Source organism: Bradyrhizobium sp. dw_411 (assembly GCF_018449695.1).
GTDB lineage: Bacteria > Pseudomonadota > Alphaproteobacteria > Rhizobiales > Xanthobacteraceae > Bradyrhizobium.
In genome coordinates, this window is sequence record NZ_JAAVUY010000013.1 from 115344 (window position 1) to 173014 (window position 57671).

Sequence of the window (57671 nt, forward strand, 5' to 3'; positions counted from 1 at the left end):
GCCGACCCATTCCTGCCTTGTTTGGGCAAAAGTCGCTCGCCAGAACTCCACCCTCTGAAATGGAGTTCGGTGATGTCGTCTGTCAAAGCCATTGCTACCCTGGCGTCCGTCGCCGCGATCGCTTCTTCGGCATTTGCGCTCAGCTGGGTAGGACTTGCGCTGCTTGGCTTTTGACGTGCCTTTGAAATGCACCGGTAGCCCGGTCGCCCAACGAGCGCGCCCTGAACGCGCTACCTCGGCCCCGCGCTCTTCGATTTTTGCCACGTTCGCTCGTGCTCAGCCAACACTCTCCGCCGCGTCGATGCCCAGCCGCGCGAGCACACGCGTGTAGGTTTCCGCCGGCCGCGTGACATCGAACCACTCGGCTTGCATACCCGCGGCGAGTGCACCGGCGATATTACGTGGCTGGTCATCGACCATCAGGCAGCGTTCAATTGGCGCACCGAGCGCGTCCGCCGCAGCCTGATAGGCGCGCCGGTCAGGCTTCAGGATGCCGGTATAGGTGGCATCCACGATTTCGTGCATAAGTTTCATGATAAATAGCTTGGCGCCGAAGCCGGGACCGTTGAACAGGTCAAGCTCGTTCGACAACACGCCGACTTTCCGCCCGGCGTCACGGACGGCGCGCACCGCGGCGAGCGCCTCCGGGCGCGTCGTGGCGTCGATCGGATCGTCTGGCGCGGGGGCCATCAACATGCGCGGAACGGTCCACTCCTCCCCGACCAGGCGGCCGACTTCAGCGGCGCGCCGGTGCCAATATTCCCGCTCGCTGATCCGGTCGGCGAGCATGTCGCGCCATAACTCGTCATTGTCGGGATCAAACGGACCGCGCCAGCGCAAGGTGCCGGGTGCGAGGCCGAGCCTGCGTTCGATTTGAGGCTGACGTTCGAAGGTGGTTCGGCAGATGACGCCACCGTAGTCCAGTACAAGCGCTATCGGTACTTCAGGCGAAGTCATTGACACAATCCTCGGCGAGCACGGTTACTGAGCGAGCTCGAATGCCGCTGGCGCGGGTTTCTGTCCGTCTGGCTGCGCCTCCTCATCGAGCAGCCGCTGGATCAGCCGCCGCGCCAGCACCAATGCCTGGTCATGCGCGATGTTCATCGGCTGGAAGGGCCGGCCGCTCTGCAGCGCCTTCTGCTGCACTTCGATGATGTCCTTGTCCTCCTTGAAGGCGCGGCTCACGCCGTCGAACACGACGTCGATCGCTTCCGAGGTTTCCGTCTTGAAGTTCGCCGCATGCGTGAACCAGTAATGGGTGCTGGTCGACGTTTCCGGTGTCTGGACCGAGCAGTGCCGGTACTGCATGGCCTCGGGTACCAGCCGCCCCTCATGTGCGCCGGTGCCGGCGGGCGCAGAGCCGGTGTATAAGCGCACAAACGACGGCGCGAACCATTCGTAGATTTGCCAACGGTCGGCCGGCCCCTGGAACGTGGCGATGCTGCTTCGGTTTGCCTGGATCCGGTCGTTGTAATAACGGCGCGTGATCTTGAGGCCGCCTTCGATCGGCTCGACCTGCGCACGCGTCGACGCCGTGCTGGGCGTTCCGATCGTCGTGCTGTGGACATAGGTCAGGTGCGAGAAGTCGAGCAAATTGTCGACGATGAGCGTGTACGGGGCATGATAGTGCAAATAGGAGCGCTTCTTGCGCCACGCCGGATCGGTGTGCCACTCAAAGCGGATGATCCTGCCGGGGTCGGCCTTCGCCGGTTCGCCCATCCAGATCCAGATCAATTCGTCACGCTCGGTCACCTGATAGCTGCGTACGCAAGCGCGCTGCGGAATCATTTCCTGTCCCGGGATTTCGGTACATTGGCCCTCCGCATTGAAGAGCATACCGTGATAAGGGCAGCGCAGGCTGTCACCCTCCCGTCGGCCGGCGTGCAACGGCGCACCACGGTGACAACAGCGATTCTCAAGCGCAACGATCCGGCCATCCGCAGCGCGATAGAAAACGATCGACTCGCCGAGCAGCGTTCGCTCAAGGACATTGTCGGCTGAAATCTCATCCGCCCAACCGGCAACATACCAGCAATTGCGGACGAAGCGGTCGACGTGAGTCTCGATCTGCATCATGGAAGTATCCTCCTTATCAGATGAATTGCTTGCCACCGTCGACGACAAGCGTTTGTCCGGTAACGAACGCGGCCAGCGGCGAAGCCAGGTACAGTGCTGCGCCGACCACGTCATCGGGCATCGCCGCTCGCCGGATCGCGCCACGCTGCGCGCCGTAATTCGCCGCATCCGGGATCAAGCCAAGGCTGGCATCGGTGAGCGTAATTCCTGGCGCGATCGCGTTGACGGTGATGCCGTGGGGGCCGAGCTCGGTGGCGAGTACGCGCGTCAAAGCGATCACGCCGCCCTTGCTGGAGACGTAATGTGCCCATAATTGCGTGCCGCTAAAGACCGTGGCCGACGCGAGGTTAACGATGTGCCCGCCTGACTTGAGCATCCATGGCCGCACCGCGCGAGCCATCAGAAAAGGCCCCTTCAGGTTCACCATCATCACGCGGTCCCATTCCGCCGGGTCGAGTTCGTGGAAGCCGGCACGGGTCAACCCGGCGTAAATCGCCGCGTTGTTGACGAGCACGTCGATACGCTCGCGGCCGGACACCGCATGCGCGGCCTCCCGGGCAAATCGCCTGGTGCTTTCCTCCTGCGTCACATCGAGCGGCAAGCCGACGATGCGCTGCTCGCGATAACGGCTCGCCAGACCGTCGGCGACGCCCTTCACCGCATCCGCGGCGATATCCCCGAGCACAAGGTCCGCCCCCGCCGCCGCAAATGCTTCCGCGAACGCCAGCCCAAGCCCACCCGCAGCGCCGGTGATCAGGATCGTACGGCCGTGAAAATCAAGCGCTGGGGCGGCGGCATTCATCACGGTTCTCTACTCAGTTCGCCAGCACTTCGACCGTGCCGGCGGTGCCATCGACCCGCAGTCTTTGGCCGGTTTTGATCACCGCGCTCGCCGAGCCGGTCGCAGTGACGGCGGGAAGTCCATATTCGCGGCACACAATGGCCGCGTGCGACATCATCCCGCCGATGTCGGTTACGGTGGCGCTGATCTTGCTGAAAACCGGGGCCCAACTGGGCGCGGTGACCGGTGCAACGAGAATCTCGCCGTCCCGGATCTGATCGAGTTCGTCGGGCGAGCGAATAACGCGCGCCAGACCTTCAACGACCCCAGGCGACGCCCCCATTCCCTCAAGCCGCGAGCTATCGGCCGGACCTTTCAACCAGACGGAGATGCGGTCGGTGGTGATGCCCCACAGCATGATGGTGAAAGGCTCGGTTACGACCGCAGGCGGCTCGTTGAGAGCCGGCTCGGGCCGATGTTGGGCCAGGGCATCCATGGTCTTTCTCCGCTGCGCGATCCGCTGCGGCCAAAAATGGGGCCCAGTCGGGGCGCCTCCCACCGCCCACGCGGAGCAGTAGTCCCACAGCGCGTCCCGGACTTCATTGCGACTTAGAAAGAACAGCCCTTCCGGGTCCGACCAAAAGCCGGCCGTGATGAAGAGCCGGTTCAGCTCCCGCATCTTTCGCCAGAATACGCCAAGCGACCAATGCTCGATGTAAAAATTGTGATTTTCGACGTAAGGGAAAACCGTACGTGCAAGGCCGAGCTTTTGTTCGAAAACCGGCCGCACCTCTTGGTTCAAAAGCTCCGCATATTCCTTGGTAATGCGCTCGCGCTCGGCGGCCACTTGCGCGGTCGGCCGCTCGATCGTGACGCCCTTCCTGAGTTGAACGATGTAGTTCCGTATGTACCCGAGCGGAATATCGAGGTGCTCGATCCAATATTTGTCGGATGAGTAGAAACCGTTCCCCGAGGTAAAGTTGAACCACGGGTTCTGCGCAGCGGTCCAGGCTTCAAGCCACTGCTTGCCCTTGGGGAGTGCGGCGACCGCACCAAGGGCCTGCTCGACTGAGCCGCTCATCAGCGCCGTGTCAACGCCGGTCTCAACAGCCAGATGGGCAAGCTTCTTGAGTTCGTCGTCGGGCCGAAACAGATCGACGTCGATGCCCTGGACCATCCGGGCGATGGCTTGATCCGGAATACTCGGGAATTGCTCTTTGCAGAAACCAAAGAAATCGAGATAGGCCGCGTAACCCAGATTGAGAAACTCGAAATGATACTGCCAGGCCTTGTAACAAAGCTGCAACGCGGATTCGTAATTTTCCATCAGGTAGTAAGTGTTGTCGAGGCCACGCCCTTCAAACACCCATTCTTTCGGAACCATGTCCGGTAATTGTTCATACCGGAGTGCTTCCAACGCATCGATGACACCGCGCACCTTGACGTGCCAGTTATCCAGCAGCTTGTTCCAGTTCTGAAAATAGAAGCCCGCGCGTTCGAGAAAATGCGGCACGCGTTCGGGAATCTTCTCGGGCGCGACCGCGATCGGGCTCAAATAGAGATAACCATTGTGTATCCGGTAATCGACGCCATTGGCCGGAGGCACGAGCAAATGACGCGTGTTGTATTGACCCAGGCACTTGACCGCATAGTCGGTCATGATGGTGTCGAACGGCCGGAATGGCGTCGGCCAGTGCTGGGCGTCACAGAACCAAAACTGTTTTTCGTCGTCCTTCCTCCGCTCCTCCTGAAACAACGAATAATACGGATAGAGATCACGCCAATTCTCGGCGCCTTTTGGCGCCTTCTGCTCGTAGGGACTCGGGAATTTTGCCTGCGCGTTCATGTCGTCTCCCCCGGTTTTTTTATGATCATTGTTTCCGCAATGCCAAAGGCGCCATCAAGGTGCTCAGCACACCCTCAATTCCGGGCGCGTAGCTTTTGGACAGCACCGGGCTACATGCTTTTTTGCTCCACACTGTCTCCGGCCGGCACTGAAGCAGGACGACGCCCTCATCTTCGGTCTTTTGCGGATCGATTGCCCATTCGACATCCTGCGGCGCACCGAAGGAGCGATCGACCGCTTTGACGACACGTGCGACGGCACGGATTTGCGCTTCGGTGAGGCTCGCCACGTTCCGCCGGGCTTCCTCCACCTCACGCAAGACAGTCGTTTGATTGGCGATATCGGCCACGAGTTCGGTGGGTTTGCTGGCAACGACCCGCTTGATGGGCTCCAGCAAGACCTTGTCCACGACGAAGTAATCCGGCGTCGCCAGGCCGGAGACCAGCGGCTCACCCAATCCCCATACGGATTCGATGACAATCTTGGACCGATCGCCATTCGAGGGGTCGAGACTCATGGCGACGCCCGCAGCGCGGGCATCGACCATTTGCTGAACCCCCACGGCCATGGCCTGATCGAGATGGACGAGGTTATGTTTGTCGCGATACGCCATCGCGCGCGCAGTGAACAGGCTCGCCCAACAATCCCGAACCCGATCGACGACGGCGTTTGCACCTACCGTCCATAAATATGTGTCGCCCTGGCCCGCGAAACTGGCGTCAGGCATGTCTTCGGAGGTGCCGGAAGAGCGTACAGCCACCGGCAAATCGCCGCCGGCCCGGGCGCAGAGCTTGTCATAGCCAAATCGAATTGCGTCGGTGATGCGACCGGGAATTGCTTCCGACCTGATCAGTTCCCGGATTTCGCTCGCGATCCTGGCTTGCGCTCCGACCTCGTTCGAGGGGGCCGCTCCGACCCGCGTCTGAATCTCGCTGCCGAGGTTACGCGCGGCCAGTGTTTCAAGGTAAGCTTGGGTCGTCACCGCAAAACCAGGCGGGACTGTCGCGCCGGCTGCTATAAGTGAAGCCAGCCCGGCGCACTTTCCACCGATGAGCGAAACGTCGCGGTTTGACGCCTGCTCGAATGCGATCACGTATTGGTCGCCTTCCTGGACACCCATCTTGTCGCGTTTCCGGCCGGTTTTTGTCTCGTTGGAGCGACTCTTACACCTTTCAGAACGTTTGTTTGGCTGACTCTACCTCTGTTTCACCAGGTGAAACGGTGTTATCAAGGGGCGGGTAAAGGGTTCGGGCCCAAACACAGGCTTTGTGGCGGATCCCGCGCGGCGGCAACCAGCGCGGTCCCCGCCAGGAGGACCAGGCTTTCACTGGGGCAAACATCGCGGCCTACCGCATGAGCACAAAAACAATACGCGCCCTGGATCGAGGATTAGACGTCCTGCGGATCATTCAGGAGTCGAAGGCGGTGAGCCTGAACGATCTGCATCTGGCTACGAGGCTGCCAAAGGCGACACTGCTGCGAATTCTCAAAACCCTGATCGGGAGTGAACTTGTCTGGCAGCGGATCGCTGATGGCGCTTATGTCCCGAGCTATACATTTTCAAAGCGAGCCAGAGTATTTGACGAGGAAACCCATCTTGCAGAAGTCGCGGCACCGATTTTGGCGGACCTCTGCAAGCGTGTTCGCTGGCCATCAGCTTTGCTGAGTCCGCGGCTGGATCATATGGTGACGATTGAATCCAACCGGCCGATGTCCGATTTTGACTATATTATCTCTCCAAACCCCGTTGGCTCGTTCAACGTGAACATGTTGCGTTCAGCCTCGGGGCGATGCTACCTCGCTTATTGTTCGCCGAAGGAAAGAGCCGCAATTCTTGCGCGTTTGCGGAAAAGCGGCCGTCCAGGCGATGCGCTGGCGCACAACGCGGCCAAGCTTGACAGGGTGCTCGCCGACGTACGTGCTCGCGGATGCGGCGTTCGCGATCGGGATTTTGGCGGTGACTACGACCTTCCCAGAAATCAGGTAAATGACGGCCGGAATTCCATCGCGGTTCCAGTCTATGCCGGCGACGAAGTCGTCGGATGCGTCAATCTCACCTGGATCGCCAGGGTCGCCACTGTGCCCATCATTATCGAGCGCTTTCTCCCGCAGCTGAACGAAGCCGCTGGGTCCATCAGCAAGCGAATGACAGCGTGATTCTGTTCGCGTGAAAACTCTCCCGGCCCTGAGCCCTCGCTGGACTCTGTTCAGAGTGATAGCATGGAATCTCGTCCACGGAGGATTCGGCTGGAATAGCCGCTTGTCGCAACCTCAATGTGAGATCAGTAACGGAACGGTAGTGTCCCGCAGCAAACATCGGGTCACACCGCCAAAGATCATCTCAGTTGTTCGCGCATGGCTATAAGCGCCGACAACAATCAGATCACTATTGTGGCGCTTCGCAAAGCCAAGGATGGCGTCAGCTACCTGCCCGCCATTGGACTGGACCCGTTCGACAACTACCTTGGCTCCATGACGCGATAGATAGAGAGCCACGTCCGCGCCGGGCTCCTCGCCATGACGGGAGTTCTTCTGGGGATCCACCACCAGGATGGTAACGGAACGTGCACCGACGAGAAGGGGAAGCGCATCGGCGACCGCGCGCCGCGCCTCACGGCTGGCATTCCACGCGACGATAACGTGCTCGGCGGCGGGGCCAGTCCAACGCTCCGGCAACAAGAGAAAGGGCACGCCGGTGGCCAGCAGAAGTGTTTCCGCCGACCACTCGCGCGGCAATCCACCCAATTGTGGGCCACCGACGATCACCAGATCGGAATGCAGTGCATTCAGCGCAGCACCCTCGTTGGCTTCACCATGACGGAGGAAACGGAACTCGAAGCTAATGTCCTCACGGGTTGAGACCGCCGAAAAGCTCTGGCTGGCAGCGTTCGTCGCGGCCGATTCAACCGCCGCATGGCGTTCGACGAGTTGCCGGATCGCCGCTTTCCCTCGAACGAAAGATTCCGACGGATTGCCGTCCCACCCCATCGGCACCACGAAGATTCCTATCAGGTGCGATCCGTGATGGAGCGCCAGTTTAACGGCATAGGCGGCACGCGCCTCGCCGACCGCCGACGGATCGATGAAGACAGCTATCGTTTTTAGCGACATTGAAAATTCTCTCATGTCACGATCGGGGCTGGCAAAGGTCGAACCCAACCTCGCCTTCTGGGAAGCCAACAGACGTTCGGATCGTCACCTTGAGCGCCTCAACGAAGAACTGCACCTTCGCCGGCATGTTCAGTCCCAATCGCTAACTCTTTGAGAGCCTAATTTCCAATTGGTCGATCGCCGTTGATTTGAATCAAGCCGCCGGACGAAATTCGAATCAAGGAAGAGTCGTCCAAAGCAACGTTGCCTTGGGATAGCTTCAAGCGCGCGAGACCCCGCTAAATGCTAGACGAGACAGCGCTGCTAGCCTGACTGGCTGGCGGGGACGCGCGAGAGAGTCCTCTCTGGCAGCCGGGTCGTTGATAAGGACCGGCCGACCTCCCTTAGCAGAGCGTATGCTTGCGCGACGCAATGCTGGATCAGCCATCGCTCGAAATCGACGGGCGCCAAGGCCGGGGCGTGCAGAAATCCCTGGACGACGTCGCATCCGAGTTCCGCCAGCAACCGGCGCTGGCCCTCGGTCTCGACACCCTCGGCCACTACGCTCATCTTCAGACTCTGGCCGACGCGAATCACCGCGGTGGTGATCGCCCGCGCGCCGGCATCGGTCTCGATATTATTCATGAAGCTGCGGTCGATCTTGAGCTCGCGGATCGGCAAATGCGCAAGCCGGCTAAGGCTTGAATATCCGGTGCCGAAATCGTCCAGCGAGAGCCCGACGCCGAGTTTCCGGACCTCATCCATGGTCCGGACCGCAGCCGAATTCTCGTCCAGAATTACCCCCTCGGTGATCTCGAGCATCAGGGTCTCGGGCGACAGGCCATTCTCCTGGATCGCGCCGGCCACCACTGTCGCGAGATTCGCATTGTGAAAGTTGAGCGGCGACAGATTGACCGACACGCAGGGGACGTCCAGCCCCGCATTGCGCCAGAGCGCGATCTGCCGGCACGCCTCACGCATCGACCAGATACCGATCTGTTCGATCAGCCCGCACTCTTCCGCAAGCGGAATAAACTTCGACGGCGGAACCTCGCCTAATACCGGATCGTACCAGCGCGCCAGCGCTTCGACGCCGTACAGCGCGCCTCCGTCGGTTCTGATCTGGGGCTGATAGTGCAGCTTCAGATGGCCTTGTGCGATGGCGCTCCGCAGCGCTGTGACGTAAGTCAGCCGCTGCTCGGCCATTACGTTCATATCGACGGTGAACACGCGGTGAGTGGACCGGCCGGCCTGCTTGGCCTTGTACATCGCGGCATCGGCATGCTTCATCAGCGAATCGATATCCGTCGCATTGTCCGGATAGACGCTGATCCCCATGCTGGCCGAGACCGGCACCGTGCGGCCGCCGAGACGCATCGGGACCGCCAGCACGTCAGTAATGCGGCGCGCGATCGTCGCGGCGCCCTCGGCATCGCAGTTCGACAACATCAGGATGAATTCGTCGCCACCCAATCGGCTGAGCACATCCCCTGGCCGGGTCTGGCCCATCAGGCGTTGGGTGACGCCGACCAGCAATTCGTCGCCGACCGAATGTCCGAGCGTGTCGTTCACGTCCTTGAAGTGGTCAAGATCAATGAAGATCAACGCAATGTGCTCGTCGGCCGGGCAATCCTCGATCGCCTGCTCGGTCAGTTGGCGCAGATGCGCGCGGTTGGGCAATCCTGTCAGCATGTCATGGTAGGCGAGGCGCGCAATCTGGTTGCGGGACTCCTCCCGCTCGATGGCCAGCGCGCAGAGATGAACGCAGGCGTCGACGATCTTCTGATGCCAATGGTTAGGTGCGCGCGCCTCCCTGAAATAGAACGCGAAAGTTCCGATCACGCGACCGTCTCTCGCCTTGATCGGCGAAGACCAGCACGCCCGCAGGCCGGCCGCGAGCGGCATATCCTTGTAGGGCAGCCATCGCGAATCGGTAGCGATGTCCTGCGCCAGAACAGGGACGCCGAGGGCCGCGGCCGCTCCGCATGAGCCGACGTCCGGACCGATCGCAAGGCCGTCAAGCGCCAGGCAATAGCCGGCCGGAAGATTCGGACCGGCTAAAGGATGAACCAAGCCATCGCCATCGACCCGCAACACCGACGATACGACGTCGGGCGCGATGATCTCCACCCTGCGGCACAGCATGTCGAAGACGTCACGGATCGGAGTTTCAAGGGCGAGCGCCTCGAGCACGTGGCGCTGCAACGACTGCAACTGCTTGCCTTCGGTGATATCGGTAAGCAGCATCACGAGGTTTTTGAGCTTGCCTTGTCCGTCGCTCACCGCGCTGATCGCAGCCGATACCCAGATCTCGCTGCCGGCCTTGGTATAGACCAGGATTTCCTCTTCCACATCATTGCCAAGCTCGGTCTGGCGGCGCAGCCGTTCCAGCGTCGCCTGATCGGTATATCTGCCGGCGAGCAGCTCACTCGGTAGTCGGCCGATCGACTCCGACGCGGTGTATCCGAAAACCCTGAAGAATGCTTCGTTGCCGTACGCGATCCGCCGTTCATGGTCGGTTACGATGACCATCCGCGTGGTTCTGGCGGCGACCAACGCATGGAGCGCCAGCGCTTCCCGCTGCCGCACCTCCACGGTGACATCGCGAACGAACCCCATATAGATGATCTCGTTGTCGATCGCGACGCGCGACATCGACAACGCTCCCCAGATCTCAACGCCGTCCTTGCGGGTGATCTTTACTTCGCGGCTCGTCCCGACGATACGGTTGACGCCGGTCGCGCGGTTCGCCTCGATGTATCCGTTGTGGTGCGCCTGGATATGCGCCGGCACGAGGCAACTGACATTGCGGCCGAGCACTTCGTCGCGAGAATACCCCCACAACCGCTCCGCGGCCGCATTGAAATGGGTGACATTGTTATTGCTATCGATGATCACGACAGCATCGATTGCCTGCTCAAGCGCCGCCAGAAGGAATTCCGGCGTCTCTCCGGAATTGTAACTATCGGTATGCATCGTAACGACCCATAGGTATCGATCGGCCGGCAAGCATCTTTGCCAACCGCGCACCAGGATAAGGAGGAGTATGATCAGCCCGCGGTGAAAGGCGACAAAATATCAGCGAGCAAAAAGTATTAGCGAGCATAATGTGGCATCGGTGGCTGAGCCGTTTCGCGGTCCTGAACGGCACATCAAGTGTATAATGTCCTTAAAATTCCAATAAGGAACCGAACACCCGGGACGTCCCGGCAGCGGTCCAGATTGCAGATGCTGCTGCTGACGTATCGGTGATTGCGCTACCGGGCCCGATCATCGATGCCGGCGCCCGCTAAACGGGCATTTGGCGAACGGATACGGCGTCGGACCATGCGCCGGCGCATATCCTTACTTGCCGGCAATCTTGGCCGCTTTGCAAACCTGACGCCGGACGCCCGGACTGCCATACCGGCCCTTGTCGCCATCGTAGCACGCACCCCCTGCAACACAGATTGACAACCTGCATCAATGCACCCGACCAGAGCCTTAAATCAAAGGCGCTATCAACTTGCGGCTGCAACCCTGTGTCATTGGTCCGGCAGAAGCCGACCTTTGCAATCGCGGAGCCGCTCATTTGTCACCGTTCGGCAATTTCCCGGAAGCAAGCGCCACCGCCCTGACCTGGATCGGCGCTCCGCTGACCATCGTGGCATTGATCGCAATCATCATTCGTATCGTAAAAACGCAACAACTTGCCCTGAGCGCATCCTCGCTCGCGCGCTCGAACATGTTGCTTCAGACCGTTCTTGAAAGCATGCCGCACGGAGTGTGCATGTTCGAATCGAACGGGGGCATCATCGTCAGCAACAAACACTATGGCGAAATGTACGGTCTTACTCCAGGACAGATAAAACCTGGTGCGAAGCTGACCGATATCGTCAATGCCCACATTAGCGCGGGCTTCTGTCCGCAGAATGCCGAAAGATATCAGGAGGACTGTCTGGCGGGAGCGGCTTCGCCTCATCCCAGTTATATCGTCAATGAGCTGGGCAACGGAGATGTGTATGCGATCAGCCGACAGCCGATTTCGAGTGGGGGGTTGATCGAAGTTCATCAGGACATCACTGATATTCGCATGACGGAAGCGTGGGCCGACGTCACCCGGCAAGAGCTGATCGAGATGCAGTTTGCTATCGATCAGTCGGTTATCGTCGCTGTCACAGACGTGCACGGGCGCATCACCTATGCGAATGATAATTTCTGCAAGATCAGTGGATATAGCCGGGAAGAGTTACTTGGACAAAACCATCGCTTGTTGAATTCAGGCCACCATCCCGAAGCCATGTTCCGCGATATGTATCGGCAGATCGCGGGGTGTGAGGTTTGGCGCGGCGAATTATGCAACAGGGCGAAGGATGGCTCACTCTATTGGGTCGATACGGTTATCACCGCGCAGCTCGGTTTGAACGGTAAACCGATCGCATATATCGCAATTCGTATTGACATCACATCGCGAAAGTCAGCAGAGGCCCGGATTTCCTATGCGGCCCGGCATGACTCCCTGACCGGTATAGCCAATCGCTCGGCTTTGCTGGAAAGGATGGACGAGGCTTCCGCCTGTCTGCGCCGGGGCGGAGACATTTTCACCATCTTCCTGTTGGATCTCGACGGATTCAAGTACGTCAACGATACGCTTGGACACTCAACCGGAGACCGGCTGCTCGCCGAGCTGGCACATCGCCTGAAGCGGTCTTTGCGCGAAACTGAATTCGTGGCGAGGTTGGGCGGCGACGAATTTGCCATTGTCCAGTCCGGCGAAACGGACCAGCGCGAAGGTGCCGTTGCTCTTGCGGCAAGACTGCTTGAGACCGTTTCGGAGCCTTTTGATCTGGACGGTCATCATGTGACGATTGGGACGAGCATCGGTATCGCGCTCGCTACGGACAACGGATCGGATAGCGGAGAGCTGTTGAAGCGGGCGGATCTCGCTCTCTATCGGGCAAAAGCCGAGGGGCGCAACAATTTCAGTTTCTTCGACGAAGAACTGAGCAAGGAATCCACATCTCGGCTCCAGCTCATCAGCGACATGCGCGCGGCATTGTCCAGAAGCGAATTCGAACTGCACTATCAACCGGTATTTGACGCCAAGACATCGCAACCGTGTGGCGTAGAAGCTCTGGTACGGTGGCGCCATCCAGTTATGGGCCTGATGTCGCCGGATCGCTTCATCTGGCTGGCCGAAGAGACCGGCCTTATGGAGCCGCTTGGGCAATGGATCCTTGAGAGAGCGTGCCTTGATGCAGCGTCATGGCCAGACACCATCAAGGTTGCGGTCAATCTATCCGTGGCGCAATTCCGAAGCGGAACGCTGTTTGACGTCATATTATGTGCGCTGGTGGAATCCGGGCTGCCTCCCGAAAGACTGGAACTGGAGATCACGGAAACCCTCCTGTTGCAGAACAAGCAAAGCCACAGCGTTATCATTCAGCAGCTCAAGAATATCGGCGTGACGATCGTACTCGACGATTTCGGAACGGGCTATGCTTCACTTAGTTACCTGACGATGTTTCCGTTCGACAAGATCAAGATCGACAAATCATTCACGCAAGGATTATCAAGCCGCGTCGATTGTGCGGCGGTCATAGCCTCGGTTCTCTCTCTCGCCCGCGGTCTGGATATCGCTGTGACTGCCGAGGGCGTCGAAACGAACGAGCAATTCGAACTATTGCGGGCGGCCGGAGTCGATCAGGTTCAAGGCTACTTGTTCGGCCGGCCGAGCCCCATGGCCGAGATCAATTTTCCGACGCTGGAGCGAACAGCACAGGCACGAGAGGCTGCTTGATCGCAGCCAGGCCATCCTGAAGGAAGCCGCTTTCGACAACTGATCACCAGAAAGGGAGATCATCATCGTGAACGCGCATGATAGCCTGATTGAGGAACTGGAAGATGTCGTTTCAAGTAATAACATCGGCCACCGCGCCAAGATGCTGAGGCAGGTGACGGACAGGCTTGTGGTGACATCCTGCAAGCTGTCCGACGAACAGATGGAACTGTTCGACGAAGTCCTGGACCGGCTCCTCGATGAAATTGACGTCACAGCGCGCGCCGCCTTCGGCGACCGCCTGGCAACATTTCCCGACGCCTCGCAAAATATCGTTCGCCGGCCGGCTCCGGACGATCCGGTCAGTCCTGCAATCTCATTGCGCCGAACGCCCGTCGGGCCCGTTACCGATACTCTCGATGAGCGGGGAAATAATGACATTATCTTGAACTCGGCCGGGGATTACGGCGCGGCGCTCTCTGAATTCGGCTGTTCCACGGCGGTTCAGCGGCCCACAGGAAACGACGAATTTACCGTGCTCTCCTGGATGCGCCCGGAGATTCCCAGGCAACAGTTTCTGAAACTGCTCGCCGAAGCCTCGGAATCGGTGAAACTTCAGTTGACCATAAAGGAGCCATGCAAGGCCGCATTGGTCGCGGAAACAGTGGCAGCGGCCTCAAGCCGAATTCAAGCGCGGACACGAGAAACCTCCGCCCGCCATGCGATGGCACATTTTCGTGTCAGGACTCTGTATGAGACCGGCGAACTCGGCGAATCCATGTTGGCCGAATTCGCGAATAACATGCAGTTCGATGAGGCCGTCATTGCGCTATCGCATATTAGCGATCTGCCAATCAGCCTGGTTGAGCGAGCATTCGGAAACGAGCGTTCAGACCAGATCATCGTTCTGGCAAGAGCCGAGGAGATGTCGTGGGATACGACAAAAGCAATTCTCATGCTTCAAAACAGGAAGCGAAATTCGGTGCAGAAACACGACATATCTTTCGAAACTTTCATACGGCTAAGGGTGGAAACGGCGAAAAAAGCTGTCAGCTTTTATCGGCTGCGGGCGCGCGCAATGATACAGCGCTCCAAATAATCAAAATTCACGCGGTCAAACCGCAATGAATTAATGCAATGCGGAGGCAACCGATCGGCTAATCCAGAGATCCGATACGTCTCAACTTCTCGAGATTGAAAACCTGAAGGACGCCTGAAGATAACTCGATAATGCCTTGATCCCGAAAATGACCTATCACGCGGCTAACGTGAACCGGTGTAAGTCCGACCGCGTCGGCGATGTGCTGCTGGCGCAGCGGCAAATGGTAGCGCTGCTCGCGTATCACGCTTCGGGCCGCAATTCGCTGCATGAGGTGCAGGAATAGATAAGCAACGCGCTCTTCGGCTGACCGTTGACCGAGCGCAATCACCAATTCATCCGCCATATAAATCTCGGCAACGCTCAATTTGGCGAGAGCCCGGATCATTCGGAGATCAGCGACGCATCTTGCCTGGACTTCGCTGCGGCTAAATCCGCTGAGCCGCGCTTCTGTCAAGGCCTGCGCAGAGAAATTGGGCCGCTCTTCAAATACCGTAGCGGTGGAGAAAAGATCTCCAGGCAGCAGGAAATTCAGTATCTGCCTCCGGCCGTTCGATAGCTGAAAGAACCGAAACGCCCAGCCATCGCACAGCACGAATACATCCTCCGCGGCTTGATTGCGCACGATGATCTGCTCACCCGGGCGGGCTGACCGGTAGTGCTGCCAATTCGGTTGTTGTTCTGATTGGGTCTCTTCGGAGGACTTTAATAGCGCGCCACAAAATCCAAGTTTTCGATTTGGACACGTTACGCAGGGCCAGCTCATCCGCATCAAGTACTCTTATCCGTAAATTAACAAACGACCGAAATAAGTAACGCAGATTACGGAAATTTTTCCAATAAGTTTTTCATGACGCGCCGGCTCTGACGCCGGACAGGAAAAAAACATTCCCGCGGTGTCCCACCAGGCAATATGAGCGCTGTTTTCTGCCGAAACTTGATGGAGATTAACAATCTGCATTAAGCCAGGCCTGCTGCCCGTTAACGTAACATCGATAAAAAGCAAAGCAGTACTTGGAGAATATAACGGCGGAAAATTTGAGTTTGTCATTGCTGTTTTGCGAACTGTCGCTCGTTAGTTGTCGCCCGCCGAGATGCAACTGGAGGACAAGAGATGGCTGCAACTGCATCCGCGTTGACGACGGAGGCTGGAGCGATCGATGCCGCTCGTGATCGCGAGATCCGAATGCGATTTATGCGCATTGATGACCGAACCGGCGAATTGTTACGTGAATTATGGACGACCGTAGAACCGGGATTGCCGGATATTTTAGAGGGCTTCTATCAACATATCACCAGAGAGCCTCAGCTCGCACGCATCATCGGCAGTGATATTCCGCGCCTCAAGTCTGCGCAGGGGTCGCACTGGCGCCGGCTTTTCAACGGCCGCTTCGACAACGAATATCTGCAGGGCGTTCGCACGATCGGGCTTATTCATAACAAGATCGGGTTGGAGCCGCGCTGGTACATCGGCGGCTACAATTTCGTCCTGAGCCGCCTTGCGGTCCTTGCCACCGACAAATATCGCTGGAAGCGAGAGCATCTCTCGGACGTTCTGACGGCGCTGAACTGCGCCGTGATGCTGGACATGGATATCGCGATTTCTGTCTACCAGGAGGCGATGCTCGCGGAGCGTCAAAGTCAGCAGAGCAAAATTGCCGCAGCGATCGACGAGTTCGATGGCCAAATGAAGGTGGTGCTCAAGGCCGTCAGCGGATCGGGGGCTCAACTGCAAGGCGTCGCCAATGCTCTGGCGGCAAGCGCCGAGAAGTCAACCTACCAGGCGACGTCCGTCGCTGCTGCGTCGGAAGAAGCGTCTGAAAATGTACAGGCCGTCGCCGCTGCAACCGAGGAACTGACGTCCTCAGTCAATGAAATTTGCCGCCAAGTCACCGAGACCACCAAGGCTACGCGCGATGCGGTTGCGCAGGCCGATCGGTCCGGCGCCACGATGCAAAGCCTCGCGGAGGCGGCGCAGCGAATCGGAGACGTCGTCAAGTTGATATCGTCGGTCGCAGGGCAAACCAATCTGCTCGCCCTCAATGCAACGATCGAGGCGGCACGGGCAGGCGAAGCCGGCAGGGGCTTTGCTGTAGTTGCACAGGAGGTTAAAGCGCTCGCCGCTCAAACTGCAATGGCAACCGAGGAGATCAGCCGGCAGATTCTTGCCATTCAGGAGGCGACCAAGGAATCCGTCAGTTCAATACAGGGGATTGGCGCGACCATCGCAACGGTGAACGAGATCGCGGCAGCCACGGCGGCGGCTGTCGAGGAACAAGGCACCGCGACCGCCGAAATTGCGCGCAATATCCAGGAAGCTGCGCGAGGCACCCGGGAGGTTTCGCGTAATGTCAGCGAAGTAAGCCAGGTCGCGAGCGAAACTGGCCACACCGCAACCTCGCTATTGTCAGCAGCCAACGAACTCTCGCAACAATCAGACACGCTCCGCAGTCAGATCGAGGATTTTTTCAGTGCAATCCGGGCTGCTTGAGGCAGACAACTGAACAGCGCCGGTGTCAGAACAAATTGGTCAACACAACAAGCCTATACCGGACCGTGTCGTGACGGCTGGGTCCATTCGCGATACGTGAAAGCCATTGCCGAATAATGCGCAAGGCTGCCAACTGAAGGCGCGGCCAAAAGCTCGTTTTCCGTCCAATCGGAAGCATGGGCCATCAAACCGCCCGCGTCAGGAACAGTTGAGAAATAAGAACTTTCGTCCGGTATGGCGGAGAGGGTGACCCGCCTCCCTACAGATCATCATCTACCATGCGCAGTCGTCCGCGTTCAGGAAATGGCCACGCCGAAGGCGCAATCCGCCAATTGCAGCGTCGTCGATCTTCAGCGTCACGCCCTTGGCCAGCGCAAGACCGAACGGCATCAGCAGCGCACCATCGAGTCGACCGTCGGCGCCATTGCGAAATTAGACGGTGAGGACCGCCTGATTGTTCTGCGTATTGGACTGCTACTGGTCTGGTGGACAAAGCCGAACCTCACGCTGCGGCGCTTTCAAACGCCCGGGATTGATGCCGCCGAGATGGCTGTGGCGGCGGATTCAGCCACTCCAATTGGAGTGGCTGAAGGCCACGATCTCGATGTCTCCCAATCAGAACGGCCAGTTCAACCGCGCATTTGCAGTCCAGACGCCGTAATTCGCGCCGAGACCACCATATTCGCCGCCGAGCGCCACAGTGCCGCCACCTGCGATCGGCACATTGACACCGCCGGTGACCCGGCCCGACCAGCCATCGCTGAGACCGACAAAGGCCACGCCCACGGGCACGCTATTGTTTGTCGAGAACCGCCAGTCGCCATAGAAGCCGAGATACGGCGTAACTCCGGACCAGCCCGGCATCGGGGCGAGTGCCCGTCCCCCTAGTGCAACGCGGCCGGTGGAAAAATTCCGCGCGTCATGCAAGGCACCGAGCGTATCGGTGTATCCGGTCTGATGCTCCCACAGAGCGAAGACATCCACCGACGGTTCGAGAATGAAAGCCGCAACGCGGTGGCTACCCGTCAGACCGGTCGAAACCAACCAGCGCGAACCATCGAAACTGCCGGCCGCCGTTCCCGCGGAAGCATCATAGCCGAGGCCGGTCCACCCGATCATGCCCTTCCAACGCAAGGTCGGCGTGACCTGCCAGCCGGCATAGCTGCCAATGGTACCGCCATTCCCTTTCAGGTTGCCGGTGAGCGATGCGATGTCGTAGTTGAAGTTCTCGTAGCCGGCGAAGGCGCCGACAACGAGATCGGAACGAAGCCGGTAGGTGATGCCGCCGGTGGCGTTTATCTGCGTCCCGTTGAGCGCGCGGGTATCCGATCGATCGAAGCCGGAGCCGCGAACATCGGCCCATGTGCTCCACTGCGACGCGAACACCGAAGGCTTGCGCGGCGCTTTGGTGAAAGCGACATAGCCGAGCGAAGCAAAGGCTTCATCGGCGCGACGGGCGACGGGCGAGCGGTCTTCGGCAAAACTCAGCGAAGTCGCGGACACGAACTTGAAGCCTAGTCTAGCGGTCTCGTCGACAACCGGCACCTGCCCCTTGGCGATCATGCTGTCGTATAACGCCAGCCCCTCATCATATTTGCTATAGTAGCCAGCCACGAGACTCGCTGGCAAACTGCGGTCGTCGCGACCGCTGGGTTTGACACCATGTAGTTGCGCACTCGCATATTGCTCGGCAAATTCCTCGCGGCTCATGGTGACCGATGACGTGCCGGACGATCCGCCCGTAGACGCCGTTCCGCTCAATGACGAATCGATCGCGCTGTTGACCGAACCGCTGATATTCGAGCCCGACGTGCTCGACACCACCGTCGACCCCTGCGTCTGCACCGAGGTCAGCTTCTGGCTATCGTTGCCGCCGGTGCTGCCAGCAGCCGACACACAGCTCCACGTGTAGCTGGGCGAGGGATCGGTCAGCCCGCCGATGACCGTGAATGTCGCAGTCGTATTGGCAGGGACCGTATAGGTCCGGGCACCCTGGACAGGGGCGTCCGTAATCAGCACGGCACCCGCCGTCGTGTTCTGGAGGCCTATGCTGGTGAACGCACCGAACCCGGTCAACGACACCGTGATGACATCGCCAGCGGAAAAACCCGTTCCGCTTGTATTGCCGCTGATCAAGCCGCCGACCGCTGAACCCCGGAGCGCGGTACATCCCGCGGATGCCAAAGCCGCGCTTGGCGTCGCAACGATCAATCCGAAAGCGGCTGCAATTCCGATTCCGCTGCGTCGTCCCCAATTCCCACAAGCAACCTTACGAAGACCTGCAGAACCACAAGCCACACTCAGCATTCCCACAGACGCCCCCACGCCACTCCACGACTCGAACCGAGTCGTGGAGTAAACGGTAAAGGCATTGAGTTCCCGGTTCCATGAGATAGTTCCAGCCGAAGGAGGTCATCCACCGATTTTTTCGCGAAATGCACAATCGCGCCTTGACTCACAACGAAAGTTAAGCAGGGCCACGACATGTCGTTGAAGGCGATTGCAAACACACCATGCAACTCTCTCCCGGCTGCGCCGAGGTCGGCGCAGAACATCAGACCGACGATGATGACTATTTCTGCAAGTTGATTGGTATGTCTCGCGCGCGCGTATGCTCACCGCCGTCATGCCGGTAGAGAACACGCCCCACTGGCAGCATAAGGCGAGCGACAGCACTTCCTGGAACGAGCCCGAGGGGCCTTGGCGCCTCGGCTGGAAAGAATTTTTCGATATGTCGTGTCGCGAGATCGCTTTACGTAATCCGATGACCGGGGAGTTGCATCGCGCCTATGTTCCAGTCGGTAGCGCACCCCTACTGTGAAGCCCACAATGGCAAGGTAACGAAAGGCTGCTTGTCTGAGATGGCTCGGTATGCATCAACGCTAAAATCTGAAATACAAGCAAATTGCACGACTAAAGAATTCACCGACTTTTTTGGTAACCGATATGCATTTCTCGGCGCCAATCCTGAGCGAGACAAAGACGATGGAGAATCACACGCCCGCTACCTCCTGAAAGATTTGGGAACCGGAGAAACTTCCAACGGGTCGAACTCGACCGGCTATTTTACGAATAGTGCGCTCTTTTCGGCCTTGTGCCCACGAGCAGCACCTGCAGATTGGTAAGGTAGATACGGCTAGAAGGTTCGTTCTCGTGCGATCGAAAGCATGGCCCGGATATGGGCCATAGAACAGCCAGTTTCAGGAAGCGCTGGGAAACAAAGACTTTTCGTCCTGTATGGCGGAGAGAGTGGGACTCAGCCCCTTCTGGGCCCGGAATCCCCTTCTTTACAAGTTTATCCTTCAAATCAAGCGGTTCTTGATCGGCCGGTGCTACACCGAGGTGCTCCACCATGCCGAGTTTCAGGATGCCTACCCCCATCACCCGACCGACGTCTGATTTCTATTGGATCCGCAAGAAGGTCCCGCTCGACCTGCGTCCCCTGGTCGGCAAGACCGAGATCTGGGCCAGCCTCGGCACCAAGGACGAGCGGCAGGCCAACATCAAGATCGGCGCCGTCAACGCCGCCATCGAGGCCGACTGGGCCCGCCTCCGCGCCACCGCGGTCCGGATGCCGGAGTCCGAGGCGCCGCTCGTGCCCGAGCCCTTCAAGCTCACCCATCAGGACCTCCATGCCCTGCGTCGCGACGAGCACCTGCGGATCCGCAACCGTTGGATGCCCGAACCGCCGACCGGCTTCGCCAGGCTCAGGATGTCGTCGGGCGGCGACGAGGAATCGCTGCTGCTCGACGCCGTCGACCTGCTGGAGAGCGGCGGCTACGAGGCCTCGCCCGGCAACGTCGAGCGTCTCGTCCCGCTCCTGATCCAGGCGAGACGGGAAGCCGCCTCGGACGTCGAGCATGCCCGGGTCGGCGATTACGACAGGATCGCGGATCTGACCAAGATTCCGGAGCGGACCACGCCGGCGCTCGACTTCGTCGCCGGCTTCGAGGAATACGCCGCGAAAGGCGGCCTGAGAGGCGGCAGCGCCGGACGCACCGCGACGCGCTGGCGCTCGAAGGTGAAGGAGTTCTGCGACTTCGTCGGTCACCGCGACCTCAAGAAGATGAAGACGTCCGACGGCTACGACTGGGTCGACCGCCTGATCGAGAAGGACGTCGCCCGCGACAGCATCCGCAAGGTCTGGATCGCGGCGCTTTCCGCCACCGCTGGATTTCTGGTCGAACGGCGCAAGCTCGACCAGAATCCGTTTCTCGGGATCCGCGTCCGCGACAGGGACGAGTCCGAAGCCGACCAGGGGGAGCAGCAGCCGGAACAGGCCCCGCCACGGAAGGCCTTCACCCCGCAGGAAGCCAGGAAGATCCTGACGGCCACGCTCGTGGCGCCGAGCGAGTACATCTCGATCGAGATGGCCGCTGCCCGTCGTTGGCTGCCATGGCTGTGCGCCTATAGCGGCGCCCGGGTCAACGAGCTGACCAGTCTCCGGCCGGAGGACATCGTGCCCTACGGGATCAAGCTCTGGGCGATGAGGATCAAGCCGTCGCTGGAGAAGACGAAGACCTGGCGCGTCGTCCCGATCCACTCTCACATCATCGAGCAGGGAGCCGAGGGGCAGCGCTTCCTCGACTACGTAGCGGCCCGCGCCAAACTGAAGAAACCGCTGTTCTACGATCCGGAGCGCCGCCGGGACGGGACCGTGAGGCACCCGCAATTCCACAAGGTCGCGGAACGGATCTGCACTTGGGTGCACGGGCTTGGCATTGCCTACGACGTGAAGCCGAATCACGGCTGGCGCCATTTGTTCAAGAGCGTGGCGCGACACGTGCAGATGGACCGCGAGGTCGAGGGATTCATCACCGGCCACCGCCCCAAGGATTCGAACGCAGGCAACGACTACGGGGAGCCCTGGATCGAGACGATGGCGGCTGAGATCGAGAAGTATCCGCGCTACGAGATCGAGGCCTTGAACCACCCGCCCGTCCCGCACAAGCGGCGCCGGCGCGCCGACTTCGACGTCGCCCTCGCGAAGGCCGAGAAGCAGAAGCGCAAGGCGGCACGCGCACCGCGTGGATAGGGCCATCGGCTGGATGACCGGACTTTTCAAACCTCGACGCGACCGGAAGACGGGCGCTGGTCGCGGCAGACGGGGAGAAATATCCGGCGAGCGGCGTTCGACGTCTATAGGCGCGCGAAACAAGGCTTCGATCAGGCGACCGTTGGAGCTTGCTGCGCTCCGAGATAGACCTTCGGAGTCACGGCATGCGGCCGGAAACGGAATGGTCTGGCGCCGGATGTTCGCCGCTACCGAAAAGACTGCAGCAGGACGTCAGGTAAATTTGGGAGAATGAAATGAGAGTTCTGGTCATCGATCCATATCGGCACGACATCGTCGAAAGAGACATTCCGAAATCCTTGAAGGGCATTCAGGACGTCGTCCATGGACGCATCCAGTATGTCACCCGGCTCCGCAATGGAGACGTCTTGTACGTCAACGAGGACGCGTTGGGTCGGTTCGACGCGCATTTCGCGCTCGACAAGGGCGAAGCACTTCCTGGGTTCGGCGTGGTGGTCGGAAGCTCGGGCCCGGAACGCGATGAGGGCCCGGCGCGCTCGTCCGTGGACGAACTGAGGGCTCGCATCCGCTATCTCGCTCCGTTCATCGGCGCGGCAGATGGCCAGTTCGCTGTAGGCCAACACACAGGTCTTGCCGTGCCCGGAGCCGGAGCAAACGGTGCAGCCGTGATTTTCATAGGAGGAAATGTTTCGCCGCAAAGCATGGTGGTTCTTGCCGAACTCTCGAAGCCGAGCGTTCGCGAAATCGAGACCTTCGAAACCGGCAAGGTCCGGGTCGCGGTCGCGCGGAGGGACAGTGCGACGATCCTGACCTGGCGCTTCGTCCGACCGGCGGACGGCAAAAGTCTCTGGTTCGAGACCCCATTTCATATCGGAATCCAGGAGGCTGGAACGAGATACCTGCTGCCTCGCGAAACCGCAGACCACGGAAGAATGGTACGCATGGTTCTCCAGGACGAACGCACCAACTGCCGCGTAAGCCGAACCTGCGTCATCCCCCCCGAAGCCAGTTATGCCGTTGAAGAGGCCGTGGTCGATCAGGTCATCGATGCGGCTACCGACCCCGCCTTCCATGACTCATACCAGGTCGCGCTGCAGCGATACTTCGCCGAAACACCTACGCCGAGTTCGGGTTTTGAGCAGGCATCGAATTGCCTACCGACCCCCTAACTCCCTTCGTCTGTGGCGATGGTCTCGAGATGTACGGTAGTTTCTCAAGGCCATGGCGGGCGGCGCATGGACAGACCGCCCGACGACCTCCTCTAATTGTTCTCCACAGAAAACGCGATGGCCCCTACGTCGGAGCGGACCGGCGTGGAACGGCGCAGCGCCGGATGCGACAAATCCGTCGGGGCTTCGTGACCTTGCGTAACTGGCGGGCCTCCCTGCCGACGAGAGCCCGATCGCTGATCATGGTCGTCGGGAAGCCGTCGTGCCATCGGCGAGCTTGTGAGCACCACGATCTTCCCGTCGACAAGCCGAATTGCCTCGCGTCATAAGAGGCCGAGAGAGGCTCGTATTGATTGGGAGGAGTTGAGATGACAGAGGTTTCCGCCGAATTGAGTCCCACCACGCTGAAGTTGTTTCTCTACGTCGCCGGCGAGGCGAAGCACTGGGACGGAACGCCGCCCATCGAGGGTCTGATCCCCTTCTCGCATGAGGACAAGGGTCGCTTCACGCATTTGAAGAAGTTGGGCCTGCTCTTCGTGGACGAGGTCGACCGCGACAATCACCAGATCCGCTTCACTCGCAAAGGCTCCGCGCTCGCCGCGCAACATGGCGTCAAGCTCCTGTAGAGCAGCCGATCTCTCGCGGATTATTTTCGCCGACAGCCACGCGCAGCAGCCGCCGCTCAGGACTTCGTTGTGGAAGACGGCTCCGAGGCGGAGCTTGTGGTGCCATCGGCAACCAAGCGTTTCTGGTTCACGAACAAAGTTGATCTAAAGATGGTACGTCATCCCTGCGACGGCTTGATGAGGGCGGAGACCAAGGCCTTCGAGGCGATCGCGATCAACCTGAAGCCTCGTTGCTCGGTCGGGACGCTCACCCGTCTCGTCGAGCGGGGCCTCATCGTGAGGCAGGAAAGGCGCATCGCGTTCGGCGACGGTCTGCCGGCTGCCATCGTCGACGAATATTACGTGCCGCTGCCCATCCATATCCAGTTCTGCGAGTGGGCAGCCGATCATTCTCCCCGCCCGCCTTAACGCGATCCGCCCGCGTCTCCGCTCACGATGGTGCGCGTCGCAGATGTTCGCGTGCCAATTCAACAGAGGTCGATATGACGTCCTTCGACAAGTCCAAGTTCACGTTCTACGGCGGCTACCTCGAGTACGAGAAGCGCTTCGTCGCCAGATTCAAATACGCTCGCGCGAATGCCGCCGGCTTCAGGGCGTTCCTGATCAAGAATTTCGAGGTCGAGGAGTACTTCGCGCGCCATCAGGCGGGCGAGGCGCCGCTCCATATCCTGGAGTCGAAGGGTTACGTCTTGGGGCATATCCGCAAGTGGCTGATCGAGGCGGGACTGCCGCCCACGCCGGAAGGATGGCGGGAGTTTTCGCGGCTGAAGGCCCTGTGCAGGGCAGAGCAGATTGCCGGGCGGAATGGAGAGGACCAGGCAGGTGGCTGACTGCGGACGCGCTCCGATCGGTGGGCTGCTCTGAGGGCCTAGGTGCGGTTCGCCTCGAGGCACGGCAGATTGCTGATCAAGCATCCCTCCGGTGCCGACGGTGCAGGACATGTGGATGATCAGCGAGGTCGCCAGGAGGAAAAGCGGCCTGCCTGAGAGCTTGCCGTTTGCATCCGGCTGGCGTCAGGACGATCATCCCTGGAATTCGAAGTCGCGCGCCGGAACGACGAAAAGAGGATTCAGCCACGTCCGGTCGTGAACGACCATCTGGGTCGACAGGATAATCCGCCTCGCGAGGGCCGGCGTGCGAATGAAGCGAGACCGGAGCCGACCGACCATGAAATTCAGTGCTCCCCACGGTACTCCAACCGCATTGCCGGCATAGAGTCCGTCGACCATGGTGCTGAGCGACCATGCCGTATCGAGATGTCTTCTCGTCTCGAAGGCGTAGGTGCGCGCCGCGGCCACCGCATCCTGCTGGCGGAAGAACGCGTTGCACAGCTTGAGCGCCGATATCGCCGCGACACTAGCGCCCAGACCGAACGCGGGGTTGGTCTTCATTTGAGCGTCGCCTATCGCGAAGTAAGGGATGCTCATCGTCCGACCATTCGCCGCACGACGATAGTACGCTTCGCCGAAACGATATCCGTGCGTATCGGAGATCTGCCGCCACCCGCCCGCCATCTCCACCGCGACGTCGGGTGCGAAGGCCGAGAAGGACGCCGACAGCGGAATCTCTCGGACGTTTCTCCGCGTCGAACGCCATCCCAACGAAATCTGGCCCGTATCTTCGTCGCAGACCATCACCTGCCCGCCCAGTCTTCCCTGTGGAGGCGGTGTGTTGAAGACGAGAAGCCCGGGGCGACGATCCGGATCCGGCGGCAGTGCAAAGTGCGCCGAAACGATTTCGATGCCGACCTGTTGGGCGAGACGCTCGAAAGGAAGGTTGACACCCTGCAGTCCGGGCCAGTTTCGTTCCCGCCCCGAGGCATCGATGACGGCATCGAAGACCGGCTCGCGACAGCCCGACAACGTCAGCCGTCCGTCGGAGCATGGCACGATATCGGTGATCTTCGCTTCCTGTAGAGCGACGTTCGGCAGTCTCCGGACGCGATCCCACAATTCGGCCTCGATCGTGGGACGCTGCACGAGCAGCATCTCGTATTCCGAGCGCAGCTTGGGAGTCCGAGCACCCTCTTCCACGTAACTGACGTCTTGCAGGGGATCGCAAGCCCGGGCGCCCGCGGCGACGAGTCTGGCGACGATGCCCGGGCACAACGTTTCGATGGCTATGGTGCCGCCGGCAAGCAGAGCGTGACAGAAGACATCCTGTGGCAGCGGCTTTCGCAGGCGCGAGGCGCGGTCGACCCCTGCCTTATCGAAGATTTCGATACGGCTTCCGGACGGTCCTACGGCCAGTGCGGCCATCAACCCTGCCACGCCACGGCCGATCACCGCAACCTTGGTTTGCCGACTAGTCGAGGCTATCTTTGCGCCAAGCAGCATATCCGACTCCTTCGGGAGCGAGATTGCATGCATAGCCAGACTGCACGAGGACGAGTTATCGCCATGCCCAGGCCGCGACTGCCGATCGATAGGCTGCCTGAGCCGCACGTCTTCCAGATGATGTCCGAAATCTACGAACGCCGATCGGCGGAAGTGACCGCAGGTCGGCACGTTATAGAAACGGAAGATTTCCTAAGCAAATTCATATCTTTGGATGAGAGGCAGTGGCGTCGATGGGTCAACGGCGAGTCGTTCATGAAACGCGACAGCTTCGACCCCTTGATCGCCAGCCTCTACCCTACCCCGATTGAGCAGGCGCGACTGCAAGACAAGTATCTCGAGTACGAATTCGGGGTCAGGGGCGCTTCCAGGACCAAGCGATCCGACCATTCCCGCAGACGAATCCAGCCCTACGAGCGCGAATTCTTCGAAAGGTTCTTGGCCGAGAAGGGAATCGCAGTCTCGGACCTGAAGGATCGGTTCGTCTTCGGCAGGGTGGCGAAGGAATTGCTGGACTACAGAAGCCGTGAAGACGGACTGATGTTCGGAGTCCACGCCGGCGAGGTCCTTGCGCTTCTGATCCGGAACGGGACCGTCCCGTCTTCGGGTACGATCGAAAGCGAACGTCAACTCGCCGTCGTGATGTACTACGCGGCCTTGAATGCCGACCACGAAGACAACGAGCACGCTCACAAGCTTCTGATGAAGCAGATGGAGACGCAGTTCGGGCCACTCCGCGACGACCCTTTCCTCCTCTACATGCGGACGAGTTTCCCGAACATCTTCTACGGGCAGTACGACCGGATCTGGCGTCCTGTCGGACCGGAAAGCCGCTCAAGGCTTCGCGCGCTCGTCCGCTCCTACGAAGAATCGCTCGGATACGCTGTAGCTTTCGACGCATCCGACAACCCTATCCAGGATTTCGGGATCACCAATCTTGTCTCGTCCGCAGACTACAATGCACAGCGGACCAAGGCGTTCGTCGACGATATCGATCGGAAGAGACTGATCGAACAACTCGAAACGATCGATGCCAAGGATCTCGACGCGGGAAGCCCAGTGCATATGAGGATGCATAACGTTCTCGGGCTTGCAGACGCGTACATTCGCGGGAATCAGTCGGCTCAGGCACAAGAGCTTCTGACCGATCTCATAGACAGGGCGACTGTGTCGCGACAGTTCTCGCGCTTTCAACTTGCGAGAGCCCACTACAAGCGAGCGCTGGCGGCATATCTTTCGGCGACGGACCTTCCTCCGTCCGTCAGCGAAAAGATCCTGTCGAAGGCAATAGACGACCTCACGGTCGCGAAAAAAATCTACGGGCCAGTCGGCAACGAGATCCTGGAGTCAGACGTCATGCGGCGTATTGCGATGATCCTGGAATTGCGCGCGAAGGGCTGAATACCGACCGTCACCGACGCAACCGCACACCCTCCCCTGTCCCGGGCCCTGCGAATACGAACTCGACGCCTAATTCGTCCTCCATTCTTGTTCGCAACTCCTGAAGGACGCGGACACGCCTCGCGTCCATGGGCACGGCATCCATGGTTTCGATCAGGCCAAGGGTCTTCTTGGAAATCCCGGTCTTCGCCGCAAGCATCGCTTGGTCGTAACCAAGGAGCGCTCGAGCCGCCTTTACCAGCGTCGGCGTCAATAGCTCGCTCAAGACCACCTCCTTAACCCCGCATTAACCAACCTAGCACGTTCGGTGGTTTAAAACCACCAAACTTCTTGCAGTCCTCCTTCAGATCCGTATTATGTGATTTATCACATGGACAGGAAGAGAGACACGTTGATGAGCAAGACCACGAACTACCGGCACTACATCGCGAGCGACAAATGGCGCAATTCGCCGGCGCGGCTCGCCGAACTCGCGGCATCGAAGGACCGCTGTCGCCTTTGTTTCGAAAAGGGCACCGCCGCGGCTCCGCTCGAGGCCCATCACGCCACTTACGAACGCATCGGCGACGAGGCGATCGGCGACCTCACCGCGCTCTGTCACCGATGCCACGTCGAGGTGACGTCGATGCTGCGTCGCCGTCGCTATCAGCGCCGTCGCCCGCGTCGCGCCGACGTTCTGCGCCTTCGCGATACCCGTCATTCGTTCATCGATCCCACCCGTCACTAGGAGAACCATCATGGACATCGAGACCATCCGACTGCGTATCACCGGCACGAAACGCCTCGTCATGCACAACGGCCGTCTGGCCGACCCGTTGGATCCGATCACGAAGGACTTGGCCCGGCTCACCTCGAAGCGGTCGAAGACCGAGGCCGACCATCAGGAGATCAGCCGTGTCGAATGGTTCGGCGGACTGTGGTTGCACGACGGCAAGCCCTGCATTCCCGCCGAGGCCCTGATGGCGACGTTCGTGCAGGCGGCAAAGACCCGCAAGAAGGGCGAGGAGGCCAAGGTCGGCCTCATCGTCGATCACCACGCCGCGGTCGACTACGACGGCCCGACCGATCTCGACAAGCTCTGGGAGGACAAGAAGTTCAGGCTGCGCGTCGGCGTGAAGGTCCGCAACGCGCGCACGATGCGCACACGCCCGTGCTTTGACCATTGGAGCGCGGAATACACGGCCCACTACTTCCCGAGCCTCTTCGATCGTCAGTTGGTCGTCGACCTCTACAAGGTCGCCGGCTTCATGAAGGGCTTGGGCGACTGGCGGCCCCAGCACGGCAATTTCTCGGTGGAAATCATCGAGTAGCGAGCTCCCACAGGCGGGGCGTGGCCCGGCGAGGCATGGCGCGGTCCGGCGTGGCGAGGCGAGGTGGAGAACCCAACCGTTCTCCCGACCGGTGGAGAGCTCCGTTCGAGCTCTCCACCACCATCAAAACCAAACCAGTCCTAGCGTCGCGAACACTTTTCGCGCAGCCGGTCGACATCGACCATGGAGATCAAGATGACAGTCAATGCGAACAGGCGCAGCGCGATGGCCTCCAACAAAGTTCCGGTCGCGCCGGGCCGCTCGCCCGTCACGTGGTGGCGAAGCATCGCGGCGCCGAACTTCCACGTCATGGTGCTGGGCGCGATGCAGGCGGCGGTGGAGAGGGTCGAGATGCTGGACGAACCCCTCTGGCGCGAGGCCGTCGCCGGCGACGCCACCGCCGCCGCCGCCATGGCGCTCCTCATCGACTTTCGGACGGTATGGCCGGGCAAACTCGATCTGGTCATGACCGCGCTCGTCATCAACGCCTGCGACGGCGATGCGGCCGCCTGCGTCGTGCTCTCGAACGTCATCCGCCGCGTTCCCGGGGCGGGCAAGCGCGAAGCCCGGATCGCCACCTCTTGGCTCATGCGAGCCTTTCGTCCGTTCGCTGACCGTCATGAATCCCTCCGAGGCTGAGATGAAACTCCAGATCATGAGCGACCTGCATATCGATTATCCGGGCAGCCGCAGCATCCCGCGACTGGCGCCGGGCGTGGACGCGGTCGTCGTCGCCGGCGACACGTGCCAAGGTCTCGTCCAGTCGATCGAGCGTCTGCGTCGCACCTATCCGTCACCGACGGAGATCGTCATGGTCGCCGGAAATCACGAACTTTGGTCGAACAAGCTGTCGTTCGACGAACACTTCGACGCAGGTCATGCCGCCGCAGACATGCATCGCGTCCATCTCCTAGAGAATGCGGCGCAGATAGTGCGGGGCGTGCGGTTTCTGGGAGCGACGCTCTGGACCAGCTACGATCTGTACGGTCCCGACGTGCGGGATGCCGCCATGCATGCCGCCGGAGCTCAAATGCTCGACCACAAGCGCATCAAATGGTCGCGCGACCCGTGGAAACGTTTCCGTCCGACCGAAGCGCGCATCCTGCATCAAAAATCGCGCATGTTCTTCGAGGAAGAGTTGGCGAGGCCGCACGCAGGCCCGTCGGTTTGCATATCGCATCACGCCATGACGATGGACGCCATCGCGCCCACGCACCAGCGCAGCGTTCTGTCGGCCGCCTACGCCTCGGAGATGCAACCCATGATCGACCGCTTCCAACCGGACCTGGTCGTCACCGGTCACACCCATCATAGCATTGATCTCAGACGGGGCCGGACCCGCATGATCTCGAACCCCGCGGGATACGCGGGCGAGAACCGGCAATTCGATCCCGCCTTCGTGGTCGATCTGGCCGGCTGACGCCTTGAACAACGCCTCACAACTCAAAGGTTCACGAGCCGCACGATGACCGAAGATCCATCCGACCAGAACGGAAATGCAGATGCCGGCGACACCGTCGCGCCGTCGTCGGCCGGTTCGCCGTCCGCGGAGGCCGGCGGCGAAGACGCCGCTCGCGCCGCCGAAGTGCTGGCGGACGAGACGTCCCCCGCCACAGACGTTTCGGACAAGAAGGTCTCGCGCTGGAATTCGTTGCGCGCCGGATGCGACGACGAAGTAGGCGTTGACGAACAGGAAGACGCCGAATGCGATGGCGAAGACGGCGTTTCGATGCCTAGGAATACGCAAAGCGCCCGCGAAGCTCTCGTTCTGGCGGCCATGAACGCCGCACTCACGCCGGAACTAGAGGCAAAGCTGGTCGCCACCACCGCAATCGCCCTCGTGATCTCGGTCCAGTCCACCGGACTCTTGGGGCCTCTCAGGAACTACTTCGAGAGGGGTGGTCTCGGTCGAAAGTGGACGTGTTTCGCGCGGGACGGCTCGGATCGCCGCGTCGACAAGCCATCGGTGGGCAACGACACGGTCGCGACCGCGCTCGCCACCGGGGGGTCCGTGGTCGGCATCGCGACAACGCCGGATCAGGTGCTGCGGTGTGCTTCCCGATAAAGAGGGTCTAAAGCTGAATTTCATTCGAAAAAGCAGTGTGTTAGCGTAGATAAGAGGCTCAGGAGGAGTCACCCGGTACATGGGATGGTACACGAATTAGGGTCGCAGATTCCTGACTGTCTTGAACGAAAGCGAATGAGACGACCTTCGACATCCTGCTTTGCGCAGGGATCGCCCATGGTGAAGGTGCCGGCGGATATTGAGTGCGCCGGAAGAGGCCGTCTGGCCGCGTGAACCACTGCGAAGAATGCGAGTTGTGGGACAAATGGCCGGCGGATGGCAAACGAGCCGCTTTTTCACGAAAAGCCGCGTGGACGGGGGCGGCGGCTCATCGTGCAAGGCGATGACGACCGTGGATGTGAACGCAAGGTTGAATATCGGCTCACGACTTCGCCTTGATTGAAACGGCGCGATACGCGACAACCAACCGATGAGCGGGAGGGCCCTAGCCCAGTGGCGAAGTTCGCGGACGTGATCGTAGTCGTGCCGGGCCTCATCGGCTCCGTGCTGTCGAAGGACAAAAAGGATCTCTGGGGAACGTCGCCGGGCGCGCTGTGGCGGACCATCGCAGGAGGAGCCATCGATCGACTCGCTCTGCAAGGTCTGGACGACGAAAGAGACGATCTCGGTGACGGGGTCGAGGCCACATCGCTCGTCGAGAACGTGGAGATGATACCGGGGCTGTGGAAGCAGGGCGGCTACTCGATCCTCGACAGGAAACTGGTCGCCGGCATGAGCCTCGACCGCGGCGAGAACTACTTTGAATTTCCCTACGACTGGCGTCGCAGCAACAGGGTCTCGGCGCGGAAACTAACGGCTTGCGTCCGCAAATGGCTGGCGGCCTGGAAGGAGAAAAGCGGCAACCAAGACGCTAAAGTCGTCTTTGTTGTTCACTCCATGGGTGGCCTAGTCGCTCGGTATCACATCGAATGCCTCGACGGCTGGAAGACGACGCGTTCCCTGATCAGCTTCGGCACGCCTTACAGAGGCTCGGGCAACGCGCTCGGCTTCATTTGCAACGGGTTTGCGTGGAACATCGGGCCGCTCAAGGCCTTCGACGGAACGAACGCCATCCGCTCCTTTGATTCCGTCTATCAGTTGCTCCCGACGTATCCCTTCGTCGACGCCGGCGAATCGCAGCTAAAGCGCGTGTCAGAGCTCGACCTTCCCAACCTCGACCGGAGCCGGGCGACACGCGCCCGCGCATTCCACGACGAGATCGCCGAGGCGCAGGAGCGCAACAGGACGGTGAGCGGATACGCAACGACCGTCAGGCCGATAGTCGGCATCGAACAGCCCACCTTCCAGTCTGCGAAGCTCGCTGGCGGGACGCTTTCGCTTCTGACCAGCTACGAGGGCGAGGACACCAAGGGTGATCAGACCGTCCCGCGCGTCTCGGCTATCCCATACGAAGTCGGCCAGGAGGCCGCGGTCTACATCGCCAACACGCATTCTGCGCTTCAGAGTGATCAAACGTCCGACGCCCAACTACGCGGAATTCTGACGGAACCCACGATCGATCTGCGTAGGTTCAGGGCGGATACGATTCAACTTGGCAGGATCGGCCTGCATGTGGACGATGCCTATTCCTCCACGAGACCCATCGTCATCGAGGCGACGGCCAGCATCTACGTCCAGAAAATCAAGGCATCGGTCTGCCGCCTGGATGCCCCCGGCGAAATTAGCATCGTGCTCTGGCACTCGGAGGGTCGATACAAGAAGGATCTGACGCTGCCGGCCGGCCTGTACCGCGTGGAAACGCAAGAAGAAGGGTTGCATCCGGCAAGTGACGTCTTCTTGGTTGCGGACGAGTGAAATGGGACGTAACCCCGATATGACAGGCGGAATCCTCTGGTCTTGGTCAAGACAGGGCGTCTCCATGCGGTGGCGCACCGAGCAGGAACTCGCTCTTCTGGGCGACGAGCTCGGCATTCCCGCAGATGCCCTGGCGACGGCCCAGCGCGAGCTGAAGGAATTGCAGAGCGGGTTCTTCGAGGTTGTCATCCGGTTCACGAAGACCCGACTGACCGTCGAAGGGAGTGTGGCCAGCGGGACGACAAGGCGAGCCGTGGTTGACATCCTTCGTCGGTGCGTCGCGGAAGGTCGCCGCCCGCTCCTCAAGGTGGTCGACGACCTTGAGGTGACCGCTCCCTTCCGGCCGGCGCACGAGAGCGACCTCGAACGGTACGAAATCAGGGGTGCGGCGAAGGACGCAGTCGGCACGGCAAAGGATGCGACCGGCAAGGCCAGCAACGCCGTCGGCATGGCGAAGGACGGTGCCATTGCGAAACCCAAGGCGCCAACGATCGACGTCGACCGGTATCCTTCGATCTCTTCGGACGAGCAACCGATCGTCGGGCAGGTCTTCCGGTTCGAAGTCGCCCTTAACGCGACCCCGGATGCCTCCGCGACCGAGCCGGTATCCTTCAAAAACGTGCCAGGAGACTGGCAAGCCCTGACGGTCGAAGTCGAGGTCCATTCGTCGCGTCTGCTGTTCGAAAAGGGGGCGAACCGCAAGACGATCGAGGTGCTGCGGGAAGGGACGACGTTGCCGGCAAGTTTCGCGGCCACGGTGAGGGACGATGAAAATGCGACGGCTCCTTTGGAGATCGTGGCGATGTTCACCTACGCGAATAGGTTCAGCGGAATCGCGCGCCAGAACTTCGAGTTGAAGGAGAACGAAGCGGCCGAAGCGCGGGCGGGCACCGCGACTGTCGCGGGCGTGAGCCTGATCTCGGCAGCCTCCGCGGATCTGACGGTCAAGATCGTCCGTCTGGACGGATCGGGCAACTACTTGTGGAGCCTCTCCGCCCCGAAAGGCGTCGACATGGGGACGGAGACGCGCGAGGAGACGATGAACCTCGGCACGACTACGGGGGAGTACGCGCTCGGCCTGCTTAAGGAATGTCCGGGGTTCGCGGCCGGTCGCCACGAAGGCAAGCTGCGCGGTATCGGGGAGACGATTTGGGCCGCCAGCCCAGAGGCATTCAGGGCGCTTTATCGGGACCTGCGAAATGCCTTCGGCCCCGCGTTTCCGATCCAGATTATCACCGACGAACCGCATATCCCGTGGGAGATGATGCATCCGAACGCATCGTCGGGCGTGAATGGACCAGACCATCTTTTCATGACGCATCCGATCGCCCGTTGGTTCTTACGTACCGGCGGCAGGATTCCGCCACGCTTCGAGCCGGGATCGATTGCGAGTTTCGTGCCGAAATACGAAAACGACGAGAGCCTTGCAATGGCGCTCGACGAAGGAAAGTGGCTGACGGAGAATCTAGGGGCGAAACCCCAAGACGCGACCTACAAGGGCTTCACGGACTTCTGGAGCGTCAAGATCCCGGCCAAGCCCGTCGCCGTCCTCCATTTTGCGGGCCATGGCGACACCGATGAGACCGGCGTCGCCAAGATCAAAATGACCGACGACTGGGTGAGTTGCAACGACGTCCATGGCGGGGTTGATCTAGGCGTACGTTACGGAACATTCGTGGTGCTCAACGCCTGTCGTGTCGGCGGCGGCGACTATAGGCTTGGGCTCGCCTCGGGGTGGGCCGCCAGTCTGACAGACCGCAAGTTTAGAGGCGTCCTCGCACCGTTGTGGTCTGTACAGGACGAATGCGCGGCGTTCGTCGTCCGCCGTTACTTGAAGGAATTCCTCGACGGCGCTTCCGTCGGGCAGGCCATGCTGACAGCACGCGCCGAGCGACGCGCCATCTCCGCGACGCCTTACGCCTACGTCGTCCACGGCGACGTCATGGCGAAGATCGAGAGCGCCTCGAAGTCGTAAAATCTAGGAGGCACCGCCTTCGACCAGCACGGTCGCCGGTATCTTCGGTACGACTTCGGCGTAGAGATTGCCGCCGGCATCGGAGGGAGTGCGGATCGACACGATGAGCGAATAGTTGACCGCGCGCTCGTAACGGTCCTGGGTCGGCATGTCGCCCCACCAGCCTCGCACCGGAACGACGGATATCCCGTCCCGGTCGGCGAGTTGGTAGGCCTTGCCGCGCCAGACGTCTTGGACGAGCGTGCCTTTCGAGCGGGATGAAAGCGCCCAGCCGTCGCCGCTTCCCGCAGCCTCCGACATGTCACCTTCGGCCAACTCGTTGTTGCGTAGCTGGGCGCGCTCGTCGCTCTCTCCAGACCTTTTCACGTCGAACCTGAGGCGATGGGAAGGATAACGGTCGATCGCGCGGCCTCTGGAGGCTGCGTGAGGGTCCGGCTCGACGAAATAGGACAACGTGCAGCGCAGCTCCACCGGAGTCTGGTTAAGCTGCCTGAGCACCGTCTCCGGCCACGGAAGCTTGAAATATTTCATCTCCTTAAGCCGGATGTTTCCCAATTTGCCATCGTCCTTTATCGACCGCTCGTAGGGCTGCAGATTATCCTCGACGATCAGCGTCAGCGCGTGGGAGGCGCTCGCGAACAGCCGCTGCTCGTTAGGAACCCCCCAGCCGTAACGGCCGAGCATGAGGTTCATCGCTTCCTGAGCGGAGTTTCCTGCGGCGCGGTCACGGGACAACTGCGCCAGCATGGCCGGCGTCCACTCTGCAGAATGCACTATCAGCCCCCTGATCGTTTCCATCCGGAAGAGCGGATAGCGGGCGGCGAGCCGCGCGGCGAGACCCGCAGCCATAGCCGTCGCCGTGCTTGTCTCTCCAGAGATCGTCAGGGGGCTCGTCGGCGCCAGATGCGACGTCGTCACGACCATATGGTCGAAGGAAGGCCGACTGAAAACGCCGCCCCTCTCGATTGAGAAATTGCCGCCTTCCATCACGATATCGGGCTTACTCGGATGCGGGTCGATCCAAGCCGCCGCGGTCCGGGAAGTCGGCATGAGATCGCCGACAGGCGCCACCATGCCCCTCGTTCCGAGGTCCTTCAGGCTCGCCGCGCCGACCGACAGAGCGTTCAGGGCTTGCGCCGGCGCCTGGATGCCGAAACCGTCGTTGCGGTCCTCGTAATCCGCGATCTGGTACGGTTCGTCTGGAGAGTGCGGCACGTTACCAACGGCTGCGCAGAACAGGCGGACGTTTTGACCGTCCCCGTACGCCAACTGGTCGAGAACTGCGGACGTGCTTGTGGGCCTTCCGTTCTCTTCCTCGCCTTGCGCCGTCTGCGCCAAGCAGAAGATCCTGCGATGGGGCTCCTGCTCCACCAGCGCAACGGCACGTCTCAAGGCGTCGCGCGCCGGCACGTCTCCTGGCTGATTGGGCGACGCGACGACGACGGATTCTAGCGCGGTCTGTAGCACCAACGGCGGAGACGACGGCGAGAGGCCCTCGAGGTCGCCGAATTGAGCGACGCCGGCCATCCTGGTTCCGTGGCCCTTCGCGTCGGTCGCCCCCCACTCTTTCACGATGGTATAGCAACGGCTCTGCGGAAGCGACGACGACAGCAGGTCGTGGCTCCTGTTAACGCCGGTATCCAGGATCGCGATGCGAGGCGCGTCGGCCGGAGGTCCAGAAATCCGTGACGCAATCTTCGACATCACCTCGGATCTGCGTTCGGGTTTCATCTCATAGAAGTCGGAAACGAAAGTGGATGCGCTCCGCAATTCGACAACGGCGGCGCTGGATCGAACCAGCTGCTCCAGCTGCTGCGGGGTGGCGGATACGTTTCGCACGATCGTCTCGATGAAAACGGTCGCCATGCCCAGAGGCTTGATGCCGAGCTTTTCCAGCGCCGCCGCGAAGGACTTCTCGAACCCCGGACGGATCCAGACCTCCCAGTCGGTCTCCGTCCTCCTACGCGGGAAACGATCGAGCCGATCGGTCCAGAAGTCCCGCAGCGTCGCGCTTCTGATGGCCGCGCCGCTTTCGAAAAGCCAGAAATTCCGTGGCCGGCCGATGTCTTCCTCTTCTTCGTCGGACTCCTTGTTCGCCGCTTCGGGTCGGTCGTGCCATTCCGCATAGCGATCGAGGTTTTCGCGCAAGGTCTTTAGGCTGTTTCTGACGACGAAGAAGGTTGCCTGTTCGGGAGACTCGCTCCCTTCCTCGTCGCCGATCGCCTTACGAACGGCCAGCAACTTCAGGCCCGGGGACGACGAGCGCTTGGATCCCACGTCGATGGCGACCGATGGTCGCGCGGATACCGTGATTGACGCGCCGCGTTTGGCGCGCGGGACCCCGCTTTCCTCCTGCAGCACGAGGGTCTGCTCCAGATCGGCGAGGCTTTGGTCGAGCTGCTGCCGAAGCAGGTTCGCATGTGCGACGCGATCAGCGATCGCCGGCGGTCGTTTCTTGTTGCCGCGTCCCCGGGCCCGGAAGTCCTCTGACGCCTTGCCCAGACCCCGGAGGTGGATATGCCGATAATTTTCAATTTCCGCCATGGCCGCCGATGCTCACCCGCCGAGCGGCATCGAATCGCCGCCTACTCGCGGTGGATGTTAGCCCGATCGTCCAGAGCGCGACAGAGAACTTCCGTGGACAGGACGCTACGGTTGTCCAGAACCGCTATCCGGGCCGCATCCTCCGCCGCTGCGGCGAGATCTGCCTGGCTCAGTCCGCTCGCGTGGGCGTCGACGTCTTCCCATGCGATGGCCTCTCTATCGAACCGAAGCAGGTTGTTGCGCAGCACCTGTCGCGCCTCCGCGGGCGAAGGATTCGAATAGACAAAAGCCGAGTCGAACCGACGGAAAAGGGCCGTGTCCAGCAGGGAGCGGTGGTTGGTCGCCGCTACGATCACGCTGAACGACTCGTCCTCCTCGAGGAATTGGAGGAAGGAGTTCAGCATACGGCGGGCCTCGCCGATGTCGTTGTCCGAACCGCGGCTCGAAGCCAGGGCGTCGACCTCGTCGAAGAAGTACACGCCGCGAGCGCTCTGCATCGCGTCGAAGATCAGGCGCAGTTTCGCCGCCGTCTCGCCGAGAAATTTGGTGATCACCCCGTCCAGCCGGATTTTGAAGAGCGGAAGCCCCAGTTCGCACGCGATCGCGGCCGCCGTCATCCCCTTGCCGGTGCCGGGAGGGCCGGAGAACAGAAACTTCCTGCGTGGCCGCATACCTTCCGATTCCAGCGTTTCTCGCTCGCGGTGTTCCCGGACGATCCTCAGTATCTTCTCGCGCAGGTCGGAATTGACGACGAGGTCGGAGACGTGAAATTCCGGATAGGATGTGCCGACCAGTCCTGACAGCTCTCCGCGCAGCGCGGCCATCGGTATGGGCTGCACCTTGTGCGCGCCCGGTGCTTGGTTGCGGACTCGCTGAACGAGGTTCTTGATCTCGTCGGCCACCTTGCTCTTGCCGGCCTTGTCGGCGTCGGCCGCGATATGCTCGGCGATCGACAGAAATTGCTGGCTATCGCCGGCGGCGTGACTTCGGATCATCGCGATGATCTGCTTAGAGTTCGTCATGACTTAGTCCCCTCGTCGCGCAGATCTAGAACTGACTTCAATATTGCCTCAGCCTTCGGTATCAAATTAACAAATTCGTGCAATAAACGCAAATCTTTTATCGAGAGCAATCTGATCGCCTGGGCGGACAGGGCGATGTCCTCGGTTAACACCGTCTCGCCCCGCTCGATAAGACGCCTCAGTCGCTGATGCATATCGAAGGAAAATCCTCCTTCTTTCAATGACCTAGTTAGTGTAGAAGGCGCCACGCCCAAACGCCCCGCCGTAGCAGAGACGGTTAGCCCGGCATTCGATCGCCATTCGTGAAATTTTAGCGCCAGATCAGGATCAGGCACGCGTTTGGGACGTCCAGCCATGTGCATTTATTGCATAAACCATTGCGGCCGGCAACTGCTCAAAGCGGCCGAAATGTCGCCACTGCTAAACGGGACAGCCATCGTTTTTCCGCAACGTTCATGTTATGTTCTATTTGCATAAACATCAAGCACGATGCCATTACTGAAGGGATCGTAGTACTCGGCTCCGAACTTCGATCTGGAGCAGACGTGGGCGACGGCGAACGGGTCAACCTCGCTGGGATCGAGTAGCGGTCCGAGAACAGCGACTGCGCTCCGCAGGGCCCGAAGGTCCGGTGTCATCATCATGGATTGGTCCAGCAAGCTGCCGATAAGGCGATCCATCGAGTCATGGCTCTTCAAGTCGGTGCCCTCTAATTCCGTTGATTATGGACAGTTTTTGGCGACCGCCTGAATAGCGACTTCCTATCAGCGTGTTACGGAGCGAGATTTAGCCAGAATTTGTTTCCCGCAAAACTCCCGCACCCAGTCGGCGTGGCGCTCAAGCCCCCCCGCCGCGGCTGGCGATCTCTATCTCGCGCTGCAGCGCCTCAATCGTTCGGGCGTAGCGAGCTTCCTCTTCGCGCCTCGCGTTGCGTTCCGACTCGAGCAGAATCTTGAGCACCCGTATCTCGCTCTGCAGTTGGACGATGCCACCGTCCGCCTCGCGATCCCCTCCGGCGGCGTGGACCGCGGCAGGCGGCAATACCCTCATTGCTGCAGAAGTATTTATTACAGCCTGGGCCTCCTCAGCTGGACCCTTCGGACTGGTCCGGACCAGTCCGGACCGAGTTGTTGGACTATCGGCGCTGGCGACATGCTCCTTCAGTAGCGCAGAAATCCGGGTCGAGCCGCCGCCGCCAAGTCGCTTGCGGACGGAGGCGCGCGTCAGCGCCGCCCCCTCGGCCGCGAGGGCCTTGATGGTCGCTTCGATCTCACCGTCGGTGAATTGTCTGCTCACGGCACCAACTCCAAGGGATCCATAGGCCTCAACATCTCCTGCTCGAAGGTCCGACAGCAATCGCCCGAAAGATAGCGGGCAAGCTCGCCGAAATCGTCGTCTCTCGCGGCGATGCCTGCGACACGGGAAAGTGGTCTGGATTTGGCGCCATGGCGTTCGGCCAAGGAGGCCGTCATGAGGTGCAACCGGACGGCTCGGCCGGCGGCTTCGCGTATCGAGTCCGCAATAAGGAGACCTCCCGCATCGACATCGCCCCAATGATAGAACGGGGCGTTCGGCCACAACGCTGCCAAGCGGCCGACCAACATGCGCACCGGCGGAGGCGGGAAGCCGTGCGTATAGACCACGGCGCCTCGGTGGATCTCGCGGCACTGACCGTTGAAGCTCGTCCAATTCTCCACCGTCATGATGAACGTGGGAGAGCTCCCGATCGCCGTGCAGGTCTCGACCAGGTCGGGATTTACGGCGCTCCAGGGAAGCGCGTAGCCGGTCACGGCCGTTCCGTCGCGATCCTCGAAGCCGACCGGCGCGCGCAGGCAGACCGGATGGCCGAACCTAACGAGCCCCAATGTCTCCCATATCTCGTGCTGCCGCGCATCTTCGGGGAGCGCCAGGGCGCGGCGCAGGATGGCGCAGATTGCCGCGGCGTTCCGCTCCAGAAATTTGGACGACCCCGCCGCCTGCGCGGAAGCGACCCTGAAATGCGTCCCGAACGCCACTTCCAGCAGACCTGCGGCGGCACCGAACACGTTGCGGACGAGCTCCGGCTCAGCCGGCAGGCGATACCACTCGGCTCCCCTGGACCAGTTTCCGGCGGCATCCTCGATCGCCGGGTCAAGCCCCTCACGCCCGGCGGTCGCTTCGCGCGCGGCCGTCACCGCCGCGGCGGTGCGCGTTCCTGCCCGCGTGATGCCGAGGTCGAGCGCCAACCGGTCGGCGTCGAGCAGGTGCACGCGCTCGATGACGTCGCGCCGGTTGCCGGCGCCGCGAACCAGCGCGACCGCACCGGTGCGCTCTGCCCCTTCGAGCCGTTCCCGCCATGTCCGCTGCACCGCGGGCGAGGGATCCTTCGGAGCCCCGGCGGCCACCGACAACGTGCGGGTCGCGGTGGCGTTGCGGTCGGCGGATTCGAGCAGCCTGACAAGCACCTTCCGCGCGGCCTCGCCGCCGGCAACCGTCATTGCGCCGCCTCCAGCACGGTTGTCCCGTCGGCGGCCACGGTGCGCTCGCGGTAGGCGTCGTACCCCTTGACCCGCGGATCCTCCTCGGCGAGGTCGTCGCGCAGTGCCTCGGACACCTTTTCGGGGACGATGTGGATGTACTCGCCGTCGCGCGCGACGTTGATGAACGTCTCCATGCCGTGCGCCAGCACGCGCGACTTCGTGTCCGGCGCGGCGGCGATGATCTGCAGGTTGGTGTCGCTCATGAACTTGAGCATCTTCACGGTGTGCTCCGTGTCCAGGCCGTCGAGCGCGTCGTCGAGCAGGATGATGCCGAGCGATCCGTTCCTGCGGTCGGGCGAGGACGATTTGGAGGACACCGCGGCCGCCATGGCGATGTACTGCGGAACCACGCCTTCCCCGATCGAGCCCTTCTTCATGCGCTGGCGCAGCGTCGAGACGACGTCGCCGCTGGCGGCGTCCTTCACCAGCACGTCGAAGGTCCAGTACGCCTTCGGATCGGCCAGGTCGTTCAGCGCGACCTGGTCGTCGCTCTCGATCATGTTTGCGATGGACCGGATCGCGCGCGACTGCTCGGTGTCGCCGTCGAGCAAATTGAGCGAGGGCATCGCCCAGTTCGGATCCTCCGTCGCGTGTCCGACCAGGTCGATGATCGGCCCGAACTTCTCGACCGGGTTCATCCGGAACACGTACTTCTCGCCGTAGAACTCGTGCCGCTCCATCTCGCGGTTGAGGTCGTCGCGGGTGTCACGAATCCTCGAGAACGCATGGACGAGGAGGCTGACGAACTCGTTGCGGAAGGCGTCCGAAAGCTGGCGGGTTGCCCCCTCGGCCTCCGCGGTCTTGTCGAGCAGCGTCGAATTCTGCAGCAAGTCGCGCATCGCCCTCGCTTCGGCGAGCCGCTCGCGCCAGGCCTCCACGCTGAGCACCGGCATCGGCACTTCTGGAAAGAATGCCGCATGCTCGGCCCACGATTCATGACCGCGCGCGATCCCGGCGCGGCTCTCCTCGGCGCGGGTCTCGGCGGTCTCGAGCGTCTGCTTGTGCTCGCGCCAGAAATCCTTGGCCTCGGTCAGGAGGCCGAGGAAGCGCCGGCGCACCTCGTGCGCGACGTCGTGTTCGCCCAGCGCCTTCGCATCGCGCTCAAAAATGCTGGCGGCGAGCTGCTGGCCTGCGACGTCCAACTCCACGTCCGCGCGGCTGACCGCGTCGCGCGCCTTCCGCACCGCCTCGCCCGCAAGCGACCATTCCTCGTCGCGCTCCTTCCGGACCGCCTCGAGCTCCAATATCTGCTGCTCCCGTTCGGGATCGCGCTGCCCGCGGAGCCTCTGCAACTCCGCGCGGCTCGAATCCACGGCCGTCTTCGCCCGCCGCAGATCGTCGACGACCGAACCCAGCGTCGTCTGCGAGCTTCCCGACTGCCCGATCAGCGTCCGATAAGCGTCCCTGGCGGCTTCCAAAACCTTCCGCTCGGTGACGGCCTCGTTCAACTCGCCATGCAGGCGCTGGAGATCCACCGCGGCGTTGGCGGCGGCCTGCTCGCGGCCGCGTCGCCCGACCAGCAGATAGCGCGGCAGCCGCAACTTGAAGGACGAAAAGCGCGTCGCCCGCATAAGATCGGCCGTCACGGCGTTCGGCTCGCGCTCGATATCGGCCTCGGTGCGTACCCGCTTGATGCGCCCCAGCACCGCATTGACGTAGGCGCCCGCGGTGGCATCCTCGGCCTCGACGACGGCGGCGAGCGAATCCGCGGCCGGCGGCTGGGTGCCCGCGGTCAGGACCGACGGCTTGACGATCTCGATCCCGTCGCTGCGGGTCGAGCGACGCTGCACCCGCACGGCGTCGAGATATTGGCCTGCGACCTTCAGGATCATCGCCTCGCGCGCGTTGCCAAGCACGGCTTCGACGGCGTTGCGCCATTCCTCCCTGCCTTCCCGGATGTCAATCAGTTCGCAGAGCGGGGTCGCGACGATCTTCTCCCCGGCCAAAGCGTCGCGGAGATTCTCCGCCTCGGGCCGCAACTGGGCCCGGTCGACGGCCTCCGTCCGCGCCCGCTTCACCAGATCCTCGCGCGCCTTCGATATCCGTTCCTCGCGGGCCGCCGCGGCGGTATGAGCGCGCGTAAGCTCCCGCACCGCGTTGGCTCCGGCTTCGTCGACGACGCGCTGCAGGGCGTCGGCGTCGGAAGCCATGGATTCGATTTCGGCATCGTCCTTTGCGCGGCGGAAGTCGGCGCCGGCGTCCGCGACCCGGCGGACGTTGCGGCTCTCGGCGTCCTTCATGTAGCCGACGGCGGTGCGGATCGCGTCGATGGCCTCCGCACGGCGCTTGAGCTCCTTGCGGACCTCGCGCAATTTCTGCTCGCTGGCGGCCACATCGCGGTCGGCATCGCGGATGCGGGTTTCGAGCGCGGCGGCGCCGGGGGAGTTGCGCGCCTCCTCGACGCGCCGGCCGGCCTCTTCCTTACGCTCGCTGGCCAAAGCCTCGGCCTCCTCGGACCTCTCGACCTGCGTCTTCAGACCGGCCAGTTTTTCCTCGAGGGCGCCGATCTCGGACTGGCGCCGGCCGACGGCGGCCTCAGTCGCCGCGGCGACGCGACCGCGCGCCTCGCGATCGTCCTCGGCGGCCTTGGCGTAGTGATCGACGACGATCTTGAGCGAGGCGATTTGGCGATTGATGCTTTCGATGGTGCGGATGATCTCGCGGTAGAACGCCAGGCGCTCGCGCATCCGCCCGATGTCGATGATCTCGGTTTCGAGGACATGGGAGCGCATGAAGGCCGTGATGTCGCCGACCGGCTGGAACACCAGCGCGCGCTTCACCGCCCTGTAGTAGGAATGGGCGTCTGCGTGCCAGGAACCGTAGGTGAGCAGGTTGAGGAGATAGGTCGAGTAATCGGCCGCGCTGTCGCACTCCTCGACCTTCCGGCCGGCCGCTCGCAACCCGTCGACGGCCTGGTCGAAGCCCTTCGCCATCTCGCCTTCGTCGGCGAGGAAGACGAGATCGGCCGTCGTCACGCCTCCCCCGGTTACGATCATGAACCGCGAGTGGGGCCGCTCGCGGTGCTCGTGCGCCACGACATGAACGACGCCGGCGACCTCGACACCCTCCCGCGTACGGAACGACAGGGCGATCCAGGTGAGGGAGTTCTTGCGTACGACCTTGGCCTTCTCGTTCTCGTCATGCCGCACGACGCCGAGACAATATTCCTGCAGCGATCTGTGGGCGTCCGGCCGGTTCTGCCGCACCGCCGCGGCGTTGTAGACCACGAGGTCGCCAGCCCCGCCGGTCAGTCCGGTCTGGATCGCGTCGACACACGAACTCTTGCCGCTGCGGTTCGGGCCGAGAAAGACGGTGTTGCCGGAAAGCTCGATGTCCTCCCGTTCGATCAGGTAGAAGTTGATCAGGGACAGACGGACGATCTGCGGTGCATGGAGTTCCGGCTCGCTCATGCGTCGGACTTTTCTTCAGCGGCGGCTTCGTCGCCGCCGTCTTCGCCGGATGCGGGCCGCGCTTCCTTTGCGTAGCGCTTAAGCGCCTCAAGCGGCTCGGACACCGCCACCATGCTGATCGACGGCCTCACGGTGAAGGCCATCCCCTCGTGGAAGGTCGGCGGCAGCGAGACCTGGATGAGGCCGTGGTTCTTCAAGAACCGGAGGATGTCGAGCATCCTGACCTTGCCGGGCGGGTCCTTCCTGGTCTTTTCCTTCCAGAGGTCGTGCAGACCGTCGGTGTGCCATTGCGCGTTGCCGTTGACGAGCCCGGTGCTCTGGATCGCGCTGTCGTAGAACGCCCGCAGCAGCAGGATGGCGATGGCCTCGTCCACGCGCAGGGGCTGCGCCTGGTGGGCGAGCCGCTTGTCGCGCGGCGTGTCGGGAGCCTCCGCCATCGGCGGCATCAGGCACACCATCTTGATGTTGCCCGAGGTATTGAACTGGAGCCGCCATCCGAAGACGTCGAACAACCGCTCCGCAAACGGCCGTACCTGATCGTCGATCAGCAGTTCGTAGATGTCCCTGGAGCCGTAATCGTTGCCGAACACGAACTGCCGCTGCATCAGCGTGCGGAAGGCGCGCTGGATGGTGACCTTCGGAAACCGTGTCCTGGCGAGGACGTCCTCGTATTCCTGCAATCCCGACAGCGGGTTCATCGCTGGGCCTCCGTCCTGGTCGCCGTGAAGTTGGGGAGCTCCCCGTAACGGCACGCGGCCACGCCTTCGGCGGGCCCGAGCTGCCATCCCTTGAGACGTCCGCCGCGACCCGTCAGCGCGAGCAGGGCGATGTAGCGCCACGTGAACCATTCCCTGGCGTTCGCCGGCGCGAGGGCGACCGCGTCGCCGCCATCTCTGGAGCCGAGGTAGGCGAGCGCGTGTCCCGCGGTGGGCTCGGAAGCGAGGTCGAACGAGCGGCAATCCTGGATGAAGCGCTTCCTGTACGGATCGTCCGGCGGCCGCCGGAGCACGCGGGGGTCCGGCGGAGGCAGCGCCTCCCTGGCTTCTGGAAAGCGGGATTCGCCGACCGGCTCGAGGCAGTTGAGCAGCGGCAGGACGCAGGGAAGTTCGACGTGATCTGCGAGAAGCGCCAACGCTTCGAGGCAGGATTCGACGCGCTCGCGGATGGTCGCCGGATTGCGGCCGATGAATCTCAGGATGTCGCGGATGCGTCCTTCGATGCCGACCTGGCCCTGGTCGATGCGGACCCGCAGGCGCTCGATGTCGTCGAACGAAGCCGAGATCTCCGCAAGCCGCCTGCGGATGAGCGCCTCGGCCTCGCCGTCGGTGGCCGCATGACCGGCTTCGACGTAGGCGGCCATCGCCTTCTCCATCGCCGTCGCCGAGCCGAGGATTTCGCGGACGGCGCGGGTGACGTGATGCCGCGACCGCCAAGGATTGTTCTGGGACAGTATCTTGGTCCAATCGCGGATCAGGATCCGCTCGACGAACTCGGCAAAGAACACGTCGACCGAATCGTCCATCCCCTCGGCGGCGTTGAGGCGCCGCGTCACCGCCAGCAGCGCCGCATCGATGCCGGCCATGTGGCGCCGAAAGCCGACGGCCGTCTGCCACGCGGCATCTATGTTGGTGGCATGCATCGTCGGGTCGTCCGCGGCCGCGCCGATCAGCGAGGAGACCTGCGAGACCAGTCCCGTGAAGCTCTTTGCCACGTTTTCCTTGAGGTCGCGCAGCACCGTCATCAGGCGGCGGTAGCCTTCCGGCATCGTCACGCGGATCAGCCAGCGCTCCGATTCCTCGAGCAGCCAGCCGCCCTCCCGCATTTTCAGATAGAGGTAGTCGGATGATGCCGCCTCCGGCTCGTCCGCGTCGCCGTCGCCGGCCGGCACAGGCGGCGCCGGCATTCCCTCGATCGCCGCAGCGATCGAGTTCTTGACCTGGTCGCGCTCGGGATTCTCCATGGCCATTTCGCCGAAATGCGTGGCGCACAGCCGCAGCAGCGCTGCCTCCGCAGCCGAGGCGTGGCGGCCGGTGAAGATCTTGAAGGCTTCGGGCGGCACGCAACCGAACAGATCGCTCATACCGCCCCCTTTTTTCGAGGAGAGGGAGCGACCGCAGTCAAGACAGCAAACGTGCGTGGAGCGCGAACCACACGCTCCACCAACGCCTGCTCGACATACGCCTCGAGACCGGCGCGCGACCGACGAGGACATGGAGCAGTGCCGCGACAAAGCCGTCTCGCGCGTGCGAGAAAAGACACCCTTTCATGCTGTGAAAGCAACTGCCTCATATCGGACCAATGGTGGCATTTTCGAGGTCAGTCAACCACCCTGATAGGCTATTCCATGTCGCTGGCCAGACCGAACTCAACGCGCCCCGCGGAGGCGTCCGCAATTGACTGACGTAGAAGTCCAGGTGTGGCCTCGGCGTGAGCTTGCCTGAGACGTTCAAAGTCCCGTTAACCAACAACCATCAAGCCCACGCCAAAAGATTGATGTCTGCCTCCATGTGATTTATCACATCGAAACCGTAGGAGAAGTTTGCATGCTCGAATTAGATAAAAGCACGGTCGTCTCGGAAAGCCAGACTGGATCGAAACCACGTCCTGTTCCGCGTCGTGTTGTCGATCGCCCTCATCCGTCCCGGTGGGATGAACAAGAGTTGATGAATTTCGCCGAAGCTGTCGCGCTTTTTTGGCCCATGGGTCCGCTTACCGTGCATTCGCTGCGCACCGCGCACCGCAGCGGGCAACTCGGCGTCGTCGAAATCGCAGGCAAGTTTCTGACGACAAAGGCCGCCATTCTGGAAATGGGCAAATGTGAACTTGCGCCCAAGGAAGCGCTCGCAAAATGCCCCCCCACTGATCGAGAGACAGCCAAAGCGAAAGCCGCGTTGATGGTGCAGAATTTCAAAACACGGATGCAAGACAAGCTCGCGAAATAGAAGGCTTGAAATTCGCGGATCGGCGGACTGACTGATGCAGCCGTCGGACTAAAAGCCGAGCCGAACTTTCAGCCGCGAGGCGAAACCGCCGCATCGATTAGTTCGATCACCGTCACCTCCAATGCCTCCGCTATCCCCTCGAGCATCGTCACCGCGGGATTGGACTTCCGGCCGTAGGCGGGACGACCCTTTCGCCCATTTCGCTCAGCGCGATCAGCGAGCTTCTCCGAGCCGGAGTCGAGGACACCGCCGCCGATCTCTAGACGAATTCGGACGTGCCGCGCTGGCAGGAGAGGCTTTACGCCTTCATGACGCGTAACGGAGTCGGCGTGCCCGACAATTTCTTGATACCAGCCGCGAGCGTCGTCGAACTCGGCATTAAGGTTGAATGTAAGTGACCGCCACGCGCTTCCTCAGGAGCGGGCGACGTGGCGAGCCCACCGACGGTGGGCATCGGACCGATGGCTTAATCGCACGGCTTTCTTCCCGCGGTCTGAGTTGCCCTCTCGGCGGCACCGGACCGACGTGCAACAATGATTCTCGGCCGCAATCGGTCGAAGCGACGAGAAATGCAAAGGCTGCGAATGACCGCGATACGAATCCAGCACACCACGACCTACCGTTTCAGGCAGCCGGTGCACCTCGCTCCGCACCGGTTGATGCTGCGCCCCCGTGAGAGCCGCGAACTGCGCCTCATGTCGCACGCGCTGATTATCACGCCGGCCGCCGTGGCGACCTGGTCGCACGACGTGTTCGGCAACGCCGTCGCGATAGCCTCGTTTGCGGACGCGGCTTCTGTCCTCATGATTGACAGCGTTGGCGAGATACTGCTCGATGCGGTGGACTGGCCGGTGTTCGACATCGCGGCATCGGCCATCTCGTACCCTTTCCGCTATTCCGACGACGAGTGGACCGACCTCGGCGCACTGACCATCGCGCGATATGCCGATCCGGGCGAACAGTTGCAGACATGGGCCAGGGGCTTCGTTCGCGGCAATCCGACCGACACGCTGTCGCTTCTCAAGGACCTGAACGCCGGGGTCGCTCAGCGCATCCGGTACGAGAGCCGTGAGGTCGAGGGCACGCAGTCTCCCGACGAAACGCTGGATCGCGGATGGGGTTCATGCCGCGACTTCGCGGTGCTGTTCACGGAAGCGGCGCGGAAGCTCGGCTTCGGTGCCCGTCTCGTTTCCGGCTACCTGCACGACCCGAACAACCACCTCGTGGGCTCGGCCGACGGCGGCTCGACCCACGCCTGGGCGGAGGTATTCGTGCCTGGCGCCGGCTGGATCACCTTCGATCCGACCAACCGGAGCGTGGGAGGCCGGCACCTCATTCCGGTCGCCGTTGCCAGGGACATCAGCCAGTGCACGCCGTTATCCGGTAGTTTCTTCGGTCCGAACGACAGCTTCGTGGGCATGGAGGTGACGGTTTCAGTCACCTCGTGATGCTCGCCAGACCGGCCGTACGTCGCAACCCACGTGCTCGACCCGAATGCGCTCGCGGCAAACTGTCAGGCGGCTCGGCGCTTCTTCGGAGAGGTTGCCTTGGACTTGCGTGCAGGCTTCTTTTCGACGGCAGTCGCTCCGGCGACGTCTCCCAGTGATGCGGCCAGCACATCGCGCTGCGCTTCGAGCCAGAATGCGTCGGACCTGCCATCCGGACAACCCGCTTCCATCCACATCTGGTAGGCGCGCTCTCTGACCTTTTGTTCCAGATCCTGCATCTCGCTGCTCCATTCCAAGGAGAAGGATAGTGATGGCGCCCGACGGTTAACAAAGTTCAGAGACGGTCGCCCTGTCACCGATATCGAGGTCCCAGCGTTCGGCTTCGAACCCCCGCCGGGCCAACGCGTTGTTAGCCGGTTGCCTTCCGTTTCGGCGGTCGACCCGAACCGCGACCGAAGGTGATCCGGATGACCCAAACGCTTCAGGCCCCGGCCTTGATCCGGACCAACATCCCGTTCCGCCTCGACGGGCTGCCCTGGAGCCGGTTCCACGTGCTGGTCGTCATCGGGCTAGGCATTACGTGGATCCTCGACGGGCTGGAGGTCACCATCGTCGGTTCGCTGGGGCCAGCCCTGCAGAGCGCCGACACCCTGCATCTCAGCAGCGCAAACCTCGGCGCGGTCGCTTCCTTCTACGTCGTGGGCGCGGTGATCGGCGCGCTGGTCTTCGGCTGGATCACGGACCGGCATGGCCGCCGGCTGGTATTCTACGTCACCCTGATCGTTAAGCTTTCCGGCTTCGAGGCGCCCACCGATCGCGTGCTCAGGCTCGGCAGGGCCAAACTGAACTGACGGATGGCGCCTTCGGATAGCGGAGTCTCTCGCGATGTTAGGATATCTCTGGCGGCGGCTTCGCTATCTTCCGGTGTCGTTGCTCCTGGTGCTGTTCATGACCTTCAGCGTGCTGCGGCTGACCGGCAACCCCATCGACATCTATCTCGACATGAACCGGACGCCGGAACAGGTCGAGGCGCTGACGCAGAAGCTCCACCTCGACCGCCCTCTCGTGGTCCAGTTCGGCATCTACCTTCGCGACGTCGTGAAGGGTGATTTCGGCGAGTCCCTTCAGTTCGGCGTTCCTGCGCTGGAAGTGGTGCTGGACCGCCTCGGCAACACCCTCCAGCTGGTCGGGGTCGCGCTCGGGCTCGCCGTGGTCCTCGGCATCGCCGGCGGCGCGGTCGCGGCGCTCCGGCGCGACCGTCTGGCCGATGTCGTGATCTCGTTCCTTGCGGTGCTCGGGCAGTCGATGCCGAGCTTCTGGCTCGGCATCCTGCTGATCCAGTTCTTCGCGTTGCGGCTCGGCTGGCTGCCGACTTCGGGGCAAGGCGGCGTGGCGCATATCGTGCTGCCGGCGTTGACGCTGGCCGCCTATCTGATCCCGAACTTCATCCTCATCACCCGCACCGGCGTGATCGAGACCTTCAACGAACAGTTCGTCTTGACCGCGCGGGCTAAGGGCATTCCGTCGGTCCGCGTGCTGCTGGTCCACGTGCTGCCGAACACGCTAAATCCGATCCTCAGCTTCCTCGGGCTCCAGCTCGGCAAGCTGATCGGCGGCTCGATCATCACCGAGAGCATCTTCGCCTGGCCCGGGATCGGCCGGCTGATGGTCTCCAGCATCTTCCAGCGCGACATTCCGGTGGTGATCGCAGCGATCTGCATCATGTGCATCGCGATCGTGCTGGCCAACCTGCTGGTCGACATCGCGCTGTCGATGCTCGACCCGCGCATTCGCGAGGCCTGATCCGTGACCGCGTCGAAGGCCAAGATCGCGATCGGAGGCACGGTCATCGCGCTCATCGTCCTGGCGGCGATCTTCGCGCCGCTGGTAGCGCCGCACGATCCCTACCAGCAGCAGGTGATCTTACGTCTCAAGCCCCCGGTCTGGATGACCGGCGGCACCTGGCGCTTCCCGCTCGGAACCGACAGCTACGGCCGCGACGTCCTGTCCCGGCTGATCTTCGGATCGCGGCTATCGATCCTGGTCGGCATCGCCTCGGTCGTGCTCTCGATGCTTATCGGCACCACCGCCGGCGTGCTCGCGGGCTACGTCGGTGGCAAGACCGAAGAGGTCATCATGCGGACGGTCGACGCGCAGACGGCATTTCCCGACGTCCTGCTCGCCATCCTGTTCGTCGCCGCGCTCGGCGGCAGCTTCCTCAACCTGATCGTGGTGCTCGGGATCTCCGGCTGGATGGTCTATGCGCGCATCATGTTCGGTCTCACGCGCAGCCTGCGCGAACGTCCGTTCGTGGAGGCCGCAGTCTCGTTCGGCGGACGCAGCGGCTACATCATGCTGCGCCATATCCTGCCGCAACTCGTGCCGGTGCTCACGGTGGTGGCGACCTTGCAGGTCGGTCAGATGATCCTGCAGGAGACCGCGCTGTCCTTCCTCGGCCTCGGCGTTCCGCCGCCGGCCGCGACCTGGGGCAACATCCTGGCCGAGGGACGGGACCGATTGTTTCTGGCGCCCTGGATCGCCAACTCGGCCGGCATCGCCATCGTCACGCTGGTTCTCACCGTCAACATCCTCGGCAATGGGCTAAGAGAATGGCTGGATCCGAAGAGCTGATGACAACAGAGCAGCGTGGCACGACGGACGATCGTCTGCTGTCGGTGCGCGACCTCAAGGTCACGTTCCTGTCGCGTCACGGCAGCGCGCTCGCCGTCAAGGGCGTCGACTTCGACCTCGCGCGCGGAAAAGTGCTCGCCATCGTCGGCGAATCCGGCTGCGGCAAGAGCGCGACCGCAATGTCGCTGATGCACCTGCTGCCGCGCCGGTCGGCCCGTATCGAGGGGCGCATGCTGCTGCGGGGCAGCGACATCGGCGCGCTGTCCGAAGCCGAGATGAACGACGTCCGCGGCAAACATATGGCGATAATCTTCCAGGAGCCGATGACGTCGCTGAACCCGCTGTTGACGATCGGCTACCAGCTCGGCGAGCCGATCCGGTATCATCTCGGCCTCGATCGGGCGGCGACGCAGCGGCGGGCGATCGAACTGATCGATCTGGTAGGGATCCCCGCCGCGGTGCAGATCATGCGCAGCTATCCGCACCAGCTGTCAGGCGGCATGCGCCAGCGCGTCATGATCGCGATGGCGCTGAGCTGCGATCCCGACATCCTGATCGCCGACGAGCCCACGACCGCGCTCGACGTCACCATTCAAGCCCAAATCATCGAACTGCTGCGCCGGATCCAGCGCCGTACCGGCATGTCGGTCATCATCATCACCCACGATCTCGGCGTCGTCTCCGAGTTCGCCGACGAGGTGATCGTCATGTATGCCGGACGCGTCGTGGAGAGCGGTTCGGTCTACGAGGTGCTGGAGGACCCGCGGCATCCCTACACGAATGGTTTGCTCGCCAGCATCCCCGACATCGACGACGAGGGCGAGCGGCTCCAGACCATTCCCGGCAACGTGCCGAACCCGCGTACCGTGACGGAAGGTTGCTGGTTCCACCCGCGCTGCGTCCGCAAGGGCGAGCGCTGCGAGCGGGAGGTCCCGACCCTCGCCACCGTCGAGGCGGCGAGCCGCCGGCAGGTGGCTTGCTTCCATCCGGTCGAACACAACGAACTCCGGGAGCTGTCTGATGGCTGATGCCGGCCCGCTGATCGAGGTTCGTAATCTCAAGAAGAATTTTCCCGGCGCCGCCAATGCCTGGGGCAAGAGCAGCGGCGTGGTGCAGGCCGTCTCCGACGTATCGTTCGACATCGGGCGCGGTGAGACGCTCGCGCTGGTCGGCGAGTCCGGATGTGGCAAATCGACCCTCGGGAGGCTTATGTTGCGCCTGATCGAGAGCACGTCGGGAACGGTTTCGTTCGACGGCCGCGACCTCACCGCGATGACCGGCGAGACGCTGCGCCGCGCCCGGCCGAGCTTCCAGCTCATCTTTCAGGATTCCGGGAGCGCGTTCAATCCGCGCATGCGGATCTCGGACATCGTCGAGGAGCCGCTCCGCATCATGGGTCGACCGGCGGCCGAGCGGAAAGACAGGGTGCTGTCGCTGCTGCAGAGTGTCGGCATCGACCGCAACATGGTCGACCGTTTTCCGCACGAGTTCTCCGGCGGCCAGCGCCAGCGGATCGGGATCGCACGGGCGCTGGTGTCCGATCCGAAATTTATCGTGTGCGACGAGCCCGTCTCGGCACTGGACGTGTCGATCCAGGGGCAGGTCGTCAATCTGTTGATGGATCTACAGCGGGACTTCGGGCTGACCTATCTGTTCGTCTCGCACGATCTGCGCGTGGTCCGGCACGTCTCGGACCGCGTAGCCGTGATGTATCTCGGCGGGATCGTGGAGCTCGGGCCTGTCGGGGAACTGTACGATCACCCGCGGCATCCCTACACCAGAGCATTGCTGGCCGCGATGCCGCGCAAGCGGCGCGAAGCGCAGGCCGAGCCGGCCTTCGTCGGGGGCGAGATCCCGAGCGCCAGAAACCCGCCGAGCGGCTGCCGTTTCCACACCCGCTGCCCGATCGCCCAGCAGGTCTGCTCGCAGCAGCGGCCGGTGCTGGAGCCGGCCGGCGCCGAGCATCAGGTGGCCTGCCATTTTCCCGGCTGACCGATGGTCGCGCGGAACATTGCGTTCGGGGATCGAGCGGACCGTTCACGTCGGCGAGACGAACTGTCAACACCGTTGCCGTAGCGGTCTGCCCTGTATCTCAGCGTGCGCTGAAAGCTGTGCTGGTAGTCGAACGCCTTTCGGGCACGCCAGCCCAACTTCGGACGTCGCCGGCCGGCGCCACGAACAGCAGAATCCTATGGTTCGAATTGGATCAAGGACGGAAGGACTGAGCGATGTACTCGTACTTCGTGGGTGTCACTTGCCGGTCGCCTTCCTGGTTTTGAGCGCCTTCGTCGCGGGATGCGGCGTCAGCAACTCCGCGACAGGGACACCGAGCGCCTCCGCGAGGTTTTCCACGGCCGTGACCGTCGGATTCGAACGGCAGTTTTCGATCAGGCTAACGGCATTTTGGTCGATTTTTGCTGCACTCGCGAGCGCGTCCTGGCTCCAACCGCGATCGGCGCGAAGTTTCCGCAGATTGGCGGCGAGCGTCTGCAAGGCCGCCGATTCCCGGGCAGGAAATCTTTCGCCGAACGGCTTCTGCTGCCTGTCGTCCTCCTCGTTTCCGCGTTCGCTATCGGCCATGCTCTCGATCGGCTTTTCCATGTCGTCGACGACCATCTTAGCCGGGTCTCAGCCGTTCACCAACGAGTAGGAGTCCGCCCTGCCCGCCGCGCACACATTTCGGACGCCGGCCTGGGGTGCCATCCAGAAAGAAAGCCCGCCCCGGAAGACGTCCTCACGGCCCAGCATTCGCCAATATCTCCGCCCATACGCACGCCCCCGCCCATCCAATGCCGGCGGCAAAGGATCGCCCCATGGCCGCCGCCCGCAGTCTATTCTCCACCAAGAAGCCGAAGAAGCTGCTACATCCCTCATTCGAGACGTTGAGCTCCTCGCCTTGGAGCAAATCGACGCGTCGCATGATGAACGATGCGTTCGCCCGCTTCGTCGAGCGCGACGGAAACTTCATCGAGCAGTTCCAGACCACGGGCTTCAATACGCGTACCTTCGAACTCTTCGTCAGCGAATTGCTCCATGCGGAAGGATTCGTGCCGGTCGGAAATGACCCTCAGCCCGACTTCACCGTCGAGAAGGACGGCCTCAAGCTCTCGATCGAGTGCACGACAGCGAATCCGTCGGGCAACGATTCCGGACTGTTAGCGTATCGCATCGTAAACGCTCGCGATGCTGACCTGGCCGACATTCGCGATCGTCAGCACAACACGCTGCCTATCCGCATCGCCGGCGCGCTCCGCGCGAAAATGCTGCACCGAGTGGACAAGAAGAACGGCGGCAAGGCTTATTGGGAACTACCGCACGTCGCGGGCCACCCGTTCGTGCTCGCCATCCAGACCTTCCACGAGCATGGATCGTTGGCGTTCTCCAATGCCGGGGTCATTCGCTATCTGTACGGTATCGAACATCGTCCGTCATGGGACGGCGAAGGAAGTCTCGTTATCGAGACGAACCGCGTCGAGCAACATAGGCATGAGGAAAAGGAAATACCGTCCGGCTTCTTCAATCTCGAAGGATCGGAAAACGTTTCCGCGGTGCTTTGGACCAACGCGGGGACGGTGCCCACGTTCACGAGAATGGCGATCACGGGGCCATATCCCGATGGCGATGTCTCCATGGTTCGTTTCGGCAACATGATCGATCACGATCCGAACGCTCACATTGCTCTGCCCTTCGCGTTCATCGTAGCCGACGAGGATGCACCGCCCGAAACTTGGGGCACAGGCGCGAATCTTTTTCACAATCCACGTGCGAACTGCCCGTTGCCGCTTGGATTGTTCGGGACGGTCACCGACTCGACGTATATCGACGGCGTCTACATGGACACGACGCATGCGGATTTCATCCCTATCATGTCCCTCTCCAACTCCTTCCGCGGCCCCGGACATCTCAGGATCGCCGAGCGTCGACGCGACGACATCCTCTCCCAAGGCATGGAGGCCTACATGGAGCAGTTGCAGAAGGGAACGGCCGGCTGAGATGCGGTCAGGCCTCGGGGGTCCTATCGGCCGAGGATTACCCTGCTATGGGACCCTGGCGGTGGCATTGGAATGACCGATCGGGATCAAAGTCGCCAGCGCGGCGTCGTTTCGCGGGTTAGCCGAAGGCATCGGATACCCATTCTTCGAACCCCTGCCCGTTCTCCCATATGTCCGTCCCTATCGCATACCGCAAGGCGGTCGCGTTGCGGATCGGAATGTCGCTTACTTCGGCACCCTGTACGAACGCAACGGTTCGACCGATTGGTATGTCTCCACCGGCCACCAGTCGACAGAGCGGAGAGACAACATGTGATGTCCACTCTACGTCGTGGACGTCGGACGGGTAATCTCGCAGATCCACCACACACAGAACGAACGTATCCGGCTCGTCGGCGCACGTTGAGGCCTGAAGCGGTGTCAGCCGAGGCTCGCCCGTGGTCGTCGTCTTCACTTCCAGCTTGTATTCGGCGATCTTGATTTGCGCAGACAAGTCCTGCGGGTCGTCGCCTGGCTGCGACACCAGAAAATCGTAACCGTAGTCGTCGGGATCGACCTGAAGCCCGCGCGCTTCCAGGGCTTCCAAGACGGCTTGCTGTACGGCCAGCCCCAGCTTTCTCATCAGATTGACGTTGCGCTGACCCAATCGCGCCTTTTCGACCAGCTCGTCTATGATCTGCGCATTCCCCCCGGCGACGGCCACGATCCGCGCCAGGCTGTTTCTGAGTTCTTTGCGGCTCTGCTCGTCGGTTGCGGCAGCGAGCAGTCCGACGTCGAGCGCGTCGAGTCCGAAATGGCGAACCAGAAGCTCGGCGCCGAGAGGATTGTTTCGAAGCCATCCCGGTTCGAGCAGATCCGCCACGAGCGCCGTCGTTGCCGGATGATGAACGACTTCTCCATCCTCTTCATGCGGAATCCATGGTTTGCTGCGCAGATCGCTCAACCACAGCGAAGGAGTCAACGTGACGGACTTCTCCGCGCCGTCCACGCGTATCGGGAGTTCGACGGTTGTTCGCCACGAATCGTCGGTTGGAGCGACGTAGCACACGAGCAGTCCGAGAAGCGCACATGCACGCTCACGCGTTATCCTGCAGTACTGAATGAGTTCGGGTTCCAGAAGGGCGATTTGCGCGAATTTCGTGACGCGCAGCGTCGCGCCGGCGAAGTCGACCGGATCCGCCGAAATCGGCTTGATGCCGCGTTCCTGTATTTCCTCCCGTTCGCTCGTGACGATCAGACCGGCGTGAGCGATGTTCCAGGTGGACAATGCGTTCAACAACTCCGAACCGCCTGCCGCGTAGCGCTCGTGTAGAATACGACCCGGGGGATAGGCAGACGCGAAGGGGCGCGCGGCTTCCGGCCACGAAGACACCGGCAACACCATCGTTCGTCGCCGGCCCGGCTTGTATGACGAGCCGTCCGCTGCAAGGATCGGGACGTTCCAAGCCGCGTTCTGCGCGGCCTGGCCGCTGCTCTCCCAAAGGTGCAACAGCAGATCGATGCTGGCTCCGACGGCACCGCTCTTCTCCTCGGGCACCTTCTGATCTTCAGGCAGGGAGCCGCCGATCTCGCGAGACAATCGGCCGATGACCTCGTCTTCGACCAATTCGCCGTTCGTCGCCTCCTTGATCGCGAACAGTGCGGAGGCAAGATTCTCCGCGGCGACATGTCCGATCAGATCTTGGTCCAGCACCTCGGCCGCGATGTCGATCGCCATGCTCGCCGAGATCGTCTTGATCCTTTCCGGAACGCCGCCGTCTATGCGCAATTCTCCGGCATCGCGCAGTAGACCGTTTTGATCGGGAAGAAGCCCCTTGACGTTCGACTTGGTAACGCCGCTTGCTTCCCATGTCTTGCCGACCGCTTCGAGATAGAGCGACAGCCATTCGACCGGGTCGCCTTCCACGTTCAGATCTTCGAGTTTCGTCACGTCCTTTCGCGCACGGGCTCCGACCGTTTCCAGGTCGATCCAGGAGAGCTTTACTCCGAGCGCTTCCCAACTCTCGACCACCTCCGACCACCCCTCGGAGGTCGAGCGTTCGGGAGGGTCGGCTTCCGTACAGCTTGCTGCGAGCTCCCATAGCTCACCGTGAGTGAGCCCAGGTTCGGACCGGCGAATGAAATCCGCGTATGTCGCGCCATCCGTTTCGGACGAACAAGGGACTTTCTCGCCTCGCGCCGTCGAGACCAGCGGTAGACTTGCCAGTTCCATAGCGGTCTTCGAAAGAATCTCCGACCATACGCTCGCTGTGTTCCCTCCGACCGCATCGCCCGGCAGTGCGAGGTGAGC

At 61.7% G+C, this 57671-nt stretch carries 47 protein-coding genes and 1 pseudogene (1 of these 48 only partly in view); 25 read left to right on the forward strand and 23 right to left on the reverse strand.

Going from position 1 to position 57671, the window contains the following annotated elements:
- Positions 1–276: 276 nt before the first annotated feature.
- Genes HB676_RS22230 through HB676_RS22250 form a run of 5 tightly spaced genes read right to left on the reverse strand, consistent with a single transcriptional unit; the run spans position 277 to position 5796 of the window.
- Entirely contained in the window at positions 277–957 is a 681-nt protein-coding gene (locus HB676_RS22230) for an HAD-IA family hydrolase (protein ID WP_213740385.1), read from the reverse strand.
- Between the two features lie 24 nt (positions 958–981).
- Positions 982–2076: an aromatic ring-hydroxylating dioxygenase subunit alpha gene (locus HB676_RS22235; RefSeq protein ID WP_213740387.1), complete on the reverse strand. Its 1095-nt coding sequence runs from the start codon at positions 2074–2076 to the stop codon at positions 982–984.
- 16 nt (positions 2077–2092) lie between these two features.
- Positions 2093–2878, reverse strand: a complete 786-nt coding sequence (locus HB676_RS22240) for an SDR family oxidoreductase (protein WP_213740389.1) — start codon at positions 2876–2878, stop codon at positions 2093–2095.
- A 13-nt stretch (positions 2879–2891) separates the two neighbouring features.
- On the reverse strand, positions 2892–4703 hold the full coding sequence (locus HB676_RS22245; RefSeq protein ID WP_213740391.1) for a PEP-utilizing enzyme: 1812 nt from the start codon (positions 4701–4703) through the stop codon (positions 2892–2894).
- Between the two features lie 25 nt (positions 4704–4728).
- On the reverse strand, positions 4729–5796 hold the full coding sequence (locus HB676_RS22250; RefSeq protein WP_213740393.1) for a PEP/pyruvate-binding domain-containing protein: 1068 nt from the start codon (positions 5794–5796) through the stop codon (positions 4729–4731).
- Positions 5797–6056: 260 nt separating this feature from the next.
- On the opposite strand from HB676_RS22250, the gene HB676_RS22255 reads away from it, so the two are divergent.
- A complete protein-coding gene (locus HB676_RS22255; RefSeq protein WP_213740395.1) occupies positions 6057–6860 on the forward strand; it encodes a helix-turn-helix domain-containing protein in 804 nt (267 codons plus the stop codon).
- 114 nt (positions 6861–6974) lie between these two features.
- On the opposite strand, the gene HB676_RS22260 is transcribed toward HB676_RS22255, so the two are convergent.
- Both HB676_RS22260 and HB676_RS22265 read right to left on the reverse strand, forming a co-directional pair.
- Entirely contained in the window at positions 6975–7814 is an 840-nt protein-coding gene (locus HB676_RS22260) for a universal stress protein (protein ID WP_213740397.1), read from the reverse strand.
- Between the two features lie 303 nt (positions 7815–8117).
- Entirely contained in the window at positions 8118–10769 is a 2652-nt protein-coding gene (locus tag HB676_RS22265; RefSeq protein WP_213740399.1) for an EAL domain-containing protein, read from the reverse strand.
- A 595-nt stretch (positions 10770–11364) separates the two neighbouring features.
- Between HB676_RS22265 and HB676_RS22270 the strand changes: the two genes are divergently transcribed.
- Positions 11365–13572 (forward strand): EAL domain-containing protein, encoded by a 2208-nt coding sequence (locus HB676_RS22270; RefSeq protein ID WP_213740401.1) that lies wholly within the window; start codon positions 11365–11367, stop codon positions 13570–13572.
- 67 nt (positions 13573–13639) lie between these two features.
- A complete protein-coding gene (locus HB676_RS22275; protein ID WP_213740403.1) occupies positions 13640–14650 on the forward strand; it encodes a DUF2336 domain-containing protein in 1011 nt (336 codons plus the stop codon).
- Between the two features lie 58 nt (positions 14651–14708).
- On the opposite strand, the gene HB676_RS22280 is transcribed toward HB676_RS22275, so the two are convergent.
- Complete coding sequence (locus HB676_RS22280; RefSeq protein WP_249780395.1) at positions 14709–15422, reverse strand: Crp/Fnr family transcriptional regulator; 714 nt, start codon at positions 15420–15422, stop codon at positions 14709–14711.
- A 342-nt stretch (positions 15423–15764) separates the two neighbouring features.
- Between HB676_RS22280 and HB676_RS22285 the strand changes: the two genes are divergently transcribed.
- Positions 15765–17141, forward strand: coding sequence for a globin-coupled sensor protein (locus HB676_RS22285; protein WP_213740405.1), 1377 nt, complete (start codon positions 15765–15767; stop codon positions 17139–17141).
- A 333-nt stretch (positions 17142–17474) separates the two neighbouring features.
- Here the strand turns inward: HB676_RS22285 and HB676_RS33905 are convergent.
- Together HB676_RS33905 and HB676_RS22290 are read right to left on the reverse strand one after the other, a co-directional pair.
- A pseudogene (locus HB676_RS33905) lies at positions 17475–17621 on the reverse strand (invasion associated locus B family protein); the annotation flags it as partial.
- 135 nt (positions 17622–17756) lie between these two features.
- Entirely contained in the window at positions 17757–19352 is a 1596-nt protein-coding gene (locus HB676_RS22290) for an autotransporter outer membrane beta-barrel domain-containing protein (protein WP_249780396.1), read from the reverse strand.
- A 1156-nt stretch (positions 19353–20508) separates the two neighbouring features.
- Between HB676_RS22290 and HB676_RS22295 the strand changes: the two genes are divergently transcribed.
- From HB676_RS22295 to HB676_RS22315, 5 genes are all read left to right on the forward strand, one after another.
- Complete coding sequence (locus tag HB676_RS22295) at positions 20509–22176, forward strand: DUF6538 domain-containing protein (protein WP_213740407.1); 1668 nt, start codon at positions 20509–20511, stop codon at positions 22174–22176.
- Between the two features lie 275 nt (positions 22177–22451).
- The gene (locus tag HB676_RS22300) at positions 22452–23345 is read left to right on the forward strand and encodes a hypothetical protein (RefSeq protein ID WP_213740409.1); all 894 of its coding nucleotides are present in this window, start codon (positions 22452–22454) and stop codon (positions 23343–23345) included.
- A gap of 368 nt (positions 23346–23713) precedes the next feature.
- Positions 23714–23971 carry a hypothetical protein gene (locus tag HB676_RS22305; protein WP_213740411.1) on the forward strand — a complete coding sequence of 86 codons (258 nt, stop codon included), beginning with the start codon at positions 23714–23716 and terminating at the stop codon, positions 23969–23971.
- Between the two features lie 69 nt (positions 23972–24040).
- Positions 24041–24379, forward strand: coding sequence for a hypothetical protein (locus HB676_RS22310; protein ID WP_213740413.1), 339 nt, complete (start codon positions 24041–24043; stop codon positions 24377–24379).
- 74 nt (positions 24380–24453) lie between these two features.
- Positions 24454–24801 (forward strand): hypothetical protein, encoded by a 348-nt coding sequence (locus HB676_RS22315; protein ID WP_213740415.1) that lies wholly within the window; start codon positions 24454–24456, stop codon positions 24799–24801.
- 192 nt (positions 24802–24993) lie between these two features.
- Here the strand turns inward: HB676_RS22315 and HB676_RS22320 are convergent, their stop codons facing one another.
- Positions 24994–26229 (reverse strand): hypothetical protein, encoded by a 1236-nt coding sequence (locus tag HB676_RS22320; protein WP_213740417.1) that lies wholly within the window; start codon positions 26227–26229, stop codon positions 24994–24996.
- A gap of 141 nt (positions 26230–26370) precedes the next feature.
- On the opposite strand from HB676_RS22320, the gene HB676_RS22325 reads away from it, so the two are divergent.
- Positions 26371–27708 (forward strand): hypothetical protein, encoded by a 1338-nt coding sequence (locus tag HB676_RS22325; RefSeq protein ID WP_213740419.1) that lies wholly within the window; start codon positions 26371–26373, stop codon positions 27706–27708.
- Positions 27709–27718: 10 nt separating this feature from the next.
- Here the strand turns inward: HB676_RS22325 and HB676_RS22330 are convergent, their stop codons facing one another.
- A complete protein-coding gene (locus tag HB676_RS22330) occupies positions 27719–27979 on the reverse strand; it encodes a helix-turn-helix domain-containing protein (RefSeq protein WP_346347404.1) in 261 nt (86 codons plus the stop codon).
- Between the two features lie 123 nt (positions 27980–28102).
- Here HB676_RS22330 and HB676_RS22335 point away from each other — a divergent pair, with 123 nt between their 5' ends.
- The 7 genes from HB676_RS22335 (at position 28103) to HB676_RS22365 (ending at position 34873) form a co-directional block, all read left to right on the forward strand.
- Positions 28103–28435, forward strand: a complete 333-nt coding sequence (locus tag HB676_RS22335; protein ID WP_213740421.1) for a hypothetical protein — start codon at positions 28103–28105, stop codon at positions 28433–28435.
- Between the two features lie 10 nt (positions 28436–28445).
- Positions 28446–29018 carry a hypothetical protein gene (locus HB676_RS22340; protein WP_213740423.1) on the forward strand — a complete coding sequence of 191 codons (573 nt, stop codon included), beginning with the start codon at positions 28446–28448 and terminating at the stop codon, positions 29016–29018.
- 183 nt (positions 29019–29201) lie between these two features.
- Positions 29202–29657, forward strand: a complete 456-nt coding sequence (locus HB676_RS22345) for a hypothetical protein (RefSeq protein ID WP_213740425.1) — start codon at positions 29202–29204, stop codon at positions 29655–29657.
- Position 29658: 1 nt separating this feature from the next.
- A complete protein-coding gene (locus HB676_RS22350; RefSeq protein ID WP_213740427.1) occupies positions 29659–30438 on the forward strand; it encodes a metallophosphoesterase in 780 nt (259 codons plus the stop codon).
- Between the two features lie 45 nt (positions 30439–30483).
- Positions 30484–31083: a hypothetical protein gene (locus tag HB676_RS22355; protein ID WP_213740429.1), complete on the forward strand. Its 600-nt coding sequence runs from the start codon at positions 30484–30486 to the stop codon at positions 31081–31083.
- Positions 31084–31536: 453 nt separating this feature from the next.
- On the forward strand, positions 31537–32898 hold the full coding sequence (locus HB676_RS22360; protein WP_213740431.1) for a hypothetical protein: 1362 nt from the start codon (positions 31537–31539) through the stop codon (positions 32896–32898).
- A 64-nt stretch (positions 32899–32962) separates the two neighbouring features.
- Positions 32963–34873 carry a CHAT domain-containing protein gene (locus HB676_RS22365; protein ID WP_213740433.1) on the forward strand — a complete coding sequence of 637 codons (1911 nt, stop codon included), beginning with the start codon at positions 32963–32965 and terminating at the stop codon, positions 34871–34873.
- 3 nt (positions 34874–34876) lie between these two features.
- Here the strand turns inward: HB676_RS22365 and HB676_RS22370 are convergent, their stop codons facing one another.
- The 8 genes from HB676_RS22370 to HB676_RS22405 all read right to left on the reverse strand — a co-directional run bounded on the left by HB676_RS22370 (position 34877) and on the right by HB676_RS22405 (position 46448).
- Complete coding sequence (locus tag HB676_RS22370; RefSeq protein WP_213740435.1) at positions 34877–37417, reverse strand: S8 family peptidase; 2541 nt, start codon at positions 37415–37417, stop codon at positions 34877–34879.
- Positions 37418–37458: 41 nt separating this feature from the next.
- On the reverse strand, positions 37459–38439 hold the full coding sequence (locus HB676_RS22375) for an ATP-binding protein (RefSeq protein WP_213740437.1): 981 nt from the start codon (positions 38437–38439) through the stop codon (positions 37459–37461).
- Positions 38436–38795 (reverse strand): hypothetical protein, encoded by a 360-nt coding sequence (locus HB676_RS22380; RefSeq protein WP_213740439.1) that lies wholly within the window; start codon positions 38793–38795, stop codon positions 38436–38438. Before HB676_RS22380 ends, HB676_RS22375 begins: the two co-directional genes overlap by 4 nt.
- Before the next feature lie 481 nt (positions 38796–39276).
- Positions 39277–39735, reverse strand: a complete 459-nt coding sequence (locus HB676_RS22385) for a DNA-binding protein (RefSeq protein ID WP_213740441.1) — start codon at positions 39733–39735, stop codon at positions 39277–39279.
- Positions 39732–40916: a Wadjet anti-phage system protein JetD domain-containing protein gene (locus tag HB676_RS22390; RefSeq protein ID WP_213740444.1), complete on the reverse strand. Its 1185-nt coding sequence runs from the start codon at positions 40914–40916 to the stop codon at positions 39732–39734. The genes HB676_RS22385 and HB676_RS22390 overlap by 4 nt, the downstream gene beginning before the upstream one ends.
- Positions 40913–44368 carry an SbcC/MukB-like Walker B domain-containing protein gene (locus HB676_RS22395; RefSeq protein ID WP_213740446.1) on the reverse strand — a complete coding sequence of 1152 codons (3456 nt, stop codon included), beginning with the start codon at positions 44366–44368 and terminating at the stop codon, positions 40913–40915. Before HB676_RS22395 ends, HB676_RS22390 begins: the two co-directional genes overlap by 4 nt.
- The gene (locus tag HB676_RS22400; RefSeq protein ID WP_213740448.1) at positions 44365–45066 is read right to left on the reverse strand and encodes a DUF4194 domain-containing protein; all 702 of its coding nucleotides are present in this window, start codon (positions 45064–45066) and stop codon (positions 44365–44367) included. Before HB676_RS22400 ends, HB676_RS22395 begins: the two co-directional genes overlap by 4 nt.
- On the reverse strand, positions 45063–46448 hold the full coding sequence (locus HB676_RS22405) for a Wadjet anti-phage system protein JetA family protein (RefSeq protein ID WP_213740450.1): 1386 nt from the start codon (positions 46446–46448) through the stop codon (positions 45063–45065). The genes HB676_RS22400 and HB676_RS22405 overlap by 4 nt, the downstream gene beginning before the upstream one ends.
- A gap of 463 nt (positions 46449–46911) precedes the next feature.
- Here HB676_RS22405 and HB676_RS22410 point away from each other — a divergent pair, with 463 nt between their 5' ends.
- Positions 46912–47310, forward strand: coding sequence for a hypothetical protein (locus HB676_RS22410; protein ID WP_213740451.1), 399 nt, complete (start codon positions 46912–46914; stop codon positions 47308–47310).
- 584 nt (positions 47311–47894) lie between these two features.
- Positions 47895–48758 carry a transglutaminase family protein gene (locus HB676_RS22415; protein WP_213740453.1) on the forward strand — a complete coding sequence of 288 codons (864 nt, stop codon included), beginning with the start codon at positions 47895–47897 and terminating at the stop codon, positions 48756–48758.
- A gap of 65 nt (positions 48759–48823) precedes the next feature.
- On the opposite strand, the gene HB676_RS22420 is transcribed toward HB676_RS22415, so the two are convergent.
- Positions 48824–49036: a DUF2934 domain-containing protein gene (locus tag HB676_RS22420; protein WP_213740455.1), complete on the reverse strand. Its 213-nt coding sequence runs from the start codon at positions 49034–49036 to the stop codon at positions 48824–48826.
- A gap of 189 nt (positions 49037–49225) precedes the next feature.
- Between HB676_RS22420 and HB676_RS22425 the strand changes: the two genes are divergently transcribed.
- The 5 genes from HB676_RS22425 to HB676_RS22445 are packed head-to-tail and all read left to right on the forward strand — an operon-like array spanning position 49226 to position 53381.
- On the forward strand, positions 49226–49609 hold the full coding sequence (locus HB676_RS22425) for an MFS transporter (RefSeq protein WP_213740457.1): 384 nt from the start codon (positions 49226–49228) through the stop codon (positions 49607–49609).
- 34 nt (positions 49610–49643) lie between these two features.
- Positions 49644–50561: an ABC transporter permease gene (locus HB676_RS22430; protein WP_213740459.1), complete on the forward strand. Its 918-nt coding sequence runs from the start codon at positions 49644–49646 to the stop codon at positions 50559–50561.
- Between the two features lie 3 nt (positions 50562–50564).
- Positions 50565–51389 carry an ABC transporter permease gene (locus tag HB676_RS22435; protein WP_213740461.1) on the forward strand — a complete coding sequence of 275 codons (825 nt, stop codon included), beginning with the start codon at positions 50565–50567 and terminating at the stop codon, positions 51387–51389.
- On the forward strand, positions 51389–52417 hold the full coding sequence (locus HB676_RS22440) for an ABC transporter ATP-binding protein (RefSeq protein ID WP_213740462.1): 1029 nt from the start codon (positions 51389–51391) through the stop codon (positions 52415–52417). The genes HB676_RS22435 and HB676_RS22440 overlap by 1 nt, the downstream gene beginning before the upstream one ends.
- On the forward strand, positions 52410–53381 hold the full coding sequence (locus HB676_RS22445; RefSeq protein ID WP_213740463.1) for an oligopeptide/dipeptide ABC transporter ATP-binding protein: 972 nt from the start codon (positions 52410–52412) through the stop codon (positions 53379–53381). Before HB676_RS22440 ends, HB676_RS22445 begins: the two co-directional genes overlap by 8 nt.
- 258 nt (positions 53382–53639) lie before the next feature.
- On the opposite strand, the gene HB676_RS22450 is transcribed toward HB676_RS22445, so the two are convergent.
- Positions 53640–54005 carry a helix-turn-helix transcriptional regulator gene (locus tag HB676_RS22450; RefSeq protein WP_249780399.1) on the reverse strand — a complete coding sequence of 122 codons (366 nt, stop codon included), beginning with the start codon at positions 54003–54005 and terminating at the stop codon, positions 53640–53642.
- Between the two features lie 197 nt (positions 54006–54202).
- Between HB676_RS22450 and HB676_RS22455 the strand changes: the two genes are divergently transcribed.
- Positions 54203–55381, forward strand: a complete 1179-nt coding sequence (locus HB676_RS22455) for a hypothetical protein (RefSeq protein ID WP_213740464.1) — start codon at positions 54203–54205, stop codon at positions 55379–55381.
- Positions 55382–55499: 118 nt separating this feature from the next.
- On the opposite strand, the gene HB676_RS22460 is transcribed toward HB676_RS22455, so the two are convergent.
- Positions 55500–57671: the 3' portion of a hypothetical protein gene (locus tag HB676_RS22460; protein ID WP_213740465.1), read on the reverse strand. Its footprint extends 1095 nt past the window's final position; only the last 2172 of its 3267 coding nucleotides appear in the window; the start codon falls outside the window, past its right edge; it ends in the stop codon at positions 55500–55502.

Excerpts from the sequence above, each read along its gene's own strand:
- HB676_RS22400 (WP_213740448.1), bottom strand. The coding sequence starts at position 45,066 with ATGAACCCGCTGTCGGGATTGCAGGAATACGAGGACGTCCTCGCCAGG.
- HB676_RS22425 (WP_213740457.1), top strand. The coding sequence starts at position 49,226 with ATGACCCAAACGCTTCAGGCCCCGGCCTTGATCCGGACCAACATCCCG.
- HB676_RS22235 (WP_213740387.1), bottom strand. The coding sequence starts at position 2,076 with ATGATGCAGATCGAGACTCACGTCGACCGCTTCGTCCGCAATTGCTGG.
- HB676_RS22455 (WP_213740464.1), top strand. The coding sequence starts at position 54,203 with ATGGCCGCCGCCCGCAGTCTATTCTCCACCAAGAAGCCGAAGAAGCTG.
- HB676_RS22375 (WP_213740437.1), bottom strand. The coding sequence starts at position 38,439 with ATGACGAACTCTAAGCAGATCATCGCGATGATCCGAAGTCACGCCGCC.
- HB676_RS22420 (WP_213740455.1), bottom strand. The coding sequence starts at position 49,036 with ATGCAGGATCTGGAACAAAAGGTCAGAGAGCGCGCCTACCAGATGTGG.
- HB676_RS22445 (WP_213740463.1), top strand. The coding sequence starts at position 52,410 with ATGGCTGATGCCGGCCCGCTGATCGAGGTTCGTAATCTCAAGAAGAAT.
- HB676_RS22325 (WP_213740419.1), top strand. The coding sequence starts at position 26,371 with ATGCCCAGGCCGCGACTGCCGATCGATAGGCTGCCTGAGCCGCACGTC.
- HB676_RS22380 (WP_213740439.1), bottom strand. The coding sequence starts at position 38,795 with ATGGCTGGACGTCCCAAACGCGTGCCTGATCCTGATCTGGCGCTAAAA.
- HB676_RS22265 (WP_213740399.1), bottom strand. The coding sequence starts at position 10,769 with ATGCATACCGATAGTTACAATTCCGGAGAGACGCCGGAATTCCTTCTG.
- HB676_RS22305 (WP_213740411.1), top strand. The coding sequence starts at position 23,714 with ATGACAGAGGTTTCCGCCGAATTGAGTCCCACCACGCTGAAGTTGTTT.
- HB676_RS22230 (WP_213740385.1), bottom strand. The coding sequence starts at position 957 with ATGACTTCGCCTGAAGTACCGATAGCGCTTGTACTGGACTACGGTGGC.
- HB676_RS22355 (WP_213740429.1), top strand. The coding sequence starts at position 30,484 with ATGACCGAAGATCCATCCGACCAGAACGGAAATGCAGATGCCGGCGAC.
- HB676_RS22370 (WP_213740435.1), bottom strand. The coding sequence starts at position 37,417 with ATGGCGGAAATTGAAAATTATCGGCATATCCACCTCCGGGGTCTGGGC.
- HB676_RS22390 (WP_213740444.1), bottom strand. The coding sequence starts at position 40,916 with ATGACGGTTGCCGGCGGCGAGGCCGCGCGGAAGGTGCTTGTCAGGCTG.
- HB676_RS22295 (WP_213740407.1), top strand. The coding sequence starts at position 20,509 with ATGCCTACCCCCATCACCCGACCGACGTCTGATTTCTATTGGATCCGC.
- HB676_RS22365 (WP_213740433.1), top strand. The coding sequence starts at position 32,963 with ATGCGGTGGCGCACCGAGCAGGAACTCGCTCTTCTGGGCGACGAGCTC.
- HB676_RS22430 (WP_213740459.1), top strand. The coding sequence starts at position 49,644 with ATGTTAGGATATCTCTGGCGGCGGCTTCGCTATCTTCCGGTGTCGTTG.
- HB676_RS22240 (WP_213740389.1), bottom strand. The coding sequence starts at position 2,878 with ATGAATGCCGCCGCCCCAGCGCTTGATTTTCACGGCCGTACGATCCTG.
- HB676_RS22245 (WP_213740391.1), bottom strand. The coding sequence starts at position 4,703 with ATGAACGCGCAGGCAAAATTCCCGAGTCCCTACGAGCAGAAGGCGCCA.
- HB676_RS22285 (WP_213740405.1), top strand. The coding sequence starts at position 15,765 with ATGGCTGCAACTGCATCCGCGTTGACGACGGAGGCTGGAGCGATCGAT.
- HB676_RS22450 (WP_249780399.1), bottom strand. The coding sequence starts at position 54,005 with ATGGTCGTCGACGACATGGAAAAGCCGATCGAGAGCATGGCCGATAGC.
- HB676_RS22255 (WP_213740395.1), top strand. The coding sequence starts at position 6,057 with ATGAGCACAAAAACAATACGCGCCCTGGATCGAGGATTAGACGTCCTG.
- HB676_RS22395 (WP_213740446.1), bottom strand. The coding sequence starts at position 44,368 with ATGAGCGAGCCGGAACTCCATGCACCGCAGATCGTCCGTCTGTCCCTG.
- HB676_RS22280 (WP_249780395.1), bottom strand. The coding sequence starts at position 15,422 with ATGCGGATGAGCTGGCCCTGCGTAACGTGTCCAAATCGAAAACTTGGA.
- HB676_RS22415 (WP_213740453.1), top strand. The coding sequence starts at position 47,895 with ATGACCGCGATACGAATCCAGCACACCACGACCTACCGTTTCAGGCAG.
- HB676_RS22300 (WP_213740409.1), top strand. The coding sequence starts at position 22,452 with ATGAGAGTTCTGGTCATCGATCCATATCGGCACGACATCGTCGAAAGA.
- HB676_RS22350 (WP_213740427.1), top strand. The coding sequence starts at position 29,659 with ATGAAACTCCAGATCATGAGCGACCTGCATATCGATTATCCGGGCAGC.
- HB676_RS22345 (WP_213740425.1), top strand. The coding sequence starts at position 29,202 with ATGGAGATCAAGATGACAGTCAATGCGAACAGGCGCAGCGCGATGGCC.
- HB676_RS22315 (WP_213740415.1), top strand. The coding sequence starts at position 24,454 with ATGACGTCCTTCGACAAGTCCAAGTTCACGTTCTACGGCGGCTACCTC.
- HB676_RS22335 (WP_213740421.1), top strand. The coding sequence starts at position 28,103 with ATGAGCAAGACCACGAACTACCGGCACTACATCGCGAGCGACAAATGG.
- HB676_RS22320 (WP_213740417.1), bottom strand. The coding sequence starts at position 26,229 with ATGGCCGCACTGGCCGTAGGACCGTCCGGAAGCCGTATCGAAATCTTC.
- HB676_RS22260 (WP_213740397.1), bottom strand. The coding sequence starts at position 7,814 with ATGTCGCTAAAAACGATAGCTGTCTTCATCGATCCGTCGGCGGTCGGC.
- HB676_RS22340 (WP_213740423.1), top strand. The coding sequence starts at position 28,446 with ATGGACATCGAGACCATCCGACTGCGTATCACCGGCACGAAACGCCTC.
- HB676_RS22440 (WP_213740462.1), top strand. The coding sequence starts at position 51,389 with ATGACAACAGAGCAGCGTGGCACGACGGACGATCGTCTGCTGTCGGTG.
- HB676_RS22405 (WP_213740450.1), bottom strand. The coding sequence starts at position 46,448 with ATGAGCGATCTGTTCGGTTGCGTGCCGCCCGAAGCCTTCAAGATCTTC.
- HB676_RS22410 (WP_213740451.1), top strand. The coding sequence starts at position 46,912 with ATGCTCGAATTAGATAAAAGCACGGTCGTCTCGGAAAGCCAGACTGGA.